The following is a 56424-nucleotide window of genomic DNA, read 5'->3' on the forward strand; positions in this document are numbered from 1 at the left end:
GGTCAGGCCGCCTTTCGAGGCGATTTCATACGCTTCTTCACTTACAATCCCCTGCTGCAGCCAAAGCACGCGGGCGCCGATTTTCACCGCTTCCTCCGCGACCGGCGGCGTCTGCTCGCTGCGGCGGAACACGTTCACGATATCAACCGGTTCCGGGATATCCGATAAGCTTGGGTATACCTTTTCCCCCAGGATTTCACCGCTCACCGTCGGGTTCACCGGTATGATACGGTAACCGTTATTTTGGAGCGCTTGAGCAACCATATACGAAGTCCGGTCGGTTTTGTCGGACAGCCCAACAACCGCGATATTCCCGGCGTTCAGCAGAATTTCCTTGATTTCCTCACGGCTTGGATTTTCGAATGCCATTTAAATAGCCTCCTTTGCCGGCGTCGGCCCAGCCAGCGCCTTGCGTCTTAGTTTATGTTTATTCTACCCGTTCCACGGATGCGCCAAGCGAAAGGATATGGTCAAAAAATTGCGGATACGACTTCGCCACATGATGCGCATCCTTAATGACCAGCGGCTCCCGGCAGCGCAGGCCCACGACGGTCAGCGCCATAATGACGCGGTGGTCATAGTGCGCATTAATGGTCACGCCGCCTTCCAGGCCGGACGGACGTCCGTGCACGATAATTTCCGCTTGGCGCTCCTCGACGTTGGCCCCGGCTTTTTTCAACTCCGTCAAAAAGTCGGTGATCCGGTCGCATTCCTTATAGCGCAAATTCTCCACGTTGTAGAAGCGGGACGTCCCATCGGCGAACACCGCAGCCGCGACCATGGCCAATACGGCGTCGGTCGCCGCATCGCCGTCAAACTCCACCGGCCGCAGGCGGCCGTTCCCTTGCACATGCACCGTACCGTCCTGATGGGTCAGCGGGACGTCCATCATCTGCAAAACGTCTACGACGGCGCGTTCCCCTTGTTTGCTGCGTTCCGCCAGCCGGTGCACCTTCACGTCCGACTTCGTTACGGCCGCCGCAGCCAAAATCGCCGCCGAGCCGGGATAATCGCCCTGCACGGTATAGGTCTTCGCCTTGTAGCTTTGCCCGCCAGGCACGCGGAAATGCATGTAATCGTCGCTGGCATGAATCACGATCCCGGCTTGCTCCAGCACCTCCAGCGTTTGACCGACCACAACCTTCGATTTGAGGTCGTTGAGCACTTCGATTTCGCTGTCTTCGGCAAGCAGCGGCGTCAGGAACAACAAGGCGCTCAGGTACTGCGAGCTGACTGCACCGGACACGCGGATCTTCCCGCCCTTCGGCACCCCGCCGCGAATCGTGATTGGCAATCGGCCTTCGTGATGGCTAACCTCTACGCCCAATTGCCCCAGCGCATCGATAAGATCATCATGCGGACGTTTCCCGAGCGAGTCCGGATAGGTGTTCACGAACGTCACCTCCGGGCACAACGCCGCGATCGCCATCAGGAAGCGCAGCACCGCGCCGGCATTGCCGACGTTAAGCTCCTTGACGTCCTTCGGCTGGCGTCCGAAGCCGGTGATGACGATCTTCTCGTCGTCCTCTTGCAGCACCGCGCCCAAATCGGCGATGCAGCGCCGCATCGCGTCGCTATCCTCGCTATGCGCTGGGTAATACACGGTGCTTGTCCCTTCCGCCAAAGCGGCAACCAACAGGTAACGGGTTGTGTAGTTTTTGGAGGATAAGGCTCCGATCTCGCCCTTCAGCTCCGGCGTAGGCCTAACGATAACGTCCATATTGTTCACATTCCCCTTTATAGTAATTGATCAAGAACCGCGGTAATGCGTTAAAATCTCAGCCGCTACTTGTTCCGCGCTTTTCCCCGAGGTATCTACGGTCAGATGGGCAAAAGCATAAGCATCCTTCCGTTCCTCCAACAGCGCCGTGATTCGCTCCTTCGCTCCTCCGGCCAAAAGCGGCCGTCCCGGATCGTCCCCGACGCGAGCGACAATCTCCTCCGCGGTCGCTTGGAGCGCAACCACCAGGCCGCCGTCCCGCATGACCCGACGATTCTCCTCGCGCAACACGGCGCCGCCGCCGGTCGCCAGCACGACCCCGCGCTCCTGCAATGTGCTTCGCAGCGCCGCGGATTCGAGGTCGCGGAAGTAAGCTTCCCCTTCGGAAGCGAATATCTCCGGAATCGTCCGTCCCGCTTCCGCTACGATCCGCTGGTCGAGGTCGACAAGCGTCAGGCCGGTCTCGGCCGCCACGAGCAAGCCGACAGTCGACTTCCCCGTGCCCATCATGCCGATCAGCACGATATTGTTTGGCGGTTGATTCATCTATTCGTTCACCTACTTGCTCTGTTCAGCTTATTGGGACTTGCTCAGAGTAAACTTTTTCATATCATAACACAGGCCGACCATTTTTCAACACGAAAAAGAAGCCGGCAGAGACGTCTTCGTCCCTCCGGCTTCGGGTCACCCTAACTTGCAGCTTAGAACCACTGATGGTGGAAGACGCCTTCCTTGTCTACGCGTTTGAACGTATGCGCACCGAAATAGTCGCGCTGCGCTTGCAGCAGGTTCGCCGGCAGACGTTCCGTGCGGTAGCTGTCGTAGTAGGACAGGGCGCTGGCAAAGCCCGGCACTGGAATGCCGTTTGCCACAGCGGCGGATACCACGTTGCGCCATGCGTCTTGGTAGCTTTCGACGACATTTTTGAAGTAAGGGTCCAGCAACAGGTTCTTCAACGCAGGATCGCGGTCGTAAGCTTCCTTGATGTTATGCAGGAACTGGGAACGAATGATGCAGCCGCCGCGGAAAATCATCGCGATGTTGCCGTATTTCAAATCCCAGCCGTATTCGTCGGAAGCGGCGCGCATTTGCGCAAACCCTTGGGCGTACGAAACGATCTTCGAAGCGAACAGCGCCTTGCGCACGTTCTCGATAAATTCCTTCTTGTCACCGTTGAACGCTTGCTTCGCCGGTCCGTTCAAGATTTTGCTAGCGGCCACGCGTTCTTCTTTCATCGCCGAGAGGAAGCGAGAGAAGACGGATTCGGTGATCATGGACAACGGTACGCCTAGATCCAACGCGCTTTGGCTTGTCCATTTTCCGGTCCCCTTCTGGCCTGCGGCATCCAGGATGACGTCAACCATCGGCTTCCCGGTTTCTTCATCGTATTGCGAGAAGATGTCGGCGGTGATTTCGATCAGGTAGCTATCCAACTCGCCTTTGTTCCAATCGCTGAAAATCTCGTGCAGCTCCTTCGCATCCACGCCCAGCACGTCTTTCAACAGATGGTACGCTTCGCCGATCAACTGCATGTCGCCGTATTCGATGCCGTTATGCACCATTTTGACGTAGTGCCCGGCGCCGTCCGGACCAATGTATGTACAACAAGGATCGCCGTTCACTTTGGCGGAAATCGCCGTTAAAATCGGTTCAACCAGCTTATAAGCGGATTCTTGACCACCCGGCATGATCGCAGGCCCTTTCAAAGCGCCCTCTTCGCCGCCGGATACCCCGGTGCCGATAAAGCGGAATCCTTTGGCTTCCAATTCTTTGCTGCGGCGCTGCGTATCCGGGAAGTGCGCGTTGCCCCCGTCGATGATGATATCGCCTTGATCCAGATAAGGCAGCAATTGTTCAATGGTGCTGTCCGTCGCCGGACCGGCTTGTACCATGATTAAAATTTTGCGCGGCGTTTCCAGCGAGTTCACGAACTCTTCGATGGAAAACGTGCCGACCAGGTTCTTGCCTTTGCCTTCGTTATCGAGCAGGTCATGCGTTTTTTCCGGGGAGCGGTTAAATACCGACACGGTAAAGCCCCGGCTCTCAATATTAAGGGCCAAATTCTTGCCCATGACGGCCAAGCCGATGACGCCGATTTGTTGTTTTGACATGGTCTCCATCCTTTGCACACTATATTTTTTTCAATAGTATCATTTTAACTCTTTTGTGTACAGAAGTGAACCCTGCGCCCTGCGCCCAAAAAACAACCCCCAACGCCGTGGGAGCCAAGGACTTGCCCTTCTATTTCGTTGGTTAGCTTCGGCAACCAGGCGGGTACTCACTCCCCTAGGATGAGCCGTTTCAACAGTTACCATTCAAGCCGAAGCAGTTCGAGCCGAAGCTTACGCAGTCTCTCCTTGCAGGCCTCGGACGTTTCGGCGTCGCCCTGTTGGATCGCTTCAAACAACCGCTCCAGCTCGGCGTCTAGCTCCTCCTGCAAATGCGCTAGCTGCTGCTCCGCGGAATCGGAAGCGTACATTTCGGCCATTTGCACCGTGTCGACGACCGGTCCTTTTTGATAGATCACGCGATGCTCCATACCTGAGATTTCAACCAGACGAATGACTTCCCCAAATAAAATATTTTCGACCAGGATCTGACGATCCTTAAACCGTTTGACCACCGCGTGCCCGCGCAGGTCCCCGATCAGCTTCTCCAGCCACTCGGCCAGCTTGGCATCCCGGATCACGTAATCGCCTACCAGCTTGTATCCTTTGGGAAGACGCTGAAACCGCAGCTTCGTCAGCTTTCGTCCGGTGCGGACCGAGATGATAAAGAGCGATTCGTTTTCGCTCCAATATAAAGAATACCCGTCTTGGATCAAGTCGCGGATCAATTGTTGAATGTGCCGGCGGTCGAATCGGAGTTCCAGGTTGCAGTATTCCACTTCGTAACTTTTGTTCACGGCACTCCCTCCTAACGGTTTACCTTATCTTATACTTCATCTTATGTAATGGAACTTGGTTTATTGATTATTTTTACCCCGTTCAGGCCGGAGATGACGCGGAATTTATGATATACTGGTACCGTTGCTCTCAAAGAGCGCAACCGATTCATGCCGAAGCTGGAGGGATTCACCGATGTCCTTTGAAGGATTTACGACACAAGATTTCGACGCGCTTACCGTCCCAGGGCTGGAGCCCCGGATGGAAGCGATTATAAGCAACATTAGACCGAAGCTGGAGACGCTCGGAACAGAGCTGGTTCCCTTCTTATCCGCTTTGTGCGGGGAAGAGATGTTTCCGCATGTCGCCAAGCATGCCCGCCGGACGGTAAACCCGCCGAACGACACTTGGGTCGCCTGGGCGGCCAGCAAACGCGGATATAAAGCGCTGCCGCATTTTCAGGTGGGGATGTTCTCCACGCACCTGTTTATCATTTTTGCCGTCATTTATGAAAGCCCCAATAAGGCGGTGTTTGCCCATTATTTGGACAAGCAGGCAGCGCAGATCAAGAAGATGATTCCGGACGGGTTCTACTGGTCCCTGGATCACATGAGCCCGGACGGCACGCCGCACCGGGAAGCGGATACCAAGCAGTTGAAGACCTGGGCTGGACAGCTGAGAACGGTGAAAAAATCCGAAGCCCTTTGCGGACTGCGGCTGGAGCGGAACGACCCCATCGTATCGGACGGCACCAAGCTGATCCACACGGTTGAGGAGACGTTCCAAACGCTGCTGCCTTTGTACAAAGGCGCGTTTTAACCTAACCTAACGGACCCCAGGGACGCTATAGACTGCCCTAATCGACTTCACGTTGGCTAACGGACCGAGGAGACCTTATTTATGGAATAAGCAGCAATCCGGCTGCCCCCTGTTCCTGAATAAGGTCTTTGGTGTCCGTTACAGCGGGAAATGACCGGGAAAGCGGACAATAAGGTCACTACGGTCCGTTACAACGCACGGATGGCCTTGAGCCTCCTAGCTTTCACTTCTTTATGCCTCCCCGCCTTACGGCTTCGGGGAGGCTTTTTCCGTGCGGGCCAGCCCGATATGCAGGAAGAAGAGCACCGCCATCGTCGCCGAGCTGGCTAGAAACGGGGCGGTTGGGCCGATCAAATCCCACATTTTGCCGGAGATGATCGGCCCCGCCACCATTCCTGAACCCTGGATGGTCAGGAACAGGCCCCAGACCGTCCCCTTTTCCCCGCTGGGGAGCATGTGCGAGATCATCGTGTCCCACGTCGGGAGGATCAACGCATAGCTGCAGCCGATCAAGATCACGAACAGCCAAACGAGCGAGACCTCCCGCGAAAGGGCAAACAAACCGATTGACGCCGCCGCTAGAGCAAAACCGATATGCAGAAACCAGCGCGTTCCCAGTCGGTCAACGAGTTTGCCGATCGGGATCAGTCCCAGCACGGTAATCCCGCCGCCAATGACGAGCATGGCGCTAAACGTCGCCGGGGACAACCCCAGCTCGGTCCGGACGTACAGCGTGATGACCGGCGTCAGCAGCCCGACGGCAAACGATTGAAGGAACAGCGCCGGGTATAACAGCGGGCTGACGTTCAAGTGCGCGCGGATATGGCGGATCGATGCGCGCAGTTGGCTTAACATCCCTCCGCTCTTGGCGGAGGACGATGTTACTCCGGGGATGGCAGCATTTGCCGTGCCCGCGGCGGTGGAGCCGCCCGATTTTCCCGGTAAAAACAGCGATACCAGCACGACCAACGAAAGGCATCCAAGCAGGAACCAAAAGATCGGCCGGTACGAATCATGCAGGAAAAAGTTGATGATAACTGGCCCCAATCCGGTTCCGCCAAGGCTGGAAATTTGAATGACTCCCATCGCTGTCGCGAAGTTGTTATTCTCCTCCGTGACCGCGGTGATCCCCATTAAGACACAAGGCCACAGCGGCGCCGTTCCGATGCCCAGCAGCGCGCAGCCAAGCACGAGAAACCCCATGTTGGGAAGAAACGCAATCATCGCCACAGCGCCAAGCGTGATGCACAGCCCCAGGCTCATCGTCCGGCGAAAGCCAAGGCGCTCAATCAGCCAGCCCGCCGGGCTGCGGAATAAATTATCCCCGATATACTGCATCGAAAAAGACAACCCGATCGCAAACGCGCTAAGCTTCAGCACATTCCCCATATAGACGGGCAGGATGGATACGATCAGCGCCCCCTTCACGAACTCCACCAAAAACATGATCAGCCATAGGCTGGCGAACGTGGGATTCAGCAGTTTTTTTCGCGCGATTCCACTCGTCAGTTCCACGAAAAAGCCCCCTCTCCTGGTTTCCGATCCCGGCTTCCTTTTTCATTCTGTCCGTTTTTATCGGCAAATTAACCCGTGCCATGTCAAATTTGCGTAAAACCATCGGGTTTCGCTTGCATTCCAGGCGCATTTTGCTATACTCAAGCTTGTTTGAAAATTACGTAGACGAAAGGCAGGGATGGCCCGTATGGATCATCAAAGCACGCCGCTCTTCACCGCTCTCAAAAAGCACGCGGCCGGCAATCCCGTTCAGTTTCACATTCCCGGGCACAAAAAGGGGCTCGGCACCGATAAAGAATTCCGCGAATTCATCGGCGATAATGCCTTGTCCATCGACTTGATCAACATCGCTCCCCTAGACGATCTGCACCAGCCTACCGGCGTCATTGAAGAGGCGCAAAAGCTGGCCGCCGATGCCTTTGGCGCCGACTATACCTATTTCTCGGTGCAAGGGACCAGCGGAGCCATCATGACCATGATACTATCTGTTTGTTCTCCGGGTGATAAAATTATCGTCCCGAGAAATATTCATAAATCCGTAATGTCGGCGATTATTTTCGCCGGGGCGAAGCCGGTGTTTGTCTCGCCGGCTCAAGACGCTAACTTGGGCATCGACCACGGGATTACAACTTCCTCAGTCCGCCGCGCGCTGCAGCGTCATCCCGACGCCAAGGCCGTTGTGGTGATCAACCCGACGTATTTCGGCGTTTGCGCCAACCTGAAGGAAATCGTTGATTTGGCCCACAGCTTTCACGTGCCGGTGTTGGTCGATGAAGCGCATGGGGTGCATATTCACTTCCATGAGAAGCTGCCGATGTCGGCCATGCAAGCCGGCGCCGATATGGCGGCCACCAGCGTGCACAAGCTCGGCGGCTCGATGACGCAAAGCTCGATCCTCAACTTGAATACCAAGAACGGTTACGTCAACCCGCAGCGCGTCCAGACGATCATCAGCATGCTGACGACCACGTCCACCTCCTATCTGCTGCTGGCTTCCCTGGATACGGCGCGCCGCAATCTGGCGCTGCACGGGCGGGAGCTCGCCGAACGGGCGATGGAGTTGGCGCATGATCTGCGGTCGGCAATCAACCAAATCGAAGGCTTGTACTGCTTCGGGCGGGAGATTTTAGGCGGAGAAGCAACGTTTGACCATGATCCAACCAAGCTAACGATTCATGTCCGCCACTTGGGGATTACCGGCTATGAGACGGAGAACTGGCTGCGCGAGCACTACAACATCGAAGTGGAGCTCAGCGACATGTACAACATCCTGTGTCTGATTACGCCGGGGGACACTCAGGAAACGGCCGATATTTTGCTGACCGCCCTTCGTGAATTGTCCAAGACCTACTATAAAGAAAACAACGCCAACGAGCTGATCGTGAAAATCCCGGAAATTCCGCATCTTTCCCTGATTCCACGGGATGCCTTCTATGCGGATACCGAAGTGATTCCGTTTAAAGAATCGGCTGGCCGGATAATCGCCGAGTTTATTTACGTGTACCCGCCGGGGATTCCGATTTTGCTCCCGGGTGAGGTGATTTCCCAGGACAACATCGACTACATCGTTGATCATGTCGAAGTTGGCCTGCCGGTAAAAGGACCGGAAGACCGGTATATTGATAAGGTCAAGGTGATTGTGGAAGCCGACCCAATTTTCTAATTCTAAACCACATCAAAAATCAAAAAGCTCCCCGCAACCGGGGAGCTTTTATCTTATATACCAGAGGATCCACCGCAAATTAGGCTTCATCCATTTGGGCGACGAGCTCATTATAAGCTTCTTCCACCTGTTTCCATTCTTGTTCGTCTTCGATATTGTAAAGCACCATTTCCTCGTTCTCTTCTTCCATGCGGAGAATGATGCCGTCCGCTTCCGGATTGTTGCGCTCGAGCAGCAGCGCGTAGACTTTCTCGCCAACGTCGAAAGTTTCGACAAGAACCATCTCTACGTCGTTCCCCTCTTCGTCGGTCAGCGTCAACACAAACTCTTCATGCTCATGATCGTGGTCATGATCGTGGCCGCAGCCGCATGCTTCGCCGTGTTCGTGATTGTGGTCGCTCATGAAATTACCTCGCTTTAAGTATGTTTTAATGGAGTGGAGCCGTTTTTCCCGCTTCATTCCCCCCGTATCGTATCATTTTTGGTAGGGACAGGTCAATTTTCGTTGAAGCTTGCCGGATGTAGCGGCTCGGCTGACCCTGCGGTCATTTTAAGACATTAATGCTCTTCTCCGAAATTAAGACGAAATCCGCCCCGTTTGATGGTTTCATATAGAAACCTACAACATAACGGCCCGATGTTTTGAAATCATACGTAAAATCCTTCGTCCGGAACCAGAAGTTATCCCGCTGCTCTTTGATTTCATCCGTCTGAATCTCCTTGGACGTCCCATCCGGGGCCGTAATGGAGACCCGTACCGCAGCGATATCCGTACGCAAATTATCGATTTGCGAAAACACGTTAAACTTCAGTTTCCCCGTCTTCTTCACGTCGCCAAACACCGCATCATCGGTGAACAGAAACATGTGTACATTAGGTTTATAGTAATTCACCGTTTTGGTGCTGTCGTCGTATTGGACCAAGCCTTCAAGATTACGAACGGGCACATACGTTTTCCCGTCCACGATATATCCGCCGTCCTCCAGCTCGTGGCCGTTCAGTATCAATTTGACCTTTTGGCTCGCAGCGTCGGCAAACAGCAGGGAACCCCCCATTAGGGAGAAAGCGACTACTAAGATTGCAACTCTTCTCCATCTCATGAATTTGACCCTCCATTTGTTCCTGTTGATGTATGGTTATACTCCTCGATTTCGGTCAAGTTGCGGTCGTTATGGGAAAAGTCGGCACTTTTTTTGGCGAGAGATGCCAGTCTTTTGTTTCTGCTGGAAATTGTGTACATTAGAAAGGTGATCCAAACTTCCTGAAGGGGGATTCCTGATGCCATTACGATTGCAAATGCTGGGGACGGGCGGGGCGTTTGCCAAAACTTATTACAATAACAACGCACTCCTCTACGCCGGGGATTTCACCCTGCTGATCGACTGCGGAATCACCGCCCCGATGGCGCTGCACGCAATCGGTAAACCGGTGGACGAGATCGACGCTGTGCTGATCACACATATCCATGGAGATCATGTTGGAGGGCTGGAGGAGCTGGCGTTCCGCCGAAAATTCGGATCGGGGCAGAAACCCATCCTGTATGTCGCCGACAATCTGGTGGAGCCGTTATGGGAAAACACGCTGAAAGGCGGGTTAAGCCAGGACGGGGTGATTCAATCGCTGAGCGATGTGTTTGACGTGCATCTGTTGGCCGAAGGTCAGCCCGCGCAGCTTGCGCCTGAATTAAAGGTGGAGTTGATCCGGACGCCGCATATTCCGGGAAAACCAAGCTATTCGCTATATATTAATGAGGAGATCTTCTACAGCGCGGATAAGACGTTTCAACCGGAGCTGCTGGAGAAGCTCGTCCGCGAACGGGGATGTCGCCGAATCCTGCACGAAGTCCAATTGACCGGGCCGGGTGAAGTACATACCACGCTGCAGGAATTGCTCACCCTGCCGTCCGAGATCCAGCGCCAGATCCTGCTGATGCATTATGGAGATGAAATGGAGTCCTTCCGGGGAGCAACCGGGGAAATGGACTTTCTGCTTCAGCACGAAGTATATACGCTGTAAAAAAATAACCCTGCGGGCTTGCATGTCCGCAGGGTTCCTCGTTATGGGAATGGAGCAACGTTAAACGTTATTCTATTCAAAGCCAGGCAAGTTATCGAGGTTATTGGACGGATCTCCGTCGGCATCGCCGCGAATATACATTTCCCCGTCCCGCCCCTTAAATACGTTGACGCCGGCGATCGCACCGGCCTTTACTTCCTGCAGGGCCTGCTGGTACTCCAGTACCCGTCCGCTGGACGTTTTAAACGCCTCCAAATCCCCGTCGCCATTTTTTCGTACGGCAATAAACGTTTCTCTGGTATTCAGGGCCATCGGCTAGCTCAGCTCCTCTTCGTTCAAGTTAGATCTAGCTTGCCCCGAAACCTCAAAATCTATGTTTTTACACTTTCAACGGCTTGACCATCCGGACGTGCGGGATCCCGGCGTCATCGAACGGTTCGGTCGAGATCGTCTCGTACCCGAGTTTGGCATAAAATCCTTCGGCATGGCATTGCGCATCCAGCACCGATTTCGTGAGCCCCAGCTCCCTTGCCAGCTCCTCCAGGGCGAGAAGGAGGATTTTGCCCACGCCTTTCGAGCGGAATTCTTGGCGCACCGCGATCCGCTGCATTTTGGCCGCGTTGTCTTTATAGTAAATCAGCCTGCCCGTCGCAGCATAAGCCCCTTCCAATTCAATCAGCACATGATGTACATCCGGGCCAATCTGATCGTATTCGTCAATTTCCAAATCGATGGGGACCTTCTGTTCCTCTACGAACACTTCTTTACGGATGTCCAGACATTTTTGCAATTGTTCTTCGTTCTCTACATGGATGATGGTTGCAGCCGACACTTCGTTCCCCTCCCAGCATTGCTTGTCTGTTGGTTTGTTTAAACTGCATCATTATACAAAAAAATCAATTTCATGTATAGTTATTCTATTGGATTTCGGCGGAAAGGGGCTGGCAAAGGGGTTATGATCATGGGCATAACGATAGCCGCTGCAGTGCTGATCGCGGTTTTGCTGATCGTCTCCATGTTTTACGTGACGAAGAAAGGCTATTCCCGCAAGTGGGACGAGGAATAAGCAGTTATTCCGTGGAATACACATCCTCCACGATCGTTGGCGAATATACGCCGTCCGATACCGATGGGCCAAACGGCCAAGGGAAGGCGCGGGCTTGCCGGTTCATCGTCTCCGGGTCCGGCGCCAGACGGCAGGCGCTGGTTATAGCCAGCAGCAGGACGGCTCCGGCCACGGCCGCCCAGAGGGACCAAAGCCGCGGCTGTTTCGTCTGGTTGTTTGGCGACGGGGTGTGGTCGTGGTTATGAGGATTAGCGCGGTTCTGGTGGGACTGGCGAGGCTGGTGGTTTGTGTGAGTCCGACGCATCTGTTCAACTTCCTTTCTATATGTAGGGCGTTTCCTTGAATGTAGGATGTTTCGCTGATGTAGGGCGTTCTGCTGAGAGTAGGGCGTTCTGCTGAGAGCAAGCGTTCCACTGTCAAGTGTGCCATTCGTAGAACGTTTCCACCCTTTCGTAGAGCGTTTCCACCCGGATAGCGCTCTTCCTCCATTGTTGGCAGGCTCCCGGCTCCTTATACTTCAGGGAAGTGTTGACAAGAAACCCGCCGCCTGATAAGATAAATTTTGTCTTTACTATAAGTTTGATCTGCTAGCTCAGCTGGGAGAGCACCATCTTGACAGGGTGGGGGTCAGTGGTTCGAGCCCACTGCAGATCATCGAGAAAGAACCCTTACAGATGTAAGGGTTCTTTTGTTATTGTCTAGCTCTTTTCCACAACTCCATAGTTCCACGCTACCAACTTGAATGAACTCTGTTTCTGGTATTTTTTGGTGGGATAGTTATTCGCCTATACCCTATGGGCTTTTACCCGAATATAAAGTAATATCTCAAACCTCGAAAGGGATGGTTAGATGTATTATTTTAGACCTTACGCAACTGGGATAACTCAACTTCAAGAATTTGAATTTTCAAAAGTAGGATACGTAAAAATCCATCACAGGGATCTCGGCGACTTAATTGGCATGATTCATGCTGCTCACGATGTAGGCGATCCACTAAAGGACTTTGTTGAAATGTCGTATTATGATCCGAAAACAGGTCAATTCATCCAACGAACTCCGCTCTCAGCTCAAGATTTATCCGCACCTCAAATTTATTCAGGTCCTATTCCCCCCGTTATTCAAGGGGCACAACCTAGTCCTTCACCAGGGACCCCTCCTTCAGGTAGGTGGCAATATACGCCTCAATATGGATGGGTATGGGTACCTGCTCCTAGAGTAAACTGGTATTACTAGTACTCTTCTACAACTTAAATCTTCCATTTCAGTAAAGTTGGTCTTCATCTCAAGTATATCAGCCTATCGAAGTAACATAGACTAGCTTCACATCAAACAAAAATCCCTTGAAACCAAAAGCTTCAGGGGATTTTTGTATCTTCTATCAAAACTCCAAGTAACTCTCGTCCCAATGACAATGCTATGTGAGCTCATCATGACAGGGAAAACCTATAGAAGGGGAGGATTTGCGGCAGGTTTCCTACATAGTCAGAACAAAAGTGCTATCATTCATCATGCCCCGTCATCCCCTCAACCGCCTGCTGTATACCCAAAGTATCAGTCGATTCCTTGTCCCCACCTCTAACGGACTGTAGCGACCTTATTTGCTCATTTCCCGGAAATTTCCCGGGCTAACGGACTCAGATGACCTTATTGGACACATATAGCTATCATTTCACAGCAATAGAGCCAAATAAGGTCTCTGAGGTCCGTTAACTTGGGGAGGCTTGCGTCCGAACCCTAATAACGGCTCTGGGGTCCGTTAGCGCAGCCGAGCTGCCAGCAAACAGCTAGTAGCTATCCGCAATCCGCAATCCCCAATCCGCAATCGCAAACAGGCTACCATCTACCAACTATCAACAAGTAACCATCAGAAATCCGCATACACGCCATCATCTACCAGCTAGCAGCCATTAGCAATCCGCGTACACACAACCAGCTAGCAGACATCAGTAATCCGCAGACACCTACCAGCTACCAGCATTCAGCTACCAGCATTCAGCTACCATCTACCGAATACCCGCAAACACCTACCACCAAATAGCAACCGCCAACAGCTAGCAGCTACCAGCCACCAGATACCCGTATGCAACAAACGCCCAGCATCTTCCCGCCATCCAATCCCAGCAAGCAGCAAACGCCCCCCCCTTGCTTGCCTTTGTTCTGTCCCACCATAGCACCGCAAAAAAAGCGCGCCCGAAAAGGCGCGCGCTCTCGTTAAAATATGTTCCTGTTCCCCCTACGTCCTCCCGATCACCATTCACCAACTAGGCCGCGGATACTCCACCCGAAACTGCGCCGCCTCCACCCACTCGCCGCAGGCGAAGTCCCGGCCGCGCACGAGGACATGGTCGCGATATACTTCGACGTAGAAGCCCTGGCTGCCGTCCTTGTGTTCGTCGTCATCGGTCCATAGGTAGGCGACCGAAGCCGCGTTGAACATCGCCGGCCCTTGGCCCTCGATGCCATAGGAAGTGTGAGGCGCATCCAGCTCCCAATGGGTATGCCCTGTAAACAGGATCGCCTGCGGATAACGGGCCAGTACGGCTCGCAGCTCGGCATCCTGCACGACGCCGTACCAGCGCTGCGCTTCGTAGGAGCCGGCCACCGTGTTCAGCAGCGGCTGATGCAGGAATACGAACGCCGGGCGGTCCGCCGCTGCGTTTTCCCCCAGCTTCTCGTCCAGCCAAGCCAGTTGCTTCGCCGAAAGAGAGCTGAATAACTCCAACCCTTCCTCCGTTCCGAGAAAGAGGAAATGATACCCGTGAATCCAATGATCATGATAAATGCCTTCCGCCCCCGTGCCGCGCAAAAATTGCCCCAAACGCGCCTCCCAATTTCCGAGCGCGACATCGTGGTTCCCCATCGTCACATACAGCGGAGGCAACGCCCCGCCAAACCGTTCCCAGATCCGATTCCACACTTCGTATTCCTCCGGGAACCCGTGATCGGTCACGTCCCCCGCATGCATGATTCCGACGCTTCCAGCCCCGTTCTCCGCGATATCTTGCAAAGCCCGCTCTAGATTGACGTTATGCGTATGCTGCTCGTCGCTCCGGACATGCGTGTCGGTGATCACCTGAAACCTAAGCAAAATCTCCTCGTCCCGCCGGCCCTCGCCCTCTTGCGTCACATTTCGATCTCCCATTTCATTATCCTCCCTTGCCGCTCAAATTCAATCCGATGACGCCGAGGACGATCACCCCGATCCACAGGATCGAAGGCACCGACAGTTTCTCCTGGAACAGGAGGCCTCCCGCCAAAGAGATCAATACGATGCCCACCCCCGACCAAATGGCATATACAGTACTTACTTTCATATATCCTAGCGCAAAGTTCAAGCAAGTAAAGCTGGCTCCGTAAAAAATAAACATCAGCACCGAAGGAACCAGCCGGGTAAAGCTATCCGACAGCTTCATCGACACCGTGCCGGACAACTCCAGCACGATGGCCAGAGCCAGGAATAACCAACCCATTTCTTCTTCCACCTTTCCGGTATTACCGAACTTGCTTGAGCTGAAGCTCGTGATATCCCGCGATCACCGCATCCGCCGACGGGAAGGCCTCTCTCTCCGTCGCCTGACTCTCGTCCAGCGCGATCGCTGCTGCCACTCCGGCGGACCGGGCCATCTGCATGTCTCCTTCTGTGTCGCCAATGATGGCCACCCTCGCCGGACCCACACCAAGTTCCCGGCAAGCCAGCTCCGCCATCTCCGGATACGGCTTGCCCCGGCTTACCCGATCCGCGCCGATGCATACGGAGAAGTATGGGCGGATGCCCAGCCAATCCAGATGTTTCTCCGCTGCCTCCGTTTCATCAGAGGTCACGATGCCGAGGCGAAGCCCGGCCTGACGGCATGCCTCCAGAAACGGCTGAACGCCCGGCAACAGCCGGGCGGTGCGAGAGCGTTCCAGCTCCTCGTCCGCAGCAGACCGACACACCTCCGCAAGGACCTTGGCTTCCGCCCAAGAGAGGCCGGCCTTATAACCCTCCAGGGCAAGCAACGTCAGCAGGTCCTCCACCGTGCCCATCGATAACGGACTATTCCGGTCGTATCCGGAGATTTGCTTATCGCGATCATACCGAATTCCCCATAACTGCAACAGATCAAGGGATAGCGGTGGCAGACTGCGCTCCAAAAGTCCAGAGGAGAAATGGGCGAGCAGCCGCTCGCCCCACTTCCCCCAGGTATAGATAAAGTCCATCAGCGTTCCGTCCTTATCGAACAAAATCGCCTCTACCTCAAACTCCTTGCCTTCCACCCATAACATAGCTGATGGAAGTGGCTTACTTCCGGATTCGATCCAGTTCACGTTGCGCCGTCTCCTTTGCTTCCTTCAACGCTTCGGCTGCCGGGGTATTGCTGATCTGCACCTTGTCGGCCGCAATCTTCAGCGCATCGGTGATTTTGCCGCCCGTCGGATCCTGGAACGGATTCGAGGCATGTGTCGCTTGCTTCAGCGGCACCGTGGCCTGCGGGTTCTGCTCGCTGTAGGCGACGAACTCCGGATCGTTTAGCGCCGACTCGCGTACGGCAATATAGCCGGTGTTCATCGACCAGAATGCAGTATTTTCAGGGCTCATAAAGAAGCTGTACCATTTCATCGCTGCTTGCTGCTGCTCTGGACTGGCGGCGGCCGGAATGCCCGCCATGATCGCTTGGGCGACCGGTTTGCCTGGGCCCATGCCTTCCCAGCCCGGCTGTTCCATAGCTGCCACGATGTTAAAATCAAGATCGCCCTGGTCGCCGCTGGAGCCGGTATACCCCGCCGCTTGGCCTTTCATCACATCGTCAATCGTTTTGTACCAATACTCCCAGCCTTGACCGCCGGAGTGGATTCGCATGATGTTGTCCTCATGAATCCATTTGCGGAACAGCTCCCAAGTCTCTACCCATTCCGGAGAATCGATCAACACGGTGTTGCCGTCCTCGCTGAGGATTTTACCGCCTTTACTGAACACGGCATCCATCATATTGTCCGCGCCCCACATCGGCTCCCAGCCATAGAACACGGTTTTGCCGCCTTCCTTCACCGTCATTTTCGCCGCGGCATCCGCCAATGCCTCCCATGTGGTCAAATCCTCGGCTCGAATGCCGTTCTTCTCAAAAGCGTCCTTCCGATAATACATCACCTGCGTCGTCCCGTACATCGGCAGGAAAAACTGTTGCCCATCGACCTTCCCTTGCTCCAGGAACGTTTGTACCACATCCTCCGGTTGGAAATCCGGGGAAGCAGCGATCAACTCGTCCAGGGGCGCGTAATACCCTTTGCGTGCCCAATCCACGTTCGACGACAGAACCGCAGCCGGCACTGAACCGGAGGCAATCGCGGCTTGCAGCTTTTTCTCCGTTTCGCTGTAATCGGCTTGCACAACCGGCTTGACGATCACTTCCTGCTGCGAGCTGTTGAACTTGTCGATCAAAGCCTGCATGTTTTCCCCCAGCTTTCCGCCCAGACCGTACCAGAATTCGATCGTTACCGGTTCTGCCGGTTGGTCCGTATTTCCTGCACTTGCTGAAGTTTCTGCCGGCGCGGCCTGGGCCGGATCCGCCGTATTCCCCGCTGCACCGGATCCCCCGCCACATGCGCTGATAAGTAAGAATGTACAAGTCATAAGTAATCCAAACCACGATTTTTTCCAATTCGACATGTCTTTATTTAACCTCCATCCATCCATCTCAATATGATTGATTTACCCTTTACTAGCACCTGCGGACAAATTGACGCTTTGCATAATCGTTTTCTGGGTCAACACGAACAACACGAGCAACGGCGCGATCGTGAAGGCGCTGGCGGCCATAATCAGCGGCCATTTCAGCCCGTAAGCACCTCCTTCCACGAAGAAGCTGCGCAGACCGGCCGAAACGAGCTGCAGGTCTTGGCTTTTGGTGATCAGCATCGGCCAGAAATAATTGTTGTACTGCTCGATAAAGGTGATGAGGCCAAGCACGGCAAACGAGGATCGCGCAAGCGGCAGAAGGATCGTCCACAGGATGCGCAGATGCGAAGCCCCGTCAATTTGCCCAGCTTCCACCAGCTCATGTGAAATTTGCAGAAAGGCTTGCCGGATCAAAAAAATCGAAAACACACTGACACAGTTGGAGAGGATCAATCCGGCATACGAGTCCAGCAAGCCCAGCCGCCCCAGCACGATATATCCCGGGAGGTATACCGCGGTACTTGGAATCATGTAGCCCACCAGGACCAACGCGGTAAACGCTCCCTTCAAGCGGAATTTCATATGGGTCAGGGCATAAGCCATCATTCCCGAGTTCACGACCTGGATCCCAACGATGGCGGCGGCGACAAAGATACTGTTAAACATGTATCGCTCAAAAGGTGCCGCGGCCCAGGCTTCGGCGAATTGCCCCCATTGGGGGCTTTGCGGCCAGATCGTCGGCGGGAACTGCCAGATCTCGTCGCTGCTCTTCAGTGCGCTGGTTGCCATCCAGTAGAAAGGGAACGCCATGAGCAGCGAAGCCGCGGCGAGCAAGACGTGGCGAATGACGATGCCCCATCGAACGAAACGTTGCATGTAATGGATGTCTCCTTTCCCCTATGAAGAGTAATGCACGGTGCGGCGGCCGACCCAGAAGGAGAGCAGCGACAATCCTACGCACCCGATAATCAGTGTAATCGCCACCGAAGAGGCTTGCCCGATTTGAAATGCATCAAAAGCCGACTGATAATAGAGATACAGCAAGGTGCGCGTTGATCCGGCAGGGCCGCCTTGCGTCAGTACATTGATCTGGTCGTACGCCTGCAGGGCCTGAATGAGCTGAACCACTACCAGGAAAAAGGTCGTCGGCGAAATCAGCGGCAATGTCACGTTCCAGAACTTGCGCCAGGAGTTGGCGCCATCGAGCGCAGCCGCTTGCAGCAGCTCCGCAGGTACGTTGCGCAACGCAACAAGATAGAAGATCATGCCCCACCCCGCGGACTTCCAGACGGTCACGAGCAGGATCCCGATGAGCGCCCAGTTCGGATCCTCCAGCCAGCGGACGCCTCCCAGACCCAACGCTTGCAGCAGGGTATTGGCTAGGCCTACCTCGGGTTCAAAAATCCAAGACCAGACGATCGAGACCGCCACCGTCGGCGTCACCCACGGGGAGAACATCAGCATTCGGTAAATCGCGCCCCCCTTCATGTTCCGGTTCAGCAACAGCGCAAGCCCTAAGCCAAACACCACGACGGGAATCACGCTGCCGGCGCAAAAGAGGGCCGTCACCCGGAGCGATTGATAAAAGGACGGGTCGGCAAACAAATCGCGATAATTTTGCAGTCCGACGAAAATCTTATCCGGGCTCATGAAGTCCCACTCGGTGAAGCTCAGGTAAATGATGAACCCCAGTGGATAAAACCAAAACAACGTCAGCGGCACCATTGCCGGGAGCGTGAACAACAGCGCCCGAACCTCTTCCGCCCAAAGCGAACGTTTCATGAATCCTCCTTTGGTTTCATTCAATAACAATTGAATATTTGTTATAATAGCAGATATTAAGCGCTAATAATCTAATCTGTTCAATATTTATTGTACGATAAATTTGAGCTTTATGGTTATCTCTGCATGAAGCGGCGATTAATTTTATGTAAAATTTTCAGGGGCAGGTGTTACGGTGAAGAAACCAACGTCGGGAAAAATGCCGGACCCGCAAAATTTCCGGGAAGAGCTGCGCGCCAAAGTGATTGATGCGATTGCGCAAACAATGGATCTTTACGGCGTGAATTACTCCTATGGGCAACTGTACGGCATTATGTTTTTTGAGGATCGGCCGATGACGCTGGAGGAAATGCAGCAAAGCATGAACATGAGTAAAAGTAATATGAGCTATGCCGTACGCTCGCTGATGGAGTCCAAAATGGTGACCAAGCTGGACGAAAAGGAGGCCCGCAAAGATTTGTACGCAGCGGAGACCGATTTTTTCAAAGCGTTTCAGGCTTTTTTTGCCACCAAGCTGCAGCGGGAAATCGATGTCATGCGTGGGGCCCTTGAAACCGTCATTCCGCCTCTCTCGGAGACGATTCTGGAGCTCGAAACTTCCGAAGAGGAACGGAAACAGTGTCTGGAGGACCTGCACAAGCTGAAGCATGCCGTGAGTTATTACGAGTGGTTGCAGCAGTTCGTCGACCGCCTGCGGAGCGGCGATTTTTTCGAAGAGGAGAATTCTTCCCCTTCCAAGGATAAAAATGCCGGAAATCAGCCAAACTAAACGAACAGCGCCGATCGCGGGAGATGCGGGTTTCCCCGACCGGACAAGTTCTTTAAGTAATAGTTGATGGAGGCACATCGAACCGATGGTAAAAATCAAATTCGGGGCAGCGCTTGCACTCGCCCTCTCGGCTTCTCTCCTAACCCCTGCAGTGGAGGCTTCCTCCCCGGCTCAGGGTAAAGAACGGAGCTACTACGAGGAACGTGGAGACATCGTTTGGGAAGTACCGATGTCGGGGAAGTACATCGCCTTGACGTTTGACGACGGACCGGACGATCAGCAAACTCCAAAAATCCTCGGGCTTCTAGAGCAATACCAGGCAAAGGCGACCTTTTTTGTCGTTGGCGACCGAGTCAAACGGTTTCCCGAAATCGTCAAAATGGAACAAGCCGGAGGCCATGAGATCGGCAACCATTCCTATCACCATCCTTCCTTTCATCGCCTGCCGTTAAAAACTTTAACGGAAGAGATGACCTTGACCCAGGAAGCCATATTCGAGACCACCGGACGCAAACCCAATCTCTTCCGTCCCCCGGGCGGATATTATAATGAAGCTATCGTCGAGTTAACCAAACATAACGATATGAAGATGATCCTCTGGTCCTGGCATCAGGATACGAAGGATTGGACCTCACCCGGCGTGTACAAGATCGTCCGTAAGGTGCTGAACAACGCCCGTAACGGCGATATTATCCTAATGCACGATTACGTGCATAACAGCACGCAAACGATCGAAGCATTAAAGGTCATTTTGCCTGAACTTCAAAGCCGGGGCTACCGGTTTGTTACCGTATCGGAGCTGCTGACCCATAAAGTCACGCCGGACTCTCATATTAAGGTCAACCACTAGACTTCATTGGAAAGGAGCAGGTACAAATGGAGGATAAGCAAAACATCAAGAATACCCTGCCTCCCGGGGAAGGTTCCGGTGTGGATCCGATTCCCGTTCCGAAACACCCCACCGCCGCCACAGAGAAGCTCGAGGATTTTGTCGGTGAGATGATGGACGAATGGACGGAGACCTTGACGGGCGAGGAGAACAAGAAGAAAAAAAGCTAGGATCATCAAGCCAAATCAGATCCATTTAACCATGCAGCAAGGCGGGTAGACCTCCGTCTTGCTGTTTTATTTTAAATTTTATTTTATCAAATTTTGATAATTGTGATTTAAATCACATATTAAGTGAAAAATATCACATATAATAAAGACATCAAAGATGATCATCCAAAAAACAAAAACAAAGATAAACCAAAGGAGTGGTTCTTATGTTTAACAATTTCCTGAGAACAAACAAAGTAGCAATGTGGCTCTTGACCGTCATCCGCGTTTACCTCGGCTATCAATGGATCGAAGCCGGCTATCATAAACTCACCGGCGGCTTCGATGCCGCGGGCTTCTTGAACGGAGCGATCGCAAACAGCGCCGGCGACCATCCGGCGGTGCAAGGCTGGTGGGCCACCTTCCTGCAACACTTTGCCCTGCCGAACGTCGACCTCTTTAACGTCCTGGTGCCTTACGGCGAATTCCTGGTTGGCCTGGGTCTCATCCTCGGTACCTTCACCACCTTCGCCGCACTGATGGGCTTCGTGATGAACGCCGCGTTCCTCTTCTCGGGTACGGTGAGCACCAACGCGCAAATGTTGATCCTGGAAGTGCTGGTTCTCGTCGCTGCAGCCAACGCCGGTAAAATCGGCCTCGACTACTACGTCATGCCTTACCTTCGCAAGCTGTTCCACAAGAAAGACGATGCCGGAACGCAAACCCCGGCGCCAAAACAACCGCTGAACGTTAAACGCACAGCGTAACGGCCGCATAAATGAAGAAGGCCCTCCGTAATGGAGGGTCTTCTACCTTATTTATCGGTTGTTCCGGCGTAGGGCGCCCCATGAGCAAAGCACGGCAACCACCGCGCCCGCCAGGAAGCCGCCCACGATATCGCTGGCATAATGCACACCTAAATACAAGCGGCTGACCCCAATCAGTAAAATGATCAGCAGCACAACCGCTGCCCAGATGCGGTTCCCCGCCTTGCCGGAACGAAGCAGCAGCAGTGCGATCAACCCAAAGAAAGCGGCGGAGATCATCGCATTCCCGCTGGGAAAGCTGTACCCGTCAGGTACGACAAGGTGATCCCACAAGTCCGGACGTTCACGGGAGTATAAAGCTTTCAGCGCTTTATTGAGCAGCCATCCGCCGGCTAGACTCACTGTCAGCCAAACGGCATAACGTACATTACGCAGATACAGCAGCGTCCAGACTAAGGTAATCAGCAGTACCCCAACAAAGCCGGTGGTTGATCCCAACTCTGATACGCCCTTCACCAATGGAGTGAGACCATCCTTGCGCAATCCGTAGAAAAAGTCCCCCACACTGCGGTCGATCAACCGCAATTCTTCCCTATGAAGTAGAGCGCCCAACCCTACAAATATGACGGTAAGTAAAATCGGCCATCGCCATTTTATCAAAGTGAACCCCCCTCTACCGAACTTTCAGCTGAACCCCAAATATTTTACCGGCAAACTGGATTATTCGGCAATCATTTATTTCAAATTTAGTGCTTACTTCGGATCGCAAGGAAAGAATATCCGCTAGACCCGCATTAATATACTTACTATACTTATATATTGACTAAGTTAGGAGCCTTGGACTACAATGCAGTAGAATTCAACATAGAATAGATGGGTGATTAAACTAATGGAACAACACGCTTACCGCGTATTATTATTTTATAAGTTTGTCCAGATCGAAGATCCCGCCGCCTTCACCGCCGAGCATCTGCAATACTGCAAGGAGTTGGGGATCAAGGGACGTATCCTGATCGCCGCCGAGGGTATCAACGGGACGTTGTCCGGTACGATGGAGCAAACCGAGAAGTATATGAACGACCTAAGAGCCTATCCGCTCTTCGCCGATATTGTATTTAAGATCGATGAAGTCGAGGGCCATACGTTTAAGAAGATGTTCGTTCGCCATAAAAAAGAGCTGGTTACCTTCCGCTACGAGAAAGAGCTTGACCCGAATGTCATCAGCGGAAAACGCCTCTCTCCTGTGGAGTTTTACGAGCAGCTGCAGCAGGACGATGTGATCGTTTTGGACGGCCGCAACGATTACGAATATGATATCGGCCATTTTCGCGGTGCGATCCGGCCGGAGATCGACTCGTTCCGCGAGTTCCCCGAATGGATTCGGCAGAATCTAGGCGAACACAAGGATAAGAAAATCCTGACTTACTGCACCGGAGGTATCCGCTGTGAGAAGCTGACCGGCTTCCTCTTAAATGAAGGCTTCAGCGATGTCGCCCAACTGGAGGGCGGAATCGTCACCTACGGCAAAGATCCGCAGGTGAACGGCCGTCTGTTTGACGGCAAATGTTACGTCTTCGACGAGCGAATCTCCGTACCGATCAACCAGACGGACGAAGATATCGTCATCAGCAACTGCCACCATTGCGGCACAACGCACGACCGCTACATCAATTGTCCCGTCTGCAACCTGCAGTACGTATGCTGCGAGGATTGCGAAGACGAGCATCACGGCTTCTGCTCGGATGCCTGCCGGGAAGCGGCTCTCGCCGCTCCGCAAAGCTAAGGACCGCCGGAACCTATCACCCGAGAGGGAGTGTCACACATGAACCCAAACAAAGACCTGTCTACCCGCGAGCGGATTCTTCATCTGATGAAAACCGCCGGGCCTCTTAGCGCAAAGGAGCTCACGACGGAGCTGCAGATCACGGAGATGGCCGTACGCCGGCATCTCGGCACGATGGAGCGCGACGGGCTGATCGAGTCGAAGATGTTGCGGCAAACGCCGGGCCGGCCCACCGCGGTGTACGGATTAACCGACCTGGCCGAGGCGCTTTTTCCGAAGAAATACCACTCGCTTACACTGGACCTGTTGGACGAATTGGCCGAGGAAAGCGGCGAAGACATGGTAGACCGCCTGTTCGACCGCCGCAAGGAGAAGCTCAGCCGCAAATATATGGCCGAGATGGAAGGCAAATCGCTGACCGACAAAGTGCGGACGCTCTCGGAAATCCAAAACGACAACGGGTATATGACCGAGCTTCAAGAAACCGAAGGTGGCGAATACATGCTCATGGAGCATAACTGCCCGATTTCGCAAATTGCCAATCGCTACAACCATGCCTGCGACTGCGAGCTGAATTTGTTCGAATCGCTGCTGGACGCCGACGTGGAACGTACCGAATGCTTGGCCCAGCAAGGCAAAAAATGCGTGTATGTGATTCGCCAGCGCAACCGGTAAGTGGGCACACCCTATCCAAAGCAAAAAGCAGCCCGAGGGCTGCTTTTTTATATATCATAGACGCTTAATTCGTCTTCGATGGCCTGCTTGACGAGCTGAATACACTCCTCCGTCGTCTTGGCGGAGACCCGCTTGCCGTTCACCAGCGCATACGGTCTAAGCTTACATAAGCCGCATAAACTAAGACAGTCCTGGCGCATGACGGCGATTTCCGGATAATCCTCTTCCAGCTTCTCCAGTTCAAGCGCGCTCATCAGGTTGCTGTCGCAAACCTCGACGATCACGATACCCAACCCCATGATGTCTTATCACCCCAACTTCTGACTTACCCTGCTTGAACCATCATTATGAGGATCGCGGGCCCATTTGTCAATCTTGCGACTCATTTAACATACTTAACATACATTTATGTTGACTAAGGCGAGATGCAGATTTATAATTAGTTTTGTCGGAATTACTATTACATATCGGAGAAGAAAGGATTGATTACAAATGGCACATCAATTACCTGCTTTGCCTTACCCGAACAACGCGCTTGAGCCTCATATCGATGAAACAACGATGATGATTCACCATGATCGTCACCATAATACGTACGTTACCAACCTGAACGCAGCTCTGGAATCCGCTCCTGAACTGCAATCCAAATCCGTAGAAGAGCTGATTGCTGATCTGGACAGCGTACCGGAAAGTATCCGCACCGCGGTTCGCAACAACGGTGGCGGCCATGCTAACCACTCCCTGTTCTGGGAAACGATCGGCCCGAACGGCGGCGGCCAACCATCCGGCAAGCTGGCAGACGCGATCAACAGCGAGCTGGGCGGCTTCGACAAATTCAAAGAAGACTTCAGCAAAGCAGCTACAACGCGTTTCGGCAGCGGCTGGGCGTTCTTGGCGGTAGATGCTAACGGCAAATTGTCCGTATACAGCTTGCCAAACCAAGACTCCCCAATCATGGAAGGCAAGACGCCAATCCTTGGCCTGGACGTATGGGAGCATGCGTACTACCTGAAATACCAAAACAAACGTCCGGACTACATCGCCGCTTTCTTCAACGTAATCAACTGGTCCGAAGTAGAGAAACGTTACGAAGCAGCGCTGAACAAATAAGCGGAAATGCAGGCCATCCGCCTGTATCTATAACAAAAGGGTGTCCTCATGGACCGGCTAGCCGGCTCCCGGGACACCCTTTTTATTCACCCTCATAACTTCCTTGCGACGGAATCGCGCACTACCAGCGTGGGCTCCACCTGCCAGTGTATCGCTTCCCGCGTTCGGCCCAACTCCGACAGGAGCAGCTGAATCGCCGCATCGCACATTCGCTCCTTCTCCACCCGCATCGTGGTCATACTTAACCCTTCGCTGTTTACATAAGGTAAATCATCGAACCCGGCGATAGAGACGTCCTCCGGCATTCGCTTGCTTCTTTCCTTCAGCAGACCGGCAAGCAAATAAGCAATTCGATCATTCCCGCAAAAAAACGCCGTTGGCCATTCCCGTAACCCATCCAGAAAATCCGCCATCTCCGCTGCGGTGTAATCATATCCCTTCGAGATCGTCAAGCAATCCGCTTCCCGAATGAACAGCCCCTGCTCCTTTATCGCCTTCTCATATCCAAACCAGCGCTCCTCATGACTGGTTGACAGGTTCGTTGGCCCGATAAATCCGATGCGGCGATGCCCGGCTTCAATCAGATGCCTAACGGCAGTATAAGCTCCTTCTAGATTGGCCGAGGTAACGGCCGGACAAGGCAGATCACGGTAATAGGAATCCATCAGTACCAGTGGCGTATCCAGTTCCCAAATCCGTTTCGCATAGTCCTGCTCGGCGATGCCAAACAGAATCACGCCCCGATACGGAATATCGGCGAACGGTCCCGGCAGCGACCGCGTGGTTTCCGTCTCCCGATCAAGCGGGGTAATAACGGCGTTGAGGCCTTTTTTGCGCGCGCTCCGTTCCAATCCCCAGATCATGTCGTGAAAAAACTGAAAATGATCATTATCCTGATAGCTCATGATCCGTTCGGGAACAAGCACCAAAATATTCGCCTTTCCGCTCTCCTGGGGCGCATAAGGTCCATACCCCATCTCCCGCGCGGTTTGCTGCACAAGGCGGCGCATCTCCTCGCTGACGCCTTTTTTGTCCATCAGCGCCAGTGACACCGCATTTTTGGATATTTGCAGGCGGTTGGCGATATCCTGCATGGATACTTTCTTTTTGCGGCCCATCCTTTTCATTCCTTTCGAATCATGCTACACTTAGCCTATATCCTACTTTACAAATCTCATTTTTGTCAAGTTTGTCAAGTTGGCATGGAATTTTCACTTCCACAGGAGGAATGAACGTTGAGTTATGCAATAGGTATCGATATTGGCGGCACCAAAACCGCCATTGGTCTGGTTGGCGCAGACGGTGAGGTGCGGGCGAAGGTATCCCTGCCGACCGATCAGACGGTTGCGCCGGAGATCATGGTCGACCGAATGGCCGCTGCGATCCAGGACATCCTAGCCGAACAAGGCATCGCAGAAGCGGAACTGAAGGGAATCGGTGTCGGTGCTCCCGGCCCCCTGAATACAAAGGAAGGCAAAATCGCCGAACCGCCAAATCTGCGGACCTGGTGGAACTTCCCGGTCGTCGACTCGCTGGCACGTTACTTCAACTTGCCGATCCACCTCGAGAACGACGCTACCGCCGCCGCCTTGGCCGAAAAGTGGCTTGGCGCCGCCAAGGATGCTGAACACTTCGTATTTATTACGATCAGCACGGGCATCGGTGCCGGGATCTATTCCCACGGCAAGCTGATCACCGGCGCTTCCGGCAATGCCGGCGACGTAGGGCATTTCGTTGTTGATCCCTCCGCTGGGACCTGCGTCTGCGGGCAGAAGGGCTGCTGGGAATACGTGGCCTCCGGTACGGCGGTCGCAAGACAAGCTTCGGCTTTGCTTGGCCGGGAGGTTTCCTCGAAGGAAGCTTTTGATCTGGCGGCAGCCGGGAATCCTTCGATTCAGGAGCTTGTTGCCAAGGTCTTTGAAAATATCGGTGTAGGCTGCGTAACCCTGATCAACACGTTAGATCCGGAGAAGCTGGTCATCGGCGGCGGCGTCTCCCAGGTTGGCGCTCCGATGTTTAACGCCGTGCGGGACTATGTGTCGAAGCATGCCCTGAACCCTTCGGGCCGGCAAACGCCGATCGTTCCCGCTGCCCTTCATCAAGACGCCGGCTTGATCGGCGCCGCTGCATTAGTTCATATTCCATACTGATCGATAGAGACAAAGGAGTCCGATAACCATGAATGAACCGATTTTTTTACAGCCGATTTTCCAAGAACGCATTTGGGGCGGCACCAAGCTAAGAGACCTGTTTGGCTACGACATTCCCAATGATCGTACCGGCGAATGCTGGGCCGTATCCGCTCATCCCAACGGGCAGAGCATCGTGAAGAACGGACCGTACCAAGGTACGAAGCTAGGCGATTTGTGGACTTCGCATCCCGAGCTGTTCCGTTCCTCGTCCAAGGTGTTCCCGCTGTTGACGAAAATTCTCGACGCTTCCGACGATCTGTCGGTACAGGTGCACCCTGACGACGAATACGCCGGCCAACACGAGAATGGTGAGCTCGGCAAAACCGAATGCTGGTACATCGTTGACGCCGAACCTGGTGCTGTGATCATTTACGGCCATGAGGCAAAAACGAAAGAAGAGCTCGTTTCGATGATCGAGAACGGCGAGTGGGACCGCTTCCTGACTAAAGTGCCGGTGAAGCCGGGCGACTTCTTCTATGTCCCAAGCGGTACGCTGCATGCGCTAGGCAAAGGCATCGTTGTGCTCGAAACGCAGCAAAGCTCCGATACCACCTACCGCGTGTATGATTACGATCGCCGCGACAAGGACGGGAACACCCGCGAGCTGCATCTGGAGAAAGCGATTGACGTCACCACCGTGCCGCAATCTTATGTACCCGTGTCCTACGAAACCACGCAGCAAGGTGGTCTGACGGTGACCTCCTTCGTCTCCAATTCCTTTTTTACCGTAGAAAAATGGAACGTTTCCGGCGCAGAAACCGAAGTAGCTGCGAACGAGAAATATACGATCTTCAGCGTGCTTGCCGGCAGCGGGAAGTTAACGGCAGGCGGGCAAAGCTACGATCTGGCCAAAGGCGAGCACTTTATTTTGCCGGTCGGGTTTGGTCCTTATAGCTTAAGCGGAGACCTCGAAATGATCATGTCCCACGAGTAATCCGAACCCACATAAGCAAACAACAAACGGACGGAAGCGCTCATCCTCAGGATGACTGCTCCCGTCCGTTTTTGCGTTGCGTTACTTCCTCCGGCTTAGCGGCGGATATAACGTTCTTCTAAAATTTGAGCATGGTGCTCGGCATGCCCCGCGAGAATATAAGCGAAGGCGCGGGCAGAGGCCGGGCCGCCGGAGACGGTGCCCCTGCGGACCCATGCGTCATCATTCAACTGCCGAGCCAACACCAGCGTGGATTCCCGCACGATCTCAAAACCGTGCAGGAGCTCCTCGATCGACTGCCCGTCAAACGTGGCATGGCGGGCGAACAATTCCTCGTCGAAGCCCGGAAGCGGCGTGGTATCGCCGCGCGCGATCCGCAGCAAACGATACTGCATCACCCGTTCCGTATCCGCGATATGGCCCAGCACTTCCTTGACGCTCCATTTCCCTTCGGCATATCGATAGTTGGCTTGCTCTTCGCTGCTTCCGGCCCACTGCTCGCGCAGAAGCTTAGGCTGTGCCTCCAAAAAGTCCAGTAAATCGCCCTCAGGTACCTTTTGGATGTAAGTTTCAAAATGCCCCGCATATTCCCCTGTCTGTGGTCGACTCAACATTTCAATAAATGCCTCCTCCTGCTTTATTTTAGGATGAATGTTACTCCTCTTCCTCCCACACCTCTTCCAATAAATCGCGGATTTGGCGGGTCCTCCGTTCGGTTTCCTTTGGGTTAGGGACCCATTTCTCACCATCCCAATTCACGACATCTCCCGGTTTGACCGCGGGATCCACCTGGGAACGCGGAACCGGACGGGTGCTGCCGTCTGACTCCAAGATGCATACGTCCCCTTCAAAGCCTTCCACGATATGGCTCATTTCCATCTCACCTTTCCGTCGTGATATGGTACTCTTCGCCATTGCTGACGATCTCCACCGTCCCCTGCAGATCGTTCCGATACACCTGTACCTGCTGCTTGGCTAGACGATCCAGAATCGTCTTCGTCGGGTGTCCGTAGGAATTGTCGCCGACTTGAATCACGGCATACTTCGGTTTCACCGCGCTCAGAAACTTGGCCGTGGTCGACGACTTCGAGCCATGGTGCCCAACCAGCAGAACATCGGCACGCAGGTTCGCCCCCGAATCCAACATCAGCCGCTCGCTTTCCGATTCCGCATCTCCGGTTAACAGGAAGGAAGTGTTTCCATAAGTCACCTTCACGACAGCGCTCATATTGTTGTTGTCGTCGGTCGCCTTCACCGGGGCGAACAGGTTCACCTGAACTTCTTCATCCCAGGCCAGCTCTACCCCCGCTTTGGCCGTTTTCACCTTCAGTCCTTTACTGCGAATGGAGTTCAGCAGCGACTCAAACGTCTTCGTATTGGACTGAATCTTTGGCATATAAATCTCGCCGATGTCCAAACGATCGATTACCCGATCCAACCCGCCGATATGATCCGCATCCGGATGCGTCCCGATCACGAGATCCAAGCGGTGTACGCCATACGCTTGCAGATAGCGTACCATCTCCTCCTCCTTGTCATTGTTGCCGGCATCGATCAGCATCGTATGCCCGGAGGGGCTGATCAGCAGCTGCGAAGCGCCTTGTCCGACATCGAGAAAAATGACGCGGAGCGAGCGGTCCCCCATCTCCTCGGAAGCGGGTGGCGTGTTCTCCGTCAGCCGTCCTACAGCCTCCTCCCAGCTTCCCGGAGCGCAGCCCGAAAGAAGTACACTTAACCACAAAGCAAATACGCAAACAACCGTCCATCTTGTTTTCTGTCTACTCATCGATGATAGTCCTCTTCCCAGAACATTTGTTCTAATTATAGGGGATGCCCTTGCCCAAAATCAACCAAAACTTGCTGACTCACAACAAAAAAAGAAGCCTGCCCTGCAAAGGCAGACTTCTTGTTCATCGGCTTTATTTGACCGAAACGCTGACCGTCACCGTCTTGCCGCCGTATTTGGCTTTGATCGAAGCCGAGCCTTTGGCTACCGCTTCAATTTTACCAGCTGATACTTTGGCCACGTTCGTTTTGGAGCTGGACCAAGTGGCGCTTCCCGTCACTGTGGCTACCTTGCCCGTATCGTAGGTTGCCGTGAGGACGAGCGTTTTGGAGGCGCCTGGAGCCAACTGCAGCTTTTTCTCGCTGACTTCCAGTTTCGTCAGTTTCGGAACCACGTTTACCTTCACGGTGACCGTCTGGCCTTGGTAAGAACCGGTCAAGGTTGCCGATCCCTCAGCAACGGCTTTCACCGATGTGGAGGATACTGTAGCCACACTCTCATCCGAAGAAACCCAACCCATCTTGGAGGATAGGGTGACCTTCTTGCCGTCCGTGTAATAACCGGTCACCTTGATCGCTTTCGATTTCTTGAGATTCAACTCAATCGATTGCGGTTCCACGACGATCTTGGTGATCTTCGGTTCGATGGTAACTGAAAGGCTGACGGTTTTGTTCTCATAAGTTCCCTTCAGAGTAGCCGACCCTTTGCTGAGCCCTTTAAGTTTCTTCCCGTCGGCCGTCGTCTTCAACACCGCATTCGAGCCCGTTACGGTCCATTCTACGCCGGTCAGATTCGTTTGCTCCACCCCGTTTTCGAAGACCGCCGTAATTTGCGGCAGAGCGTTCTCCGTCCCGATCACGATGCTCATCGAATCCTCTGAGGTGAGCAGGGTCAACACTTTCTCTTTTACGTTCACTTTGATGTCAACCGTGGTTCCCCGAATCGGGAAGTTCGCATTTGGCGTCAGTCCCGTTCCCGCATCGGATAGCTTCCCGGTTAATGTCACTTCGGCGGACACAATCGTGTCGTCCAAATCCTTCGTCACGATTTTCCCGTCTTCTACAACGGCGATATTCTCTTGACTGGAGGTCCACGTGATCTCATTGCTCAAATCAATGGTTTCTCCGTCCAGCTTGGTGCCTGTAACCTTCGGCAGGCTGGCCGATCCCCCCAGGTAGATGTCCAGTTGATCTTTCTCAACTTCAAGTTTAGTAATCGAAGGGTATACCGTTAATTTAAAGCTCTTGCTGATGCCTTGGTAGCTGGCTTTAATCGTGGTTGTACCCGCTGCTTTAGCCGAAATAACGCCTTTGTCATCAACAGTAGCGATTAATTTGTTCGAAGAGGTCCATTCCGCATCCTGGCTGATGTCTTGTGTTTCGTTTGCTTTGACCCTCACACCGGCACTCACCGCCAGCGTCTCATCGATAAACATCATTTGATCGCCAGTTGGTGTCAACAGGATCGCCTCGTAAGGAGCGCGCACATAAATGTCAACTTTGGCTTGCTCCCCAAGATACGTTGCCGTAATCGTCACTTTCCCCGTCGACACAATCTTGACGGTTCCGTCTTCCACAGTAGCTACGCCGTTATCCGAGGACGCCCAGGTCGCTTTATCCGAGACATCGTTTGTGGTGCTGGAGTTGCTGGCCAACACCGTTTTAGCCCGAAGCGTCACTTCCTTGTCGGCCATGATGAGCTCGAGGTCTTCCTTCTCCTGAATTTCCGTGTCGGTTGATCCAACCGTCCGGTACAATTTCAATCCGGAGTATGGCGAAGTGACCTTTGCTTTAAAAGAAGCCGTCAATCCGGCATATTTAGCCGTGATTGTTGCCTCTCCTGAACCATTTAGCGTAATCTGACCCTTCTCAATGGTTAATACGCCTGTGTTGGAGGAGGTCCATTCTGCGTCAGCCGTTACATCCTTCGGCTCAATCGATGTATTATCCACTTTCGCCTTAGCCGCAACGGTTAAATCTGCTGCGGAGCTATCCAGGCTATATTTCCCGTCCAGCTTGTAATCCAAGGTTAACGCGGTGTATGTATCTGTAACTTTGATGGTGATTGTCGAGACAGACCCCACTTCCGTGGTAGGGTTGTTATATTCCGCCGTTACAGTAGCCGTACCGCTTTTCAGGGCTGTGATCAAACCACCACTGACTTTAACTATGCTAGCATCAGAGGTTGACCAGCTTACAGTAGTGGTCACATCTTTTGTGCCACCTCCCTCTAACGAAGCATTCACCTTTAGCTGCTTCGTCTTGCCCACGCCGAGCTCAACGGTCGTATTCGCTCCATCGATATTAATTTCTTTGATATCTCCGGTAGCCGCAAACACGCCCGTCGGAACCATTACCGAAAGGAGCAGCGTCAAGACGAGCATCCAATACGTCACTTTCCTGTTAGCAATCATTGATTTCTCTCCTTTATCTCATTGCTAAATTACCGGAACCTTTTTCCAGCCCTCTGCGTTTTATATCGACATTTGGTAGAAATTTCGTAACAGTTTTTGACGAAAATAAGCCTTTATTCCTACAAAAAAAGAGCGTATTCGTCAATCGAATACGCTCTTCCCTGTGTAGATGCCGAGGACCGGGCTCGAACCGGTACGGTTGTCACCAACCGCAGGATTTTAAGTCCTGTGCGTCTGCCTATTCCGCCACCCCGGCACATCCTTATGAAAAATCCCGTATTTATGATTATATACAGAAACCAAATGAAATTCAACCAAAAATCCAGACCGTCCCCAACCGATAAACTATTCGATTGGGATTTATGGTAAGTTAATTGTAGTATCCATTGGCTCGAATATCAGGAAAGGTGAGGTTTAGTTTCATGCACGAGTTAAAAATGGCGGTTACCCTTGGCCATCAAGTGGTCGTTCAACTGCATGACGGTCAAATGATGACCGGATTACCCAAGTGGGGCTCCGCTCCAGACAAGGTGCAATTACGCACATCAGAAGGAGCCGTGTGGGTATGCCTCGACGAAATCCATCATGTGACTCGAATCATTCCATTTGGAAAATCTTTTTAATTCCCTTGCAACATTTTCAGTAAACCCTCGTCTAGTAGTTGTCAAAAATAACAAGACGAGGTGATGACCCCGATGTTCAAACGTAATTTAGCCCTGTTGTCCGCCGCCACCATTCTGAGTATGTCGCTTGCCGGACCAAGCTTCGCCGCTGCAAGTACCTTCAAAGACGTGAGCCAATCCGCCGCCAAAGACAGCATTTCCGCGCTGCAAGCCAAAGGAATTATCCGCGGCGTCGGTGCCGATAGCTTTCTGCCAGACAACCAATTAACGACCAGCCAAGGCGTTCAACTGATCGTCAACCTGCTGGGACTGGAACTTAATTCGGAGGTCACCCAAGGAGCCGGCGACTATTTCTCCAACATCAAGAACGACGCCTGGTATGCTCCTGTATTCGTTATTGCGCAGAACAGCGGCTTTGATCTGGACGCCGCCGTCAACCCGGACAAGCCGATGACCCGTGAAGAATTTACCCATCAATTGATTTTAGCGATGGAGAAACACGGGGATTTGCCAAAGATCAATATCAAACCTGTGGAATTTTCCGATGACGACCAACTCAACGTTTCCTATCAAGGTACGGTGCAACGCGCGCTGGTGCTGGGAATCGCGAAGCTGGATGAGAATCAGCAGTTCCATCCAGGCGATCTGATTACACGGGCGGATGCAGCGGTACTGACCTACAATGCGGTCGAATACTTGGCTGCACACCCTGCGCCGTCTTCGGACAGCAAGTAATCACCTTTTCTTTAACCATTGAAGGGCCGCTTATCGCGGTCCTTTTTAGTTCCCGAAAAACTCGCAATTTTAATAAAATTCACTGAATCGACAGTTTTTTGCATTTTATCTCAGAATTTAGGGAGGATTTACAAAATCGGACATAGAAGGTATAGGTACCACTTTAGCCTGGTGCGGACAGATATAAAGTGGGATCCGCAGGACGGTCGCCAGTGCACAGCGGACGTATAACATAGATACTTCAATTCTGGGAGTTGTTCGCCTTGGATCTAATCTTCAAAATTGAAGAGCTCCGGACGGAATTAAATAGACTTGCCGGAAGCAAACGGCTGGCCGATAGGGAACTGGTCATGGTCAGCCAACGACTTGACGAATTACTCAACGAATACCATCGATTGGTGATCCAAAAGCAAGTCAAATGAATCAGGGAGCCGCGAGAGCGGCTCCTTTTTTTTCTGGAATAAGATCTTTAATGGATAACCACAATAGAAGCAGGAAAATCAATACAAGGAGGAAGGGGATACCCAAGTGTATTTCTATAAAGAAGATTTGATTAACCTCATCGTTCCGGATCGGCCGGATCCCGCAGCGGCGAAAGTCATTCAGGAAACGCTGGGCGGAAGATTTGGCGAGATGCGAACGATGATGCAGTTTTTTTTCCAAAGCAGCAACTTCCGGGGGACAGCAACCCAATACCGTGACTTGATTCGCGGTGTCTTTCTGGAGGAGATCAGCCACGTTGAACTGGTTCAGCATACAATCAACCAATTGCTCACCGGTGCAGGCGAGTCGATGCCCGGAAACGCCGGTGCCGATGGTGCCCCGCTGGACGAAGCCATCAAGCATGCGAATCCGCATCATTTTATTATGGGCGCTCAAAGCTCCCTCCCGGTGGATGCGGCGGGCAACCCTTGGAACGGCAACTATGTGTACAGCCACGGCAACCTGATCAGCGACTTGCTGGACAATCTCGTGCTGGAATCCACCGGGGTCCTGCAAAAAACGCGGATCTACGAAATGAGCTCGAACAAAACGTTCCGCGAAACACTGGCATTCCTGATCGTCCGCGATAACGCCCATCAGAACGCCTTTGCCAAGGCGCTCGAGACGCTGGGAGTCGATTGGGGCAAGCTGTTCCCCGTACCGAATTATGATATCAACAAATATCCCGAATGCCGCAAATATGTCGATATGGGCTTCCACAATGCCCAGTTCAATTTCCGACTTGATCCTACGCGGATCGGTGAGATCTTCAGCGGCCAAACCCCAAGCCGAAATGGCGGCGACCTTAAGGTCACCGAACCGCCAGAGGGCTTCCCGGTCCCGATCCTGCCGGAAATGCCAAACGAGCATAGCCCTGGATTGCATGATTTGAATACCTAGAACAATTAACGCCGCTTGATCCCTATAAGATGGGGTCAGGCGGCGCTTGTTGTTAAAGGAAGAGGGATCCCTCAAGAGATTCAGGGGCTTCATTGCGCTTATTATCGGTGGGTATTTGCTAGTTTGGGCGATTCTAGTGATTGTATTATCACAGTAGAAATAGCAAAAACCCCTTGATAATCAAGGGGGTTTCGCGCATATGGGCCCTACAGGACTCGAACCTGTGACCAATCGGTTATGAGCCGACCGCTCTAACCAACTGATTTAGAGGAAGTGTTAAAGTGGATTTGTGTGTGTTTAAAAAACATTGATTTTATCGCCTTTTTACTGTATTTATTCAACTGAGTTTAAGTCAGTTTGTGACCATTTACGTGACCATTTTTATTTGGAGTCGAGTAATAACCGCGATCACACGTCCTTAGACTTAACCAAGTTCAGGATGTGCGACCCTCGAAGCTACAGCAAATCCTGAACTTCGTCTTCAACTATTATAGTTCTTCTTGTTTGCATCCGGCAACACTTCTTATATGCTGGCATAAACGATGTCCGATATCTTTACCCACTGCCACTCTCCATTCCCAGTAGATAGCTTAATCTCACGTAGATGAGTCTGAACAGTTACTACTCCCCCGTTCAGTTCAGTATCTTCATACTCGCCCCAAATGCGAAGGGTGATCCGCCGACGCTCCCGGAACGCCTCAGCAATCGCTCGCTCGATCAGCTCCGCTTCCTGTGGATCAAGCTCAGGTCGCCGCTTCCTCCCCTCTTCGATCCGCTTGCGAATAATTGTTTCTTTATGCTCTGGTAGCATCATCCGGCTAGACTCCCAAAGACCGTTACCTTCCAGCTTTTTCATTTGAGATGACCTCCAATCAGTTGCGATCTCCGCCGTGCCTGGCCGGCAGTCGTAAGTGAAGATGCCCGCAGTATCGCTGAGTCACCGAATCGACGTTTGATTTCATCGGTTGCTTTTTCAAGCGCCTGGTACTTCGGCCGATCGTCGAATAACGTGATCTGGTATTCTTCTGCTCCTACCAGCCCAGACAATGAGACGCCAACCTTACGGACTGGTTCACCATTCCAATGGCGGCGGAACAATGTCATTACCCCGTCGAAAACCTGCTTGGTGACATTGGTCGGATCTGGCATTTTCATCTGCCTGGAGAATCCGGTTGGGCGATCGAAATCCGCACCCATGCAGCCGACGGATATAACTTGACCCATGTAGCCCAACTCACGGCAGCGCATGCAGACAAGTTCCGTCAACTCAAGTAGGACCACTTTTACATCCTCAAGTTTGTAATAGTCGCGAGGTAAGGTCATCATGTGCCCCACTGATTTTGGTGGCGCCTGATGCGTCCCTGGCTTAACAGGGCTATCATCTATACCGTTCGCGATTCGCCAGTACAGCTCCGCTTGAATGTCGGAGTTTTTACCAAACTTCCGCTGCATCATTTGCTTCAATTTGCCGAGAGGCGTTTGAGCGACGTTACCGATTGTGTGCAGCCCCATAGACATAAAATGCCGGTGCATCCGGCTCCCAACCATAAACATATCGCTGACGGGTCGCGTCCAAAGGGTTTCTGGTAACATTTCTTTGGTCAGGGTGTAAATGCCGGACGGATTTTTCTTTGCGTAATTATCACAGGCCGTCTTCGCGAGAATCTTTGTCTCGGCAATCCCAAAGCGGGTATAGATGCCTGTTGACAACTGAACATGGCTCTGGATTATTCTGGCAAGCTCCTCTGGGCTATCTGCAAATAGATGCATAGACCCCGTAACATCTATAAATTGTTCATCTATGCTATAAGGCTCGACCAGGTCAGTGTAGGTTTTGTAAATATCCGAAATGAGCATTGATACATTGATGTAAGTCTGCATCCGTGGCTTAATAACGACGAGATCCGGGCATTTTGCCAGTGCGGTTCCCAGCGTCTCTGCCGTCGTCACTCCGTATTGCTTAGCTATCGGACACGCTGCAAGGATGATCCCGGACCTGCGCTCTGGATCTCCTGCGACCACTAACGGACGATCCTTATACTGTTGATTCTCCGCCTTTTCCACACTGGCATAAAAGGACTGGCAATCAACAAGCATGATAATACGCTTAGCCGATTTCACCATCACTCCCCCTCGCAAAATACGAACGTTTGTTTGTATTATATGCGAATATATGTTCTTTATTCAATGAGAAAATTTTCCTTTGCTTTCGACATTGATTTTCAAATATAGACATTATTGTTTAGACAATCCATCAAGATGCTTGTATCATTACTTCGCAAATATATTTTTAAGGAGAATACTTATGAAGAAAACCTTGCTATCTATTATTTCATTTTTTGTTTTCATTTTTTGTTTTGGAACAAACACGTTCGCAGAAGGCGAAGCTGAGGCTCGTTGGGTTTTGAAGAACGAAGCTCCTACTCAAATCGTAGGCTCAGCAACGGCTGAAGCAAATGGAAAGATTTATTTATTTGGAGGAGTATCGAGTTCGTCAACAGACTTAATAAAGACCGTTTATGAATACGATCCTATTAATGACTCATGGATTAGAAAAAATGATATGCCTTTTACTGCAACAGCGACTACAGCTTCCACAGTAGATGGTAAAATTTATATCTTCGGCGGATACACAGGCAATGGCTATACCATGACTGGAGGAATAGTCTTATCTAGTGTTTATGTATATGACCCTCTACTGGACACATGGGAAGTAAAACAAAATATGCCGATAGGAAAGGCATGGGCAAGTTCAGTTACTTATGAAGATAAAATTTATATTATTGGTGGGATTATAAGTTCCAAAACAGCAACTGTCGCAACCGTTGAAGTCTACAACACAAAAACAAATACATGGACCACTGCAGCTAGCATGCCTTCTGCTTTGCATGGAGTCGGACTTACTGTCTTTAACGACAAGATCTACGCTGTCGGCGGCGGTAATGGTCTAACTTCCTATAAAAATGTTCGTGAATATGATCCAAAAACAAATATATGGACCGATAAAGCAAATTTGTTAATTGCAAAAGACGGTTCGGGAACAGTTGTTTTAAATGGACTAATATATAGCATAGGCGGTGGTGCAACAAGTGGGCAATCCCTTAGTGATGTTGAAGTATACAATCCTATCAAGGATATGTGGGAGGAAGCACCAAGCTTAAATATCGCCCGTACTGGCTTCGGCACTGCAGTTGTGAACGGAAAAATATATGTTGTTGGTGGTGGCGTATTTAACCCCTTTAATTTAACTAAGACAGTTGAAGAATTCACGCCTGCAACTGTACCTACAGAACCGAACCCAACACCAGAACCAGAACCGACAGGCGAACGTGCAATTATAAGTATTACCTTCACGACTGGTCTCGAAAAAGAATATGATCTCTCGATGGATGAGGTTAATGCCTTCTTGAGCTGGTACGATGCTAAAGACTCCGGCTCTGGCCCATCCAAGTATGCAATTGATAAACACAATAACAACAAAGGGCCTTTTAGTAAGCGAACTGATTATGTAATCTTCAATAACATTCTGACGTTTGAGGTAAATGAATACGAAATCACATCATCTCGGGCTATGTAGTTTAGGAAATTATTTAGAGTCGCTTTTTGCGGTTCCTTTAATGTTTGCTTTGCAGCTTATATACGATACTCTGCTCTAATCAAATGTTGAGTAAATTGCAGCAAAATAGCCTTCAGCTGATTTGCTGAAGGCTATTTTTTATTAGTGAAGAATTATGTCTTCCCCGTCAGAAGTAATTATATCCAAAAAAACATCCTTGGGGAGTTCATTTTTTCGCTCATTAATTGTTAGAGCTTGTTCTCTGTCGACATCTTGTATGGTTATTCGTCCAACTACCCTGCCTCTAGATGTATATAAGCTAAATCTTACATTTTTTTTATCAACAAAAGGAAATAAGCTAATCCAATTACTTAGTTCTTTATTTATTCTAGATAGCTCATGAACTTCTTGTTTTGATTGCAAGTTGCTTACCATGATTTTTCCGATATAAGTAATCAACACAACCAATGGGATTCCCAAAATAATAAGTGACTGAAATGACAAATCGCTGTTGGCATTTGCAAGTAAATAAAACAAACCAATAACTACAGAAATCAATGACCATGCCAATAAGGAAATTTGAACAATAAGTGATAAACCATCTTTTGTGCTTCCAAGAAATGTTGCCTTCCAGATTTTTTTCTGATGTAAGAAGAAGGCGAATAGAAGTAGCACGATCAACAATCCTAATTGAATAATTACGATTGAAATCAAAGCTCCATCACCTTCCCTTCTAAAATCAGTCTTCTTCTTTCATTATAAGCGGTATTTCTCTAAGTGGAGGAATTGTATTTTTTATGTCGGTAATAATTATTTTGTATTTGTACTTAAGAAAATTTTCGTCTACGGTAAATGAGCCATAAAAAATCCCATCTGATATATCTAATGATATTGACTTATCTGGAAGGTTCGCTGTTCCTCTCCCTACAGCGCGTAATTTCGCCCTTGGTTTTGTATTTGTTATTTGTTCCTTACTCCGTTCAGTCAAAAGTTGGAATGAAAATTTGTATGTTTGCCCAACTTCCAAAACCTCTGTAGGCGCCCCTTCAAAGTACAACGAATATTTTTCAGCGTAACGTACTTCTATGTTCACCAATCTTGATTTAAACGATACTCCTCTAACATTATCACCAATATTTGAATTTGGTGTTGCCTTTATTAATCCTTTTTCCAACAAGTAGATATCAAATTCATATATGTTTAACTCAGTGTTTCTAAAAAGATTGTTCCAAATCATTTCTGGATTTGCTGCAGATGAAAATTCTTCCCACATCAAAATAGGTATATTACCAAGTCCAAAAGTAAATTTTCTAGGACTCTCAATCTTTCCAAACTCATTCTCGGAGAAATATTCAATCTCCATAAATCTATTAGGATCAACCGCTAAGTCTGTTATTTTTAGATTTGCCTCAGAACTTGAATCGATCTCATTGAAGTTCCCTTGACCAACACGATAATAAGTTGTAGCATTTGAGCCGTTGGTTATTGGTATGAATTTAAGATTGAGTCCATCGGGGTTTATGGATACATCGATAGCCGTTTCTGGTTCATTATTGTCAATCGTAAACGAATACTCCGTAACAGGAGTAGGTCTATTATAAATATCCTTGCCAAAAGCTTTAATAACATGTTTTCCTGACTCAAGGAGAAGCTCCACTTTGGAATCATATTTACTTGGAATTTTATCATCTACTTGATAGTAAATTCCATCCATAATTTCAGAATTATTAGATGTAATATATAGTTCAATACTTCCTGAATAAACGCTTCGATATTTAATTTTATCCCCATAATTTGATACTTTTACTTTTAATTTTGGTATCGCGGGAAGGTTAATTGGTTGTGTTAACCTCTCCTTCTTCTTTATAACAACCGGATCTTTTTTCATTTTATTAACTTCTAACTCAGCTTTGTCTTCTTTATTAGACAAAGGGATAAGTAAAGTAGCAGATATTTCATCTGATACAGGAATTGGTTCAAAAACTTGCTCAATTTCTTCATCATTTTTATAGTATTTGACCGAGATATCAGCTACACCCATATCGTAAGAATTGATTTTCAGATAGATATCTTCATTTACATTTTCTTTAAAGAAAACATACTTTGCTTCGCCTATACTGTAGTACAGTACTGAGTTATTCTTTGCTAATGGACTTACTTCCTCGATATTAGGATCAAATACACCTGCTACATATTTATTCTCAGAATCCAGAATTGTTGAATCAACCGGGCACATTATCTTGGCTTTGACGCTTCTTCTCAACATTTCATTTTGAGGTTCGAGTGAGATTCCCAGTGGGCACTTATTGATCTTTCCATCAATTGACCATTTAATAAAGTCCAAAACGTCATTAGAAGCACAAAGACTTGTATGTTCTCCAGTGCAGTAAAATAAATTCGCACTATGTTTTGGGGTTGCACTAATAATAGGAACAACTCCATCGCCATTTTCAAATTCACAATCTTGTTTGAAAGGAATTCTGGCTTTTTGCACCTCGAAAGGCAACCTATAAATAGTGGGAACTTGACAACCTATTAAACAATCGTGGTCAATATACTCGGGTAAATCCAAAGCCATAGATTCTTGAATTGGCTTCATGTATTTTTCCCAAATATTTATGCTGTTTTCATCACCTCTAATGGTCTCATTAAAAAATCCTTGAACTTTGATGATGAATTCTTCATATGTAATTTCTCTATTATCGTTTGCAAGTAAAAACTTACCTTCATCTAATTGTTCATAGTAATAACGGCTCGGAAGCAATTGGTAGGCGGAAGGGAACTGAATAGCTAGTTGTCGAGTCTTTTTATCATCTAGAAACCCAAAGAAAGCATTCAATCCATCAAATATTCCTGGCTCCCCAAAAGCCAAACTTTTATATGCATCAACAGATCCGTGCCATGGCGTCCCAATAGTTATGAATTTTTTTATTAAATCCTTAAACCCTAATGAATCGAGATTATTTATTGCTAATTTAGACAGTATACCACCCATACTATGCGCCAAAAGTATAACATTTGTGTATTTTTGGCTTAAGCCGATAATTCGTTTTACTAATAAATCCACCGTGTCTTGTAATGGTTGTCTCCAATCATATGAAAAGAAGTCAAAATTACTTGGTTCAAAAAAATCAAGCAAAGGCTTGTATACCTGCACTTTAAAAATACCAAAAGCATTGACAACACCTAGAGGCCTCCCTGGCTGCAGTTCATTATTAATACTCATTGCAATGAGATCATCATTTTTTTTGGGAAACCATCTTTTGTTATCACCCTCATAAAGTTCACTACCTTTTATTCCTGGTACAAATAAAATAAATGGTTGCGACAAAACTCCATCCCTCCAGATGTCATAATATTACTCATCTGGTTAATTCGACACCATGCTTCATTATCCTCCCAAAGAACTAGACGAAACTTTCAAAAATTGCCAAAATAATAGGGAACCATCTCTTCTTGTTCATTTTCTGGCTCCCTATTAGATATTGAATTTTACTTGCCAGACAAAATATCGTGTCGACTTTGTCGTTTTTCGCTTATGGCCGCATTCTATAAATTATATCCGTTACTTTCGGGCTTAGTCGGATTACTAATAATCCCTAACGTAGCCAACATACCAAGGACTAGATCAGTCGCCGTTAAAATATCTTGCTTCATTACGTCGGTCAGGTCAAACGCCCCCGTCAAGTGCCCAATAAGCTGCACGAGCAGCAGGCCTTGGGATACAATACTAATCCAAAGCGCGTAGTTCCGCCATCTTTTCTTGCTCATCCTACATTCCCCTCTCTTATTCTTCCGGGATGCCCGCGGCACGCCGGAGGTGGTTGGCCAGATTGTTGTAATGCTGCATCGCCGTCTTGTCTCCAGCTGCCTTTGCCTTAAACCATGCTGGGGAGAGCCAGCGGAAAATGATCTCCTGGGCGTTGCTCTTCGGCAGTTTGGTCAGCGTCGCGGCGGGCGCCCCGGGAGTCAGCGGAATGCCCGCGGCCATCCGGAGGTTGTTGGCCAGGTTGTGGAAATGGGTCTTGCCAACCTCGTCCCCGACCTTTTGGGCCGCAAACCATGCTGGCGAGACATAGTTGTCGATGAGCGCCTGAGCGATACCGTCTGGCAGCGGGACAAAGTCCGGCGGAGTGACCGTTGCTGCCAGTTCAGCGGCCACGTCGTTGATCAGTTCCTTCAGGGTCTTGCCTCCGACCGCCAAAGCTTGTTCACAATCCCTCTTTCTGGCGGGGTCTAGCTGCTTGTGGCTGGCGATGTGGGTCGATGGGTTTTTGCCCCAGCGGTCGCAACAGTAGGCAAGATACCAGACAAAGCGTTTGTAAGCCTCTGAGAAGGTGATCTTGCCGCCGTAGCACAGCTCCACCCCTAGCGCCGCGTCGTTGGCGTCGTAACCGAATTGGTCATTGTCAGTCGTTACATTGTAAAGCACGTGCCACGCTTTCTCCGCCGGATCCGGGCCGGTACCGGTCGGGATGATCTCCAGGATCTTCGTATCGTCGATGAAAACCTGGGCCGAAGCCGATCGGTCTGTTAGGCCGTTGAAGTAATCAAAATGGTTGTCCGCCGTTGCCCCCGGGTTACCAGAGTCGTGGGCAACAAAAAAGGCCGGCGTTCCCGTTTTTAAGCAGGTGCCTGGCCGTGTGTTTGAGCGCTTGGTAATGTACCGGCGCTCGATCGTGTATTTGGTTTTGTCCAATTCAATCATCCCTCCTTGTGATGCCCGGGAAAGCGTCCCTTGATGTCCCGTAGCTCCCCGATGATCACGTCGTGCTTGTCCGAAAACTTATCCAGTAAGTCCTGCAGCCGCCCCTCCCGCTCTTTGTTCGCGCGCATCACGTATATGAGTAACCATACGAATAGCGCCGCGAATGGCCCTTGGCTAAGGAAATACCGTAGCAAATCATTCTCCATGCTTCATCCCCCCCGTTCCTAATATCTATCTATTCTGAAGGCTGCTCCTTCTCCGGATCAGCTGCCGGCGCCGCCGCATGTTCCAGTCTGGCCAACGCCGACCCAACTTCATTATCGATACCCCGCAAGATTTCGATTTCTCTTCCTGGATACATGCCGAGGATCAGCGTAATGATGTCAGAGACCTCACGTACCGGGTGCTGCAGATCGATCGACACGTCTACTTTCGTAACCACTGCCACTGTATTCACCTCCTCTCCGGGCAAAATAAAAGAGCCTGCATGGTTTGCAGACTCTGGTAAACACTTTATTTTATTATTATCTTGTTAAGATCACTGTCACTACCAATGCAGCAATAGCAACAATTGTGGCAACCAAGCCCCAAATATTTGCAGTGACCAAGGATTGAACATGTTTGGTATTTTGAGAAACTTCTGATTTTATATCCTTAATTTCCGATCTAATATCTTTTATCTCCGAAGATAGTCCAGCAACCATTTTCTCCATTCTTTCTTCACGCTCTTTAGCTTCTTGCCTGAAGATTCTATTCTGTTCCTGCATCTCCTCGCGATAACGCGCTTCACGTTCCTGTGCATCACTACGTTGGGCGGCGTCTCTATCCCTAATTTCTTGCTTATGATCTCTTATATCTTTATCTAAGCGACTTATCAACTCTCTTGTCACTTCGTCCATATTAAATTCCTCCCGTCCTGCACTTACTAGAGGAGCTGCTGACATTTCGTCATGATAACTAGACTTAACCAAACGTAAAGCCGACTTATTCTCTATGTAACTTCGTCTATTTTTATATTCTGATTTTGATTTTAATTTATCCGTGGACTGTTTGTCGAGGTAACTAATAATTTTGTTTTCCATATCTATTACTCCATCTGATCAGTAAATAATATGTATTTCCCTAGTTCTCTTCCATCAAGTTTTAGAATAAACTTATATATTCCTGCAGTGGGGAGTTGTATATCAATACTACTAGCTATAATAGATGCGGAGTACTCACTTCCTTCTATGGGTTCAAAATCGTTTTCTAACTCCGCCAATTTATTATTGTCAGGATCAATAATGTCTACTTCAATATAATATTTATTTTTACTTTTCAGACCTGTAATTGAGTAAAGAAGAATGGCAGAAAAATTAGCAGGAAACCCGTTGAATCTAATAGCTGTCAGTGGCTCTATTAATGCAAATTTTTTATCTTTATCATCCTCATTTACCGGTATGTAACTAACATCTTCCACAAGGAGGATATAATTAAGTAGAATTTCGTCAAACATTTTGAGATTACTCCTTAAATGTATTAATAATCCTAATTACATATTCGACGTTTTTTTTAAAATCCCTTTACTAAATGACATCATAAAGTGATTTTCACGGGATGTTTCTTTTCGCACTCCTCACATATCTAAATAAACGAACCTAACCCGCCCAGGTTAGCACCACGGGAACGGGTTAGGTTCAGCTTGTTCTGGGGGTTCCCAACCAAGTGTTGTGCAGGGAGTAGGGGCGCCGGATCCTTTTTCTATTAGCATATCGAATCACAAATCTCATCTCAATATTATGGAATACGAAAATTACTTATTCAATTGAGCCTCGAGCTGCTTGATCTCTGCATCGGCAGCGTCAATTTTGGCTTGGAGTTCTGCGATTAATTTTTGACTGTCGGAGATCTTCCCTTCTACAATTTCAATTCCCTGCTTGGATACGTCTGTACCGTCGTCTGCGGCTTTTAGTTCAGCGAGCTTCTTCTGCAGTGGAGCAATGACTTCATCGCGTTCGATTTGGATGTTCGTTTCATTTGTTTTAATATTGTTTTTTAATATACCGATTCTTGCCGATATATCTCCATTCGCCTTATTCTTCGCGTCTGTTTCTGCATCCGTAACGTCAGGAACAATTTGACTACCACTTGTCGTCAAGATAATCTTCTTCCCTTCCACAGCAATATTGATCCCAGCAGCGTCAGAAATACTTCTGACAGGCAAGTATGTGGATCCATCAATAACAGCAGCATCGCCAATTTGATTACCGTTGAACGCTACCTCAAAGGTTCCTTGAACTTTCTTTCCTAACAGGCTTTTGGCAGAGTCCGCAAAAACTGTAGTTCCCGCAAATAACAACAAACCTACAATCAAACCGGAAATGAACTTCTTCATCGTAAACTCCCCCTAGAATAATATTCATTTCCAGTATACGACAAATAATTATTCTAGAGAAAATTATTGTCGTTGGGTATGTGTATGCGCTGGAACACCAGCCCACGCAACGGAGCCACCACCTGCGATTGCAAGTTGAGTCCCTATCGGAATGCCACAATTATAAGGACCCGCAGTATCTGTTTGGCTATTAATACCCGCCTTTGAATCAACAGCTGCATCTATTGTTGCCAATCTTGATAACAGTCCTGCGATTGAAGAAAGAGATATCCCTTGAACAGACGCGGATGAAAAATCAACATTCCCCTGGAACTGAGTGCTACCGTTAAGTGCTGCAATCAAGATATTAACCAAAGAAGTAAGTTGAAACAGGGAATCGCCGCCGTTAATATAGCCGACTGCTCCGCCACTCGAATTGGCAAAATTGATGGCACTCATACCGTATTGATTATTGATAGCGATACTGATACGCTCACGATTGTTTGAGTCGTACGTCCGCCACCCGGTCGAACTTGCCTCAAAGCGGGCGCCGCTCGCCGCTGTCCTGAACAACGCCCCTGTAATGGTACCTCCAGAGAAAATGCCCCCCTCGGCATATACGCTTCCGGCCGAACTCACCGTAAATTTACCGTTCCCCACGTTAATACTACTACCGACGATCGCCCCGTCAGTGAAGGTCGAGCTTTTGATCTGCGCTGCGTTTGCCGTCAGCTTGTTGGCCACAAGGTTCCCCTTCATATCGACTCGGAACGGCGCGCTGTTAAAGTCAGCATGTCCAGCTGCAATGCCATTAGGATTGATCTGGGTCACGTCATTCCCGCTGCCGATGAGCATACTCACAAAGGAGCCGAGCTGCCCTGTTATGACCTCTGCTGATATACCCCGGCCCGTGATGGCAGTTCTAGCCGTCTGGCCGCCATCCTCCGAAATAAGTAGCCCCCGAGACGCCAACACCATCTGCACGTCCGAATCATCGACATCCTGCAGCACGATGCCGCGGGTATCATAAACAACTTCGCTTTTACTGTTATTGATGTCGATCACCGCCTGCCGTGCGAAGGCCTCGAAAACATCCGCGCGGATCCGGCCGCCGGAAAGAAGATTCTCCATCACCTTCCGAGATCGTTCTAGGTCAGCAATCAGATCGATGTCATCCTTCAGCGCGAAGTTGGCCAGCGTCACCTTTGAGTGCTGGTCAATCGAATACGGGTACTCCGTCAGCTCCACGATCCGTACGGCGATCCGGCGCATCTCCATGTCCGGGTCATATACGGTAGCAGTGTCCCCAAGGCCCGGTGGCCGTTCATCGCGGTCGATCTTATGCATATCCGCTGCATCCAAGCTGATCTCCAACTCCGGCATTTCCTTCTTACGCATCTCTTCCCGGGTGGACTTCAACAGCTCGAGCGGATCCTCGATGTCCTGCTGAACGTTCTCTCCATCGAAGAAGGGGACGCTGTCGCTACCCCAGTAGTTTACGTACGGGGACAATAGGTAGTTGACCATAACCTTCCCGTCTTTGATGGCCCCCGGGACCGACTGCAGCAAGCTACGTTCCTCCGCCGTCAGATTGTCAGCGGACATCCCGACCCAAGTCCGGCCATCCTTCATCTGAGCGTACATCCTGGTTACAAGTCCGGTGGCATCGTCCTTGAAGGAATCGGAGATGATGTTCTTCTTCGTCCGGTACTCGTACCGATCAGTCTGAGACCCGATCTTTTTATGGATGTGAATCACGAAGTTGTCCGGTCGGATCTCGGCGCCGAACAAGTTGATCACTTGATTAAGAGCGGCCAGCGCGGTTGTCCGGCCAAAGTCCTTAATATCCCAAAGGTCGAATGTGTCATGTACCTGGAACGTGAACTTGTCACCGGTCCACCCACTGATCTTGTCCAGCAACGTGGAGATGTGCACCCCGTAGGCCTCGGAAATGTAATCATCGTACGGCACCTTGTAATCGTTAAGCTTGAACATGACGTGCGTAGCCGTAATCAGGGCCGTCAGCTTCTTCTTCGACCGGTCTCGCTTGCGGCTGTTGATCACATAATACTGGCCGCGCTCATCCATAACGTGGCCCTTCTGCTGGATTTTCTCCAGATAGTCGTCCGAAGACATGGGCACAAAAAAAGACAGCTCATAATCGGAATTCAGCCGTCTTCGTCGTTCGATACCATAGGCATCGATCAGGGTGCCCAGACGCTTGAAATTCTTATCGAACACTTGCATGGTTGGGTTTGGCAAGATATCGCCCCCTAATATAAGAACTTGTCACGATGCGTAATGCGGATCAGAACCGTCCTCCCTGTAGCCGGGTCCGTCCAGGTTAGGTTATTCGTGCCGAGGTTCAGGTCGAAGAAATCTCCGACATAGAGATTAGAGACGTTATCGCCGTTTCTAGTGATCTTGAATTTTTCGCTATCGATGATGATCTTGTCCCCGGGCTTAAATTCTCCTGTGAACTCGATAGAGTCAACGTGGTATAAGGACATTTTTGCCGCCAGTTCCGTCTCAGAATGGAATCCTGCTGCGAAGAGACGTTCTCTAATCATCTGGACGACCATATCTGATGCGGCCTCAAACAGGGTAACGAAACGGATCTCTCGCGTCATATCTGCGGCTAGTTCTGTTTCCATATCGAATGATGCGGAAATGGCCATGTCGAGATTCATTCGAGTATCCATCCCCGGATCGGATTCAAACACAACGGAAAAGACGGTTTCGACGCTAAATGGACGGTTAAATGGCAACCTGGTAAATGGACCGCCGAACATGATACTGCTCCTTTCGGGTTGTGCTCTGATTTTGAAATAAAAAACCGTACTCAGAATGAGTACGGTTTTCCCCTCGCGATCCTGTAAGTAGTTTCTACTCCCCACTACTCTCTGTAGTTCTCAGCATTAAAAATTCTTTATTGCTTCCAAGTTTTCCATGATTAACGAAATTGAACTTTTCGTAATAATGCGTTAATTCAATTGTTTCAGCATAAAGGGCAAGTGGAAGTTGAGTTATTTGAGACAAGTGGATAAAATCACTCATAATTCTAGTCCCTTGTCCCCTTTCGGTAGAATGTAATTCAATAATTTCTATACATTCATCACAATCCTTCAAAATCCTCTTAGTTTCTTCCGTAATTGTTGTGCAGTATCTAAAGAGAACTGCACTATTCAATTTTCTGTTCATCAGGAAAAACTGACCCTGTGCCGGTGACAACAAATAGAAATCTTTTTCTGACATTTCAAGAATCCAGGATAAATATGTTTTCTGTTTTGAGTTTTTGTCGCCGAAGCCTTTTAGTATACCTTTCAGGTTTTTTCTAACCATATCAGATGATTTTGCTAAGTCTTTTACAAACATAGGGTTCTTTTTAAAATCTAAAAATAACTGATGCGATAACTCAGATTGGTTCATAATCAAATGTCTCCTTATAGTTACGGATAAATTACATAGCTACAATTCGACATTTGGAGATAATTTCCTCCAAAATTTTTGATGCGTTATTTCGTCCGATTTAACACTCAAATTAAATTATTGTATCCTAATGTATTTTCAGGATCAAACTTTTTAATTTCTTCCATTGGATCTGTCCCATTTTCCATTGCCAATTGAAGTGGTTGGGAGAACATTTCAATAAAAGTTTCAATCCTAACTGCTATAGTGATGGTTTCATTTTCCGGTGAATAGAAAATGATCGATACACCTTGCCGATCCGTATTAAAGTGGGTATTAACATAATCATACATAATCATCTTCGCCTCCTAATTTATATACCTAGACTCACCGCTCTAAAATTTGATGAAAATGTTAATGTACTTCTAATAACAAATGATGCACCTGACATAGAGATAATTGATATATACTGTCCTGATTGTTGGTACCCAGTTAAAAACCTAATCGCTGGTACATTATCACCAAACACAATAGCTACTACAATCTTGCCTATTTGAGGTGTGATAGTAACACTAGAGTTGGCGGGCATTAAGACCTGTTGATCATTTTGTTGTGGATTGCTCGGCTCCAAGGTGCCTACTACTCCGTCAATACTTATGTCCTTTTTGATATTACTTGGCAAGAGATTTGTTAGATCGAGAGTGCCTGTAATAACATCACCAGAGCCAACCGTAGCCGTTTTGCCGAGGCGTAAATCGTTCGCGGTAGCGTCTCCCTCCACCCCGCTACCGCTATCTGCTAAAAAATCCGACCCAACTTTTCTAAATGCATAAGGCTTCCCGGCCAGCAGTTTTCCTGCAGCATATGCGTTGCCCTTTTGGTCTTTCAACGGTAAAGCCGTAAAGTTGCCGATCTTAAGGGTTGGATTTGCTCCGTTTGCCACGTGAGGCACGATAGTAATTCCAAACCCCCCTGGAAGTGTTGCCGGTGCTGGGTCGAGAGTAACGGTGTATGCTGTACTCGTACCGCCTGTTGTCGCAAACCCCGGTTGCCGAATATAATCCGCCAAATGCGCATCAACTTCGTTCTTAAATTGATCAAATTCGCCGCGAGAAACGACTTTGATCCAGGCGCCATTCCAACTATTGTTCGCGGTCGAGCTCCGCTCAAACATTGCTTCAATGCCAAGGTCGCTCGAAAACGTAACGCGCTGAATGATGCTGTATTGACTGTCATTGGCCTTAGACGTTTGAACAAGCGTCGAATGTCCGCTTCCTGGGTACCCAATTGCCGTTTTCCATGGATCCGAAGCTGCGAGCGAGAGGCTGAACACACTCAAACCGATCGGATACAGCGCAGGCAAATCATCAACAAGCTTTGGCGTTATTTTATTGATCGTTTCCGATGTGATACCACTGATTCTCGTCTCGTGGTCAGAAATATTATGCTGTAGAGCTGAAATGTCCTGTGCCGTCAAATACCTGGCTACCCGCGTTCCCGTACTCCACCCTTTTGCTGATGTACCGTCGTAACCACGAACCACACCAGATAGCTCGTTCCCATTCTTGGTAGCGTAATAAATCGTCTCTGCCAGCTCATCAAGGCCAAGTGTGACAACGTTCGGGGCGGCCGGCAGAAGGTTGCCAGCCACCACAATGACGACGTTGTCCGAACTTGTAATTTCTGCAGCCAACTCTGTTACAGGGCTATTTGACTGCGGCGAAAACATAACTTCTTGTGCCAATTACAGCGCCTCCCTTCTACTGGTTGAAGCGAACAATCGTTAAGTCTTTTGGGAATTTCGGTCGGTCTCCGCTCTGAATTGTCCGTGGATTCGGCACCTGCGTAGACCACAGTAAGTTTCCACCGGTTGCCGCTGTCCTAAGAGCAGCGTGAGATACCAGCCCCCAGTCCGCCGTCGCGATCGGAAACTCAATGTCCGTCGTATTTTTTGCCGTCTGCTTCCCCGCCTCCACCGTAGGTGCCGCAAACACGATCTGCTGCCGAGCATACCCGCCACCGCTAACTTCTGTTCCCGTATCAGCCGATGTCGGATCGCTTGTGTAGAGAGCTAGGTAAATCTCATCTGGCGCGTCAAAAGGGATGCCGCGGAGCGCGGCATTGAGAAGCTGTTCTGAGAGCCAGTTTGAAATTTGCATGGCCATGTGATCATCTCCTATTTTTTATATTCGTTTTGAATCTTGAAGCCCGTCAGTGTCGTCGTTCCAGTATTGGTCAATACAATCACAGGGCTAGCGCGCTCGTCGCCGGCCGACTCGATGGAGATTACCTGCGGGGATTGGGTGATGGTCAACTCAGTAATTTGCTCATCGCTCTCAGGAAACGGATCGTACATTTTGAGCGGGATGTCGATTACCCGGTTCCCGGTTGATTCATCCCAGCTCATTGTCCCGCGGTATTCTCCGAAGTAATGCTTGCCGGGGCGATCCGAGAAAACGAGATCGAGTTGGCCACGGCGCGTGTTGAATTTTCGCATCAGCAGCCCGACCGTCGTGTCATAATCCCCGACAATAAAAAAGCCCAAGCCAATTGGCCGGGCTCCGTAAGTACTCCCAAAATCAATAGCTCCATCTCTTTCCGCGATCTCCACAGAGTTCTCGATCGCCTCGGGCAGACCTGGGATGTTACGCCAGACCAGGATAGCACCAGTGACCTCGGAGATCCATTCACCGTTTACTGATACATCAAAGTCTTCCATCTACTTCCCACCTCCCGTCGTTGCAAGCCGGCGCGCCGCCCGCTCGCGTTCCGTATAAAGGATCTCGGCGTCCGTCTGATCATTGACCTCAACCGTTCCAACAGACATATCAAAGGTGTTATGAATAATCTGCTGCGGCGCCGCCGGCGCGCGGTCGGCAGGCGGGGTCCTTGGTGCATCAAGCATTCGGAAAAGATTCGCCTGTTGCTCAGGGTTCAAATAGATTTCTCCGCCGTGAGCAACGATCGGTACCGGAGTGCCTGCGGGACCCGGGATCACACCACCAACGTCGAAACTTGGCAGTCGGTCCAGCTTGCCGGTATCCTTCTCAATCCCATATATCCGGCGGATCTCCTCGTTCCTGGCGGACAGCCGGGCCATTTCCTCCTTGTCCCCCCGCGCCTTGGCTGCGTCCCAATCATCCTTGTTGGCGTTGTACTCCGCAAGGTCGAGCTCAGCCTGAGAGAAAGAAGAACCGCCGCCAATTGATCCGCCGGCAGACGCCGCGGACGAAAGGGATGTAATCTCGGCCATGCGGCTCCGGTACTCGCTCACGAACTGATCCAAATCGGAGAGGATTTGATCGTTGGCCTCCTTATTGGAGCTAATCCGGAAATCTTTAATGGCCGACTCGATAAACTCGATGTCGTCCTGGTGTTCTTCCAGAGCTTCGGTTAGGGCGTCATATCTGGCCTCGGTGAGCCGTTTCTCCTCGTCGTAGGCTTTCTCCTTCTCGTCCTTCTCGTCCTCCAGCTTGTCCTTCTGATCTTCCAGGTCGCGCTTCCGGAGCTCCCGGCTATGCTCGAGCTGCATCCGCTCGATTTCAGCCGTAATGTCGGCCAGCTCCTTACGTCCTTCCGGGGAAACTGCAGTGCTTAGCAGAGCTTGACGAGCCTTCTTTTCGGCCAATTGTGTTTCATAATCAGCGTCGGCGTTGAGCTCTTCTTCCTTCTTCAGCAGCTCATCGATGGCGGCAATCTTCTCGTTTTGAGCATCCAGGTATTCTTGCCGCCTCTTATCGATCGCGTCCAGATCCGCCTGCTTCGCTTTCTCGATCGCCTTCAACTCGGACTTAACGAGATCATCATTCTGCTTTTGGTATTCCTTCACGCGTTCTTCCCGGGCCTTGGCAGCCTCCTTCTCGGCATCCTCCTGCAGCTTGATTAACTCCTTTTTAGCCCGGTAAAGCTCCTCGTCGGCCTGCTTGTAATTCTCGCTGTCCTTGGCGTAACGATCCCGCACCCTGGTCCAAGCGTCGATCTTCATCTGAGCGATTTCACTTTCGGATTTTCCGGACTCCTCCATCCGGCGCTCCTCGCGGTCGATCCATTCAGCCGAAAAGTCGTATCTGGACTTAACGCTGTCCTCCTGCAGGCGTTTTAGTTGCAGGTTCATCTGGCGCTCGTCCTCGATCGACTCCTTGAGGTGCTTCTGGTGCTGCTTACGCACCTTTTCATAGGCCTTGATCTGCTGGTCTGCTGTCCAGTCGTACATTTCGGACTGATATTGCACCGTGGCGATAGCGGCGTCGTAGGCGTCTTTTCGGAGCTCTGCGGCGGTCTTACCGGCTTGCTCCTTTTTCTCTTTACCGGGTTTAGTTAAGTTGATTCCATTTTTTATACTGCTATCCGAGAAATCTCCACTGGTTAAGCTATTTAGCGCCCGTTGCATTTCCCGCTCTTGCTCAGCGAAGGCATTTTGTTCCGCATACAGATCGTTCAGCTTGCTCTGTTTACTCTCCGTATCCGTTAGGAAATTAGAAACTGATGGGTTCGCTTTCTTCAAAGCATCGCTCACGCCTGATTTTACCGGGCCTTTTCCCTCACTGATGTTCCGAGCTCCATTGAGTGCATTCATTGCGCCAAGCAATTTCTCATAGTTCTTAATTTGCGCCTCAACCGATTTGCGCTGCTGCTCCGTTGTCGTAATCAGGTTCTGGATATACGTTTTTTGCGACTGCACGGACTGATTTATGAAATCGCGGTCCTTTTGAATTTGCGTTTCGATAAGATCGATGTTTTGCCCGCGGATACGCCCTTCCTCATCCATGATGGCGTTTAAATCCGGATACTCTCGTTTTAAAGCATTGACGGTTGCTATCAATTCCTGTTTCTGCGCGGTGTCGAGTTCCTGTTTGGAGTTCAGTTCATGATATTTTGCAACCAGCTTATCAACAGAATCTAGGGTTTGTTTCTTTGTGGCCAGATCGTTTATTTCTTCTTTCCGCATCTCGAATAAGGCAGTCGTTGAGTTTTCGGCAGCCTTTTTCATCTCCGCCAGCTTTGCTGTAGCATCTTCAACACCGTCGTAACCCATCTCGCGAAGCTTCTTGTCCATTTTTTCAAGTTCATCGTTGATGTCCATGGCCTCAGACAACATTTCCGGAGTACCCTGTCCTTTTTCAGCAAGAGCTTCCATCTCGTTTAAGCGTTCTTGCAGGAGCGCGCGCTCGTGTAGTACTCCATTCAGTTCCTCAGTCTTCTTCTGGAGTTCTTCCAGTTCTGCAACCGAGCGATTAAGCGGAGACTGGTTAAGGGTCTCATTGAGCGATTTTTGAGCCTCATCGTGTTTTCTTACGCTCTCAGCTGCCTGATTCGACCACGATGCGATAGCGGAAATACCAGCGACAAGAGCTCCGATAGCAAGGGATACCGCACCGATAATTGGGAAACTGATCTGCAACCCTTTAAGCGCGATTGCCACCGCGCCAATCGCGGCTGCCAAACCAAGCGCGCCGACAGTAGCTGCAGGCAAGGCGACTATAGCCGCTTGTAATGCAGGGTTCAGGTCATTGAACCCAATCAATGCGCGCGTTATAGTCTCGGCTACGTCCCGGATGGCCGGAGCGAACATATCTCCCACAGTAATGCCCGCCCCTTCGAGGGCAGACTGTAATTCGTTGATCGCCCCGTTGAGCGTATCCATTTGCACTTCAGCCACTTGTTGAGCAGTACCACCAGCGTTCTGGAGAGAAGAGGTGTAGTTGTCGAGGGTGGTTTTACCGTTTTTGATCAGGGTGATAAAGCCAGATGCGGCTTCGCGACCGACAAGCGTGGCTGCCACGTCGGCTTGCTGAGCCTCTGTCAGACGAGCAAAGGCGCCCTGTAATTGGCCTACGATACTCCCGAGCGGAAGTATGTGCCCTGAAGCATCCTGAATGCTCACGCCGAGCTGTTGCATATAAGAGGCTGCTTCTTGCGTAGGAGAAGCGAGCGCTAGTAGGATCGCTCGAAGTTGTGTCCCCGCCATTTCCCCTTTTATGCCTGCATTAGAAAGTTCGCCAACGGCTGCTGTCGCTTCCTCAATGCTGACGCCCATGCTCGCGGCCACCGGAGCGATGTATTTCATGGCCATCCCAAGATCCGTTATATCAGCATTGGTATCAATAGATGATTTTGCAAGCACGTCCGCAACCCTTCCGGACTCCTCCGCCGCTAGCCCGAACCCGTTCAGCGCTGAGGCTGCGATATCAGCTGTTGTAGCGAGATCCGTTTGTCCGGCCGCAGCGAGGTCGAGAAGCCCCGGCATGGCAGAAAGAATGTCGTTGGTACGAAAACCAGCTTGCGCCAACAAGGCCTGCGCATCAGCTGCCTGGCTCGCGCTAAAGACTGTGCTCGACCCAAGTGCAATTGCCTGATCGCGAAGCGACTCAAATTCGGATCCGGTGGCCTGTGAGATCGCCTTGACGTTTGCCATTGACTGTTCAAATGTGCGCGAAGTTTCGATAGCCTTTGCAATTACAGCGGTCATTGCCACTGCTAAGCCAGCGTAAGCTGCTCCAAGCGTCTTCACTTCTTTGTTGAGTCCGCTTGCACCCTTCGCACTATCTTCCAGTTCACGGGTTATCTTCGCTATCTCTGCTTCTGTTGCGCCTAAATTCTTGAGCTCCTTTGTAACTTCAGCAATCCCTTTGCGCAGTAACTCCGGATTAGCTTGACGCAGCGCTTCGTTTATCTTGGCAACTTGTTTCCCAGATGCCCCTACGTTCGACAAAGCAGTATTAAGCTTGGTGAAGCTTAAAGCAGAGTCGCTCGCTCCTTTTCCAAGGTCGGCGATATCTTTCTTGGTAGTTTTTAATTCAACTTTGAATTGCGAGGCTTCCGCTGTCATTCGGGCCCTCAGCTCACCAATTTCCGTTGCCATCTCCTCACCGTCCCTTCATCCGTAATTTCAACGCCTCGTACTGCTCTTGGGCTGACTTTGGCTGCGGTGCCGGAGTCTTCGGAAGCACAGCTATATACCGATTTACGATCGCTTTCCGGGCTTCCTTGTCTGAGTTGTGCGGGAAAGCCACGATGTCGATCTGCTCCAACATCTCGGAGGCCCGTGCTTGATCCTTCAGCATGAGCA

Annotated in this window: 62 protein-coding genes and 3 tRNA genes (2 of these 65 cut by a window edge); 19 read left to right on the forward strand and 46 right to left on the reverse strand. The window is 50.4% G+C overall.

Annotated features, from left to right (window positions below; translation table 11 throughout):
• The 5 genes from BN3277_RS14635 to BN3277_RS14655 all read right to left on the reverse strand — a co-directional run.
• Nucleotides 1-369, reverse strand: the 5' portion of a protein-coding gene (locus BN3277_RS14635; protein ID WP_059043826.1) for a CoA-binding protein. The gene continues 60 nt to the left of window position 1, outside the view; the window shows 369 of its 429 coding nt (coding positions 1-369); the start codon lies at nucleotides 367-369; the stop codon falls past the left edge of the window.
• A 58-nt stretch (nucleotides 370-427) separates the two neighbouring features.
• Nucleotides 428-1720, reverse strand: a complete 1293-nt coding sequence (gene aroA, locus BN3277_RS14640) for a 3-phosphoshikimate 1-carboxyvinyltransferase (protein ID WP_059043828.1) — start codon at nucleotides 1718-1720, stop codon at nucleotides 428-430.
• Nucleotides 1721-1750: 30 nt separating this feature from the next.
• Complete coding sequence (locus tag BN3277_RS14645) at nucleotides 1751-2266, reverse strand: shikimate kinase (RefSeq protein WP_059043830.1); 516 nt, start codon at nucleotides 2264-2266, stop codon at nucleotides 1751-1753.
• 155 nt (nucleotides 2267-2421) lie between these two features.
• Entirely contained in the window at nucleotides 2422-3831 is a 1410-nt protein-coding gene (gene gndA / locus BN3277_RS14650) for an NADP-dependent phosphogluconate dehydrogenase (RefSeq protein WP_059043831.1), read from the reverse strand.
• Between the two features lie 197 nt (nucleotides 3832-4028).
• Nucleotides 4029-4625: a hypothetical protein gene (locus BN3277_RS14655; RefSeq protein ID WP_059043833.1), complete on the reverse strand. Its 597-nt coding sequence runs from the start codon at nucleotides 4623-4625 to the stop codon at nucleotides 4029-4031.
• Nucleotides 4626-4800: 175 nt separating this feature from the next.
• Between BN3277_RS14655 and BN3277_RS14660 the strand changes: the two genes are divergently transcribed.
• Entirely contained in the window at nucleotides 4801-5424 is a 624-nt protein-coding gene (locus tag BN3277_RS14660; RefSeq protein WP_059043835.1) for a YktB family protein, read from the forward strand.
• A gap of 246 nt (nucleotides 5425-5670) precedes the next feature.
• On the opposite strand, the gene BN3277_RS14665 is transcribed toward BN3277_RS14660, so the two are convergent.
• On the reverse strand, nucleotides 5671-6939 hold the full coding sequence (locus tag BN3277_RS14665; protein ID WP_059043838.1) for an MFS transporter: 1269 nt from the start codon (nucleotides 6937-6939) through the stop codon (nucleotides 5671-5673).
• Nucleotides 6940-7126: 187 nt separating this feature from the next.
• On the opposite strand from BN3277_RS14665, the gene BN3277_RS14670 reads away from it, so the two are divergent.
• Complete coding sequence (locus BN3277_RS14670) at nucleotides 7127-8602, forward strand: aminotransferase class I/II-fold pyridoxal phosphate-dependent enzyme (protein WP_059043840.1); 1476 nt, start codon at nucleotides 7127-7129, stop codon at nucleotides 8600-8602.
• 79 nt (nucleotides 8603-8681) lie between these two features.
• Here BN3277_RS14670 and BN3277_RS14675 read toward each other — a convergent pair whose 3' ends face one another.
• The gene (locus tag BN3277_RS14675) at nucleotides 8682-9005 is read right to left on the reverse strand and encodes a DUF1292 domain-containing protein (RefSeq protein WP_009227121.1); all 324 of its coding nucleotides are present in this window, start codon (nucleotides 9003-9005) and stop codon (nucleotides 8682-8684) included.
• 142 nt (nucleotides 9006-9147) lie between these two features.
• Nucleotides 9148-9702, reverse strand: a complete 555-nt coding sequence (locus tag BN3277_RS14680) for a hypothetical protein (RefSeq protein ID WP_059043842.1) — start codon at nucleotides 9700-9702, stop codon at nucleotides 9148-9150.
• Between the two features lie 178 nt (nucleotides 9703-9880).
• Here BN3277_RS14680 and BN3277_RS14685 point away from each other — a divergent pair, with 178 nt between their 5' ends.
• Nucleotides 9881-10618 (forward strand): MBL fold metallo-hydrolase, encoded by a 738-nt coding sequence (locus BN3277_RS14685; protein WP_059043843.1) that lies wholly within the window; start codon nucleotides 9881-9883, stop codon nucleotides 10616-10618.
• Between the two features lie 72 nt (nucleotides 10619-10690).
• On the opposite strand, the gene BN3277_RS14690 is transcribed toward BN3277_RS14685, so the two are convergent.
• From BN3277_RS14690 to BN3277_RS14700, 3 genes are all read right to left on the reverse strand, one after another.
• Nucleotides 10691-10930, reverse strand: coding sequence for a DUF3892 domain-containing protein (locus BN3277_RS14690; protein ID WP_059043845.1), 240 nt, complete (start codon nucleotides 10928-10930; stop codon nucleotides 10691-10693).
• Nucleotides 10931-10997: 67 nt separating this feature from the next.
• Nucleotides 10998-11450: a GNAT family N-acetyltransferase gene (locus tag BN3277_RS14695; RefSeq protein ID WP_059043847.1), complete on the reverse strand. Its 453-nt coding sequence runs from the start codon at nucleotides 11448-11450 to the stop codon at nucleotides 10998-11000.
• Nucleotides 11451-11688: 238 nt separating this feature from the next.
• The gene (locus BN3277_RS14700) at nucleotides 11689-11988 is read right to left on the reverse strand and encodes a hypothetical protein (protein ID WP_059043849.1); all 300 of its coding nucleotides are present in this window, start codon (nucleotides 11986-11988) and stop codon (nucleotides 11689-11691) included.
• 277 nt (nucleotides 11989-12265) lie between these two features.
• Here BN3277_RS14700 and BN3277_RS14705 point away from each other — a divergent pair.
• Together BN3277_RS14705 and BN3277_RS25530 are read left to right on the forward strand one after the other, a co-directional pair.
• A tRNA-Val gene (locus BN3277_RS14705) sits at nucleotides 12266-12338 on the forward strand.
• A 195-nt stretch (nucleotides 12339-12533) separates the two neighbouring features.
• The gene (locus BN3277_RS25530; RefSeq protein ID WP_148501048.1) at nucleotides 12534-12917 is read left to right on the forward strand and encodes a hypothetical protein; all 384 of its coding nucleotides are present in this window, start codon (nucleotides 12534-12536) and stop codon (nucleotides 12915-12917) included.
• Between the two features lie 1021 nt (nucleotides 12918-13938).
• Here BN3277_RS25530 and BN3277_RS14720 read toward each other — a convergent pair.
• Genes BN3277_RS14720 through BN3277_RS14745 form a run of 6 tightly spaced genes read right to left on the reverse strand, consistent with a single transcriptional unit; the run spans nucleotide 13939 to nucleotide 19122 of the window.
• Nucleotides 13939-14826 (reverse strand): metallophosphoesterase family protein, encoded by an 888-nt coding sequence (locus tag BN3277_RS14720; RefSeq protein ID WP_059043855.1) that lies wholly within the window; start codon nucleotides 14824-14826, stop codon nucleotides 13939-13941.
• Nucleotides 14827-14830: 4 nt separating this feature from the next.
• Nucleotides 14831-15154, reverse strand: coding sequence for a DMT family transporter (locus tag BN3277_RS14725; RefSeq protein WP_059043857.1), 324 nt, complete (start codon nucleotides 15152-15154; stop codon nucleotides 14831-14833).
• 22 nt (nucleotides 15155-15176) lie between these two features.
• Nucleotides 15177-15992 (reverse strand): HAD family hydrolase, encoded by an 816-nt coding sequence (locus BN3277_RS14730; RefSeq protein WP_059043858.1) that lies wholly within the window; start codon nucleotides 15990-15992, stop codon nucleotides 15177-15179.
• Nucleotides 15967-17331, reverse strand: a complete 1365-nt coding sequence (locus tag BN3277_RS14735) for an ABC transporter substrate-binding protein (protein WP_082691460.1) — start codon at nucleotides 17329-17331, stop codon at nucleotides 15967-15969. The genes BN3277_RS14730 and BN3277_RS14735 overlap by 26 nt, the downstream gene beginning before the upstream one ends.
• A 42-nt stretch (nucleotides 17332-17373) precedes the next feature.
• Nucleotides 17374-18216, reverse strand: coding sequence for a carbohydrate ABC transporter permease (locus BN3277_RS14740; RefSeq protein WP_059043862.1), 843 nt, complete (start codon nucleotides 18214-18216; stop codon nucleotides 17374-17376).
• A gap of 21 nt (nucleotides 18217-18237) precedes the next feature.
• Complete coding sequence (locus BN3277_RS14745) at nucleotides 18238-19122, reverse strand: carbohydrate ABC transporter permease (protein ID WP_059043864.1); 885 nt, start codon at nucleotides 19120-19122, stop codon at nucleotides 18238-18240.
• Nucleotides 19123-19321: 199 nt separating this feature from the next.
• Here BN3277_RS14745 and BN3277_RS14750 point away from each other — a divergent pair, with 199 nt between their 5' ends.
• From BN3277_RS14750 to BN3277_RS14765, 4 genes are all read left to right on the forward strand, one after another.
• Entirely contained in the window at nucleotides 19322-19891 is a 570-nt protein-coding gene (locus tag BN3277_RS14750) for a GbsR/MarR family transcriptional regulator (RefSeq protein ID WP_059044832.1), read from the forward strand.
• 85 nt (nucleotides 19892-19976) lie between these two features.
• Nucleotides 19977-20741, forward strand: coding sequence for a polysaccharide deacetylase family protein (locus tag BN3277_RS14755; RefSeq protein WP_059043865.1), 765 nt, complete (start codon nucleotides 19977-19979; stop codon nucleotides 20739-20741).
• A gap of 26 nt (nucleotides 20742-20767) precedes the next feature.
• Entirely contained in the window at nucleotides 20768-20950 is a 183-nt protein-coding gene (locus BN3277_RS14760; protein WP_059043867.1) for a hypothetical protein, read from the forward strand.
• Nucleotides 20951-21156: 206 nt separating this feature from the next.
• Nucleotides 21157-21696 (forward strand): DoxX family protein, encoded by a 540-nt coding sequence (locus BN3277_RS14765; protein ID WP_059043869.1) that lies wholly within the window; start codon nucleotides 21157-21159, stop codon nucleotides 21694-21696.
• Between the two features lie 51 nt (nucleotides 21697-21747).
• On the opposite strand, the gene BN3277_RS14770 is transcribed toward BN3277_RS14765, so the two are convergent.
• Nucleotides 21748-22275, reverse strand: a complete 528-nt coding sequence (locus BN3277_RS14770; protein ID WP_059043871.1) for a phosphatase PAP2 family protein — start codon at nucleotides 22273-22275, stop codon at nucleotides 21748-21750.
• 310 nt (nucleotides 22276-22585) lie between these two features.
• Between BN3277_RS14770 and trhO the strand changes: the two genes are divergently transcribed.
• Entirely contained in the window at nucleotides 22586-23479 is an 894-nt protein-coding gene (trhO, locus tag BN3277_RS14775; RefSeq protein ID WP_059043872.1) for an oxygen-dependent tRNA uridine(34) hydroxylase TrhO, read from the forward strand.
• Between the two features lie 39 nt (nucleotides 23480-23518).
• Nucleotides 23519-24154, forward strand: a complete 636-nt coding sequence (locus BN3277_RS14780) for a helix-turn-helix transcriptional regulator (protein WP_059043874.1) — start codon at nucleotides 23519-23521, stop codon at nucleotides 24152-24154.
• A 47-nt stretch (nucleotides 24155-24201) separates the two neighbouring features.
• On the opposite strand, the gene BN3277_RS14785 is transcribed toward BN3277_RS14780, so the two are convergent.
• Nucleotides 24202-24453 carry a YuzB family protein gene (locus BN3277_RS14785; RefSeq protein ID WP_187380080.1) on the reverse strand — a complete coding sequence of 84 codons (252 nt, stop codon included), beginning with the start codon at nucleotides 24451-24453 and terminating at the stop codon, nucleotides 24202-24204.
• A 193-nt stretch (nucleotides 24454-24646) separates the two neighbouring features.
• On the opposite strand from BN3277_RS14785, the gene BN3277_RS14790 reads away from it, so the two are divergent.
• Entirely contained in the window at nucleotides 24647-25264 is a 618-nt protein-coding gene (locus BN3277_RS14790) for a superoxide dismutase (RefSeq protein ID WP_059043876.1), read from the forward strand.
• A 92-nt stretch (nucleotides 25265-25356) separates the two neighbouring features.
• Here the strand turns inward: BN3277_RS14790 and BN3277_RS14795 are convergent, their stop codons facing one another.
• Nucleotides 25357-26382, reverse strand: a complete 1026-nt coding sequence (locus BN3277_RS14795) for a LacI family DNA-binding transcriptional regulator (RefSeq protein ID WP_059043878.1) — start codon at nucleotides 26380-26382, stop codon at nucleotides 25357-25359.
• A gap of 117 nt (nucleotides 26383-26499) precedes the next feature.
• On the opposite strand from BN3277_RS14795, the gene BN3277_RS14800 reads away from it, so the two are divergent.
• Nucleotides 26500-27414, forward strand: coding sequence for an ROK family protein (locus BN3277_RS14800; RefSeq protein WP_059043880.1), 915 nt, complete (start codon nucleotides 26500-26502; stop codon nucleotides 27412-27414).
• Nucleotides 27415-27442: 28 nt separating this feature from the next.
• Nucleotides 27443-28390 (forward strand): mannose-6-phosphate isomerase, class I, encoded by a 948-nt coding sequence (gene manA, locus BN3277_RS14805; RefSeq protein WP_059043881.1) that lies wholly within the window; start codon nucleotides 27443-27445, stop codon nucleotides 28388-28390.
• Between the two features lie 95 nt (nucleotides 28391-28485).
• On the opposite strand, the gene BN3277_RS14810 is transcribed toward manA, so the two are convergent.
• The 5 genes from BN3277_RS14810 to BN3277_RS14830 form a co-directional block, all read right to left on the reverse strand.
• Complete coding sequence (locus BN3277_RS14810; RefSeq protein ID WP_059043884.1) at nucleotides 28486-29004, reverse strand: DinB family protein; 519 nt, start codon at nucleotides 29002-29004, stop codon at nucleotides 28486-28488.
• 40 nt (nucleotides 29005-29044) lie between these two features.
• Nucleotides 29045-29263, reverse strand: a complete 219-nt coding sequence (locus BN3277_RS14815; RefSeq protein ID WP_059043886.1) for a DUF3006 domain-containing protein — start codon at nucleotides 29261-29263, stop codon at nucleotides 29045-29047.
• A 7-nt stretch (nucleotides 29264-29270) separates the two neighbouring features.
• Nucleotides 29271-30176: a ComEC/Rec2 family competence protein gene (locus BN3277_RS14820; protein WP_059043888.1), complete on the reverse strand. Its 906-nt coding sequence runs from the start codon at nucleotides 30174-30176 to the stop codon at nucleotides 29271-29273.
• A gap of 133 nt (nucleotides 30177-30309) precedes the next feature.
• Nucleotides 30310-32589 (reverse strand): Ig-like domain-containing protein, encoded by a 2280-nt coding sequence (locus BN3277_RS14825; RefSeq protein ID WP_059043890.1) that lies wholly within the window; start codon nucleotides 32587-32589, stop codon nucleotides 30310-30312.
• Between the two features lie 170 nt (nucleotides 32590-32759).
• A tRNA-Leu gene (locus tag BN3277_RS14830) sits at nucleotides 32760-32845 on the reverse strand.
• A gap of 166 nt (nucleotides 32846-33011) precedes the next feature.
• Here BN3277_RS14830 and BN3277_RS14835 point away from each other — a divergent pair.
• From BN3277_RS14835 to BN3277_RS14850, 4 genes are all read left to right on the forward strand, one after another.
• Nucleotides 33012-33212: a hypothetical protein gene (locus BN3277_RS14835; RefSeq protein ID WP_232436429.1), complete on the forward strand. Its 201-nt coding sequence runs from the start codon at nucleotides 33012-33014 to the stop codon at nucleotides 33210-33212.
• Between the two features lie 72 nt (nucleotides 33213-33284).
• A complete protein-coding gene (locus BN3277_RS14840) occupies nucleotides 33285-33947 on the forward strand; it encodes an S-layer homology domain-containing protein (RefSeq protein WP_232436430.1) in 663 nt (220 codons plus the stop codon).
• A gap of 263 nt (nucleotides 33948-34210) precedes the next feature.
• The gene (locus tag BN3277_RS14845; protein WP_059043895.1) at nucleotides 34211-34369 is read left to right on the forward strand and encodes an aspartyl-phosphate phosphatase Spo0E family protein; all 159 of its coding nucleotides are present in this window, start codon (nucleotides 34211-34213) and stop codon (nucleotides 34367-34369) included.
• A 106-nt stretch (nucleotides 34370-34475) separates the two neighbouring features.
• Nucleotides 34476-35330 (forward strand): manganese catalase family protein, encoded by an 855-nt coding sequence (locus tag BN3277_RS14850; RefSeq protein ID WP_059043897.1) that lies wholly within the window; start codon nucleotides 34476-34478, stop codon nucleotides 35328-35330.
• A gap of 200 nt (nucleotides 35331-35530) precedes the next feature.
• Here the strand turns inward: BN3277_RS14850 and BN3277_RS14855 are convergent.
• From BN3277_RS14855 to BN3277_RS14865, 3 genes are all read right to left on the reverse strand, one after another.
• Nucleotides 35531-35594: transfer RNA gene (locus BN3277_RS14855), tRNA-Met, on the reverse strand.
• Between the two features lie 259 nt (nucleotides 35595-35853).
• The gene (locus BN3277_RS14860) at nucleotides 35854-36186 is read right to left on the reverse strand and encodes a YolD-like family protein (RefSeq protein WP_059043899.1); all 333 of its coding nucleotides are present in this window, start codon (nucleotides 36184-36186) and stop codon (nucleotides 35854-35856) included.
• The gene (locus BN3277_RS14865) at nucleotides 36183-37454 is read right to left on the reverse strand and encodes a DNA polymerase IV (protein WP_059043901.1); all 1272 of its coding nucleotides are present in this window, start codon (nucleotides 37452-37454) and stop codon (nucleotides 36183-36185) included. The genes BN3277_RS14860 and BN3277_RS14865 overlap by 4 nt, the downstream gene beginning before the upstream one ends.
• A gap of 181 nt (nucleotides 37455-37635) precedes the next feature.
• Here BN3277_RS14865 and BN3277_RS14870 point away from each other — a divergent pair, with 181 nt between their 5' ends.
• Nucleotides 37636-38907 (forward strand): Kelch repeat-containing protein, encoded by a 1272-nt coding sequence (locus BN3277_RS14870; protein ID WP_059043903.1) that lies wholly within the window; start codon nucleotides 37636-37638, stop codon nucleotides 38905-38907.
• A gap of 141 nt (nucleotides 38908-39048) precedes the next feature.
• On the opposite strand, the gene BN3277_RS14875 is transcribed toward BN3277_RS14870, so the two are convergent.
• From BN3277_RS14875 to BN3277_RS14960, 18 genes are all read right to left on the reverse strand, one after another.
• Complete coding sequence (locus BN3277_RS14875; protein WP_059043905.1) at nucleotides 39049-39600, reverse strand: hypothetical protein; 552 nt, start codon at nucleotides 39598-39600, stop codon at nucleotides 39049-39051.
• Between the two features lie 25 nt (nucleotides 39601-39625).
• The gene (locus BN3277_RS14880; RefSeq protein ID WP_059043906.1) at nucleotides 39626-42217 is read right to left on the reverse strand and encodes a lipase/acyltransferase domain-containing protein; all 2592 of its coding nucleotides are present in this window, start codon (nucleotides 42215-42217) and stop codon (nucleotides 39626-39628) included.
• Nucleotides 42218-42435: 218 nt separating this feature from the next.
• Nucleotides 42436-42657 (reverse strand): phage holin, encoded by a 222-nt coding sequence (locus BN3277_RS14885; protein ID WP_059043909.1) that lies wholly within the window; start codon nucleotides 42655-42657, stop codon nucleotides 42436-42438.
• 16 nt (nucleotides 42658-42673) lie between these two features.
• Nucleotides 42674-43585, reverse strand: a complete 912-nt coding sequence (locus BN3277_RS14890; RefSeq protein WP_392396633.1) for a peptidoglycan recognition protein family protein — start codon at nucleotides 43583-43585, stop codon at nucleotides 42674-42676.
• Between the two features lie 5 nt (nucleotides 43586-43590).
• The gene (locus BN3277_RS14895) at nucleotides 43591-43800 is read right to left on the reverse strand and encodes a BhlA/UviB family holin-like peptide (RefSeq protein WP_059043913.1); all 210 of its coding nucleotides are present in this window, start codon (nucleotides 43798-43800) and stop codon (nucleotides 43591-43593) included.
• Nucleotides 43801-43829: 29 nt separating this feature from the next.
• Entirely contained in the window at nucleotides 43830-44042 is a 213-nt protein-coding gene (locus BN3277_RS14900; RefSeq protein ID WP_059043915.1) for a hypothetical protein, read from the reverse strand.
• Nucleotides 44043-44118: 76 nt separating this feature from the next.
• Nucleotides 44119-44676, reverse strand: coding sequence for a hypothetical protein (locus BN3277_RS14905; protein WP_059043918.1), 558 nt, complete (start codon nucleotides 44674-44676; stop codon nucleotides 44119-44121).
• A 5-nt stretch (nucleotides 44677-44681) separates the two neighbouring features.
• Nucleotides 44682-45089 (reverse strand): DUF6941 family protein, encoded by a 408-nt coding sequence (locus BN3277_RS14910; RefSeq protein WP_059043919.1) that lies wholly within the window; start codon nucleotides 45087-45089, stop codon nucleotides 44682-44684.
• A 297-nt stretch (nucleotides 45090-45386) separates the two neighbouring features.
• Entirely contained in the window at nucleotides 45387-45968 is a 582-nt protein-coding gene (locus BN3277_RS14915; protein WP_059043921.1) for a hypothetical protein, read from the reverse strand.
• A gap of 63 nt (nucleotides 45969-46031) precedes the next feature.
• Entirely contained in the window at nucleotides 46032-48209 is a 2178-nt protein-coding gene (locus tag BN3277_RS14920) for a phage tail protein (RefSeq protein WP_082691463.1), read from the reverse strand.
• Nucleotides 48210-48220: 11 nt separating this feature from the next.
• Nucleotides 48221-48739, reverse strand: coding sequence for a phage distal tail protein (locus tag BN3277_RS14925; RefSeq protein ID WP_059043924.1), 519 nt, complete (start codon nucleotides 48737-48739; stop codon nucleotides 48221-48223).
• A gap of 94 nt (nucleotides 48740-48833) precedes the next feature.
• The gene (locus tag BN3277_RS14930; protein WP_059043925.1) at nucleotides 48834-49376 is read right to left on the reverse strand and encodes a hypothetical protein; all 543 of its coding nucleotides are present in this window, start codon (nucleotides 49374-49376) and stop codon (nucleotides 48834-48836) included.
• 107 nt (nucleotides 49377-49483) lie between these two features.
• A complete protein-coding gene (locus BN3277_RS14935; protein WP_059043927.1) occupies nucleotides 49484-49714 on the reverse strand; it encodes a hypothetical protein in 231 nt (76 codons plus the stop codon).
• A gap of 14 nt (nucleotides 49715-49728) precedes the next feature.
• Complete coding sequence (locus BN3277_RS14940; RefSeq protein WP_059043929.1) at nucleotides 49729-51099, reverse strand: hypothetical protein; 1371 nt, start codon at nucleotides 51097-51099, stop codon at nucleotides 49729-49731.
• 16 nt (nucleotides 51100-51115) lie between these two features.
• Nucleotides 51116-51514 carry a phage tail fiber protein gene (locus BN3277_RS14945; RefSeq protein WP_089153369.1) on the reverse strand — a complete coding sequence of 133 codons (399 nt, stop codon included), beginning with the start codon at nucleotides 51512-51514 and terminating at the stop codon, nucleotides 51116-51118.
• 17 nt (nucleotides 51515-51531) lie between these two features.
• Nucleotides 51532-52074: a phage tail domain-containing protein gene (locus BN3277_RS14950; protein WP_059043933.1), complete on the reverse strand. Its 543-nt coding sequence runs from the start codon at nucleotides 52072-52074 to the stop codon at nucleotides 51532-51534.
• A complete protein-coding gene (locus tag BN3277_RS14955; RefSeq protein ID WP_059043934.1) occupies nucleotides 52075-56217 on the reverse strand; it encodes a phage tail tape measure protein in 4143 nt (1380 codons plus the stop codon). It abuts the gene before it with no gap.
• Nucleotides 56218-56221: 4 nt separating this feature from the next.
• Nucleotides 56222-56424, reverse strand: partial view of a hypothetical protein gene (locus tag BN3277_RS14960; RefSeq protein ID WP_059043936.1) — the 3' portion only. 79 nt of this gene lie beyond the right edge of the window; only the last 203 of its 282 coding nucleotides appear in the window; the start codon falls outside the window, past its right edge; its stop codon occupies nucleotides 56222-56224.

Source organism: Paenibacillus rubinfantis (assembly GCF_001486505.1).
GTDB classification, from domain to species: Bacteria; Bacillota; Bacilli; order Paenibacillales; family Paenibacillaceae; genus Fontibacillus; species Fontibacillus rubinfantis.

Excerpts from the sequence above, each read along its gene's own strand:
- aroA (WP_059043828.1), bottom strand. The coding sequence starts at position 1,720 with ATGGACGTTATCGTTAGGCCTACGCCGGAGCTGAAGGGCGAGATCGGA.
- BN3277_RS14645 (WP_059043830.1), bottom strand. The coding sequence starts at position 2,266 with ATGAATCAACCGCCAAACAATATCGTGCTGATCGGCATGATGGGCACG.
- gndA (WP_059043831.1), bottom strand. The coding sequence starts at position 3,831 with ATGTCAAAACAACAAATCGGCGTCATCGGCTTGGCCGTCATGGGCAAG.
- BN3277_RS14660 (WP_059043835.1), top strand. The coding sequence starts at position 4,801 with ATGTCCTTTGAAGGATTTACGACACAAGATTTCGACGCGCTTACCGTC.
- BN3277_RS14670 (WP_059043840.1), top strand. The coding sequence starts at position 7,127 with ATGGATCATCAAAGCACGCCGCTCTTCACCGCTCTCAAAAAGCACGCG.
- BN3277_RS14675 (WP_009227121.1), bottom strand. The coding sequence starts at position 9,005 with ATGAGCGACCACAATCACGAACACGGCGAAGCATGCGGCTGCGGCCAC.
- BN3277_RS14680 (WP_059043842.1), bottom strand. The coding sequence starts at position 9,702 with ATGAGATGGAGAAGAGTTGCAATCTTAGTAGTCGCTTTCTCCCTAATG.
- BN3277_RS14685 (WP_059043843.1), top strand. The coding sequence starts at position 9,881 with ATGCCATTACGATTGCAAATGCTGGGGACGGGCGGGGCGTTTGCCAAA.
- BN3277_RS14690 (WP_059043845.1), bottom strand. The coding sequence starts at position 10,930 with ATGGCCCTGAATACCAGAGAAACGTTTATTGCCGTACGAAAAAATGGC.
- BN3277_RS14700 (WP_059043849.1), bottom strand. The coding sequence starts at position 11,988 with ATGCGTCGGACTCACACAAACCACCAGCCTCGCCAGTCCCACCAGAAC.
- BN3277_RS25530 (WP_148501048.1), top strand. The coding sequence starts at position 12,534 with ATGTATTATTTTAGACCTTACGCAACTGGGATAACTCAACTTCAAGAA.
- BN3277_RS14720 (WP_059043855.1), bottom strand. The coding sequence starts at position 14,826 with ATGGGAGATCGAAATGTGACGCAAGAGGGCGAGGGCCGGCGGGACGAG.
- BN3277_RS14725 (WP_059043857.1), bottom strand. The coding sequence starts at position 15,154 with ATGGGTTGGTTATTCCTGGCTCTGGCCATCGTGCTGGAGTTGTCCGGC.
- BN3277_RS14735 (WP_082691460.1), bottom strand. The coding sequence starts at position 17,331 with ATGTCGAATTGGAAAAAATCGTGGTTTGGATTACTTATGACTTGTACA.
- BN3277_RS14740 (WP_059043862.1), bottom strand. The coding sequence starts at position 18,216 with ATGCAACGTTTCGTTCGATGGGGCATCGTCATTCGCCACGTCTTGCTC.
- BN3277_RS14745 (WP_059043864.1), bottom strand. The coding sequence starts at position 19,122 with ATGAAACGTTCGCTTTGGGCGGAAGAGGTTCGGGCGCTGTTGTTCACG.
- BN3277_RS14750 (WP_059044832.1), top strand. The coding sequence starts at position 19,322 with ATGCCGGACCCGCAAAATTTCCGGGAAGAGCTGCGCGCCAAAGTGATT.
- BN3277_RS14755 (WP_059043865.1), top strand. The coding sequence starts at position 19,977 with ATGGTAAAAATCAAATTCGGGGCAGCGCTTGCACTCGCCCTCTCGGCT.
- BN3277_RS14760 (WP_059043867.1), top strand. The coding sequence starts at position 20,768 with ATGGAGGATAAGCAAAACATCAAGAATACCCTGCCTCCCGGGGAAGGT.
- BN3277_RS14765 (WP_059043869.1), top strand. The coding sequence starts at position 21,157 with ATGTTTAACAATTTCCTGAGAACAAACAAAGTAGCAATGTGGCTCTTG.
- trhO (WP_059043872.1), top strand. The coding sequence starts at position 22,586 with ATGGAACAACACGCTTACCGCGTATTATTATTTTATAAGTTTGTCCAG.
- BN3277_RS14780 (WP_059043874.1), top strand. The coding sequence starts at position 23,519 with ATGAACCCAAACAAAGACCTGTCTACCCGCGAGCGGATTCTTCATCTG.
- BN3277_RS14785 (WP_187380080.1), bottom strand. The coding sequence starts at position 24,453 with ATGGGGTTGGGTATCGTGATCGTCGAGGTTTGCGACAGCAACCTGATG.
- BN3277_RS14790 (WP_059043876.1), top strand. The coding sequence starts at position 24,647 with ATGGCACATCAATTACCTGCTTTGCCTTACCCGAACAACGCGCTTGAG.
- BN3277_RS14795 (WP_059043878.1), bottom strand. The coding sequence starts at position 26,382 with ATGGGCCGCAAAAAGAAAGTATCCATGCAGGATATCGCCAACCGCCTG.
- manA (WP_059043881.1), top strand. The coding sequence starts at position 27,443 with ATGAATGAACCGATTTTTTTACAGCCGATTTTCCAAGAACGCATTTGG.
- BN3277_RS14810 (WP_059043884.1), bottom strand. The coding sequence starts at position 29,004 with ATGTTGAGTCGACCACAGACAGGGGAATATGCGGGGCATTTTGAAACT.
- BN3277_RS14815 (WP_059043886.1), bottom strand. The coding sequence starts at position 29,263 with ATGAGCCATATCGTGGAAGGCTTTGAAGGGGACGTATGCATCTTGGAG.
- BN3277_RS14820 (WP_059043888.1), bottom strand. The coding sequence starts at position 30,176 with ATGAGTAGACAGAAAACAAGATGGACGGTTGTTTGCGTATTTGCTTTG.
- BN3277_RS14825 (WP_059043890.1), bottom strand. The coding sequence starts at position 32,589 with ATGATTGCTAACAGGAAAGTGACGTATTGGATGCTCGTCTTGACGCTG.
- BN3277_RS14835 (WP_232436429.1), top strand. The coding sequence starts at position 33,012 with ATGCACGAGTTAAAAATGGCGGTTACCCTTGGCCATCAAGTGGTCGTT.
- BN3277_RS14840 (WP_232436430.1), top strand. The coding sequence starts at position 33,285 with ATGTTCAAACGTAATTTAGCCCTGTTGTCCGCCGCCACCATTCTGAGT.
- BN3277_RS14860 (WP_059043899.1), bottom strand. The coding sequence starts at position 36,186 with ATGAAAAAGCTGGAAGGTAACGGTCTTTGGGAGTCTAGCCGGATGATG.
- BN3277_RS14865 (WP_059043901.1), bottom strand. The coding sequence starts at position 37,454 with ATGGTGAAATCGGCTAAGCGTATTATCATGCTTGTTGATTGCCAGTCC.
- BN3277_RS14870 (WP_059043903.1), top strand. The coding sequence starts at position 37,636 with ATGAAGAAAACCTTGCTATCTATTATTTCATTTTTTGTTTTCATTTTT.
- BN3277_RS14885 (WP_059043909.1), bottom strand. The coding sequence starts at position 42,657 with ATGAGCAAGAAAAGATGGCGGAACTACGCGCTTTGGATTAGTATTGTA.
- BN3277_RS14895 (WP_059043913.1), bottom strand. The coding sequence starts at position 43,800 with ATGGAGAATGATTTGCTACGGTATTTCCTTAGCCAAGGGCCATTCGCG.
- BN3277_RS14905 (WP_059043918.1), bottom strand. The coding sequence starts at position 44,676 with ATGGAAAACAAAATTATTAGTTACCTCGACAAACAGTCCACGGATAAA.
- BN3277_RS14910 (WP_059043919.1), bottom strand. The coding sequence starts at position 45,089 with ATGTTTGACGAAATTCTACTTAATTATATCCTCCTTGTGGAAGATGTT.
- BN3277_RS14915 (WP_059043921.1), bottom strand. The coding sequence starts at position 45,968 with ATGAAGAAGTTCATTTCCGGTTTGATTGTAGGTTTGTTGTTATTTGCG.
- BN3277_RS14925 (WP_059043924.1), bottom strand. The coding sequence starts at position 48,739 with ATGTTCGGCGGTCCATTTACCAGGTTGCCATTTAACCGTCCATTTAGC.
- BN3277_RS14930 (WP_059043925.1), bottom strand. The coding sequence starts at position 49,376 with ATGAACCAATCTGAGTTATCGCATCAGTTATTTTTAGATTTTAAAAAG.
- BN3277_RS14935 (WP_059043927.1), bottom strand. The coding sequence starts at position 49,714 with ATGATTATGTATGATTATGTTAATACCCACTTTAATACGGATCGGCAA.
- BN3277_RS14945 (WP_089153369.1), bottom strand. The coding sequence starts at position 51,514 with ATGCAAATTTCAAACTGGCTCTCAGAACAGCTTCTCAATGCCGCGCTC.
- BN3277_RS14950 (WP_059043933.1), bottom strand. The coding sequence starts at position 52,074 with ATGGAAGACTTTGATGTATCAGTAAACGGTGAATGGATCTCCGAGGTC.
- BN3277_RS14955 (WP_059043934.1), bottom strand. The coding sequence starts at position 56,217 with ATGGCAACGGAAATTGGTGAGCTGAGGGCCCGAATGACAGCGGAAGCC.